At 69.0% G+C, this 54,281-nt stretch carries 57 protein-coding genes and 1 other RNA gene (1 of these 58 running past the window's edge); 22 read left to right on the top strand and 36 right to left on the bottom strand.

Translation table 11 applies throughout. The features are described from left to right. Nucleotides 1-251, top strand: partial view of an N-formylglutamate amidohydrolase gene (locus tag C0481_RS17325; RefSeq protein WP_293406179.1) — the 3' portion only. Its footprint begins 652 nt before the window's first position; only the last 251 of its 903 coding nucleotides appear in the window; the start codon falls outside the window, past its left edge; the stop codon is at nt 249-251. Between the two features lies 1 nt (nt 252). Here the strand turns inward: C0481_RS17325 and recR are convergent, their stop codons facing one another. Then, the gene (gene recR, locus C0481_RS17320; protein ID WP_293406098.1) at nt 253-855 is read right to left on the bottom strand and encodes a recombination mediator RecR; all 603 of its coding nucleotides are present in this window, start codon (nt 853-855) and stop codon (nt 253-255) included. A gap of 96 nt (nt 856-951) precedes the next feature. On the opposite strand from recR, the gene C0481_RS17315 reads away from it, so the two are divergent. Further along, nucleotides 952-1,491, top strand: a complete 540-nt coding sequence (locus C0481_RS17315) for a GNAT family N-acetyltransferase (RefSeq protein WP_293406096.1) — start codon at nt 952-954, stop codon at nt 1,489-1,491. A gap of 1 nt (nt 1,492) precedes the next feature. Here the strand turns inward: C0481_RS17315 and C0481_RS17310 are convergent, their stop codons facing one another. The 3 genes from C0481_RS17310 to ffs all read right to left on the bottom strand — a co-directional run bounded on the left by C0481_RS17310 (nt 1,493) and on the right by ffs (nt 3,759). Beyond that, nucleotides 1,493-1,819, bottom strand: a complete 327-nt coding sequence (locus C0481_RS17310) for a YbaB/EbfC family nucleoid-associated protein (RefSeq protein WP_056023162.1) — start codon at nt 1,817-1,819, stop codon at nt 1,493-1,495. Nucleotides 1,820-1,826: 7 nt separating this feature from the next. After that, nucleotides 1,827-3,623, bottom strand: a complete 1,797-nt coding sequence (locus C0481_RS17305) for a DNA polymerase III subunit gamma/tau (RefSeq protein WP_293406089.1) — start codon at nt 3,621-3,623, stop codon at nt 1,827-1,829. A 37-nt stretch (nt 3,624-3,660) separates the two neighbouring features. Continuing rightward, nucleotides 3,661-3,759, bottom strand: an RNA gene (gene ffs / locus C0481_RS17300) — signal recognition particle sRNA small type. A 60-nt stretch (nt 3,760-3,819) separates the two neighbouring features. On the opposite strand from ffs, the gene nudC reads away from it, so the two are divergent. The 3 genes from nudC (at nt 3,820) to C0481_RS17285 (ending at nt 7,069) form a co-directional block, all read left to right on the top strand. After that, entirely contained in the window at nt 3,820-4,746 is a 927-nt protein-coding gene (gene nudC, locus C0481_RS17295) for an NAD(+) diphosphatase (RefSeq protein WP_293406087.1), read from the top strand. Nucleotides 4,747-4,865: 119 nt separating this feature from the next. Then, nucleotides 4,866-5,219 (top strand): UrcA family protein, encoded by a 354-nt coding sequence (locus C0481_RS17290; protein WP_293406085.1) that lies wholly within the window; start codon nt 4,866-4,868, stop codon nt 5,217-5,219. An 89-nt stretch (nt 5,220-5,308) separates the two neighbouring features. Beyond that, nucleotides 5,309-7,069 carry a winged helix-turn-helix domain-containing protein gene (locus C0481_RS17285; protein WP_293406083.1) on the top strand — a complete coding sequence of 587 codons (1,761 nt, stop codon included), beginning with the start codon at nt 5,309-5,311 and terminating at the stop codon, nt 7,067-7,069. Here C0481_RS17285 and C0481_RS17280 read toward each other — a convergent pair. The 3 genes from C0481_RS17280 to C0481_RS17270 are packed head-to-tail and all read right to left on the bottom strand — an operon-like array spanning nt 7,066 to nt 8,950. Then, nucleotides 7,066-7,368 (bottom strand): hypothetical protein, encoded by a 303-nt coding sequence (locus tag C0481_RS17280; RefSeq protein WP_293406081.1) that lies wholly within the window; start codon nt 7,366-7,368, stop codon nt 7,066-7,068. The genes C0481_RS17285 and C0481_RS17280 overlap by 4 nt on opposite strands. Then, nucleotides 7,368-8,216 (bottom strand): prephenate dehydratase, encoded by an 849-nt coding sequence (locus tag C0481_RS17275; RefSeq protein ID WP_293406079.1) that lies wholly within the window; start codon nt 8,214-8,216, stop codon nt 7,368-7,370. Before C0481_RS17275 ends, C0481_RS17280 begins: the two co-directional genes overlap by 1 nt. Then, nucleotides 8,213-8,950 (bottom strand): 3-deoxy-manno-octulosonate cytidylyltransferase, encoded by a 738-nt coding sequence (locus C0481_RS17270; protein WP_293406077.1) that lies wholly within the window; start codon nt 8,948-8,950, stop codon nt 8,213-8,215. The genes C0481_RS17275 and C0481_RS17270 overlap by 4 nt, the downstream gene beginning before the upstream one ends. A 140-nt stretch (nt 8,951-9,090) precedes the next feature. Between C0481_RS17270 and C0481_RS17265 the strand changes: the two genes are divergently transcribed. Further along, nucleotides 9,091-9,765 (top strand): cytochrome c family protein, encoded by a 675-nt coding sequence (locus tag C0481_RS17265; RefSeq protein ID WP_293406075.1) that lies wholly within the window; start codon nt 9,091-9,093, stop codon nt 9,763-9,765. 6 nt (nt 9,766-9,771) lie between these two features. Here the strand turns inward: C0481_RS17265 and C0481_RS17260 are convergent, their stop codons facing one another. Next, nucleotides 9,772-10,605 (bottom strand): C40 family peptidase, encoded by an 834-nt coding sequence (locus C0481_RS17260; protein ID WP_293406073.1) that lies wholly within the window; start codon nt 10,603-10,605, stop codon nt 9,772-9,774. Beyond that, complete coding sequence (locus C0481_RS17255; RefSeq protein ID WP_293406071.1) at nt 10,602-11,984, bottom strand: leucyl aminopeptidase family protein; 1,383 nt, start codon at nt 11,982-11,984, stop codon at nt 10,602-10,604. Before C0481_RS17255 ends, C0481_RS17260 begins: the two co-directional genes overlap by 4 nt. 100 nt (nt 11,985-12,084) lie before the next feature. Between C0481_RS17255 and C0481_RS17250 the strand changes: the two genes are divergently transcribed. Next, nucleotides 12,085-12,936 carry a tetratricopeptide repeat protein gene (locus C0481_RS17250; RefSeq protein WP_293406069.1) on the top strand — a complete coding sequence of 284 codons (852 nt, stop codon included), beginning with the start codon at nt 12,085-12,087 and terminating at the stop codon, nt 12,934-12,936. A gap of 22 nt (nt 12,937-12,958) precedes the next feature. Here C0481_RS17250 and C0481_RS17245 read toward each other — a convergent pair whose 3' ends face one another. Beyond that, the gene (locus C0481_RS17245; protein ID WP_293406067.1) at nt 12,959-13,135 is read right to left on the bottom strand and encodes a hypothetical protein; all 177 of its coding nucleotides are present in this window, start codon (nt 13,133-13,135) and stop codon (nt 12,959-12,961) included. A gap of 160 nt (nt 13,136-13,295) precedes the next feature. Further along, a complete protein-coding gene (locus C0481_RS17240; protein ID WP_293406065.1) occupies nt 13,296-13,511 on the bottom strand; it encodes a hypothetical protein in 216 nt (71 codons plus the stop codon). A 188-nt stretch (nt 13,512-13,699) separates the two neighbouring features. On the opposite strand from C0481_RS17240, the gene C0481_RS17235 reads away from it, so the two are divergent. Then, a complete protein-coding gene (locus tag C0481_RS17235; protein ID WP_293406062.1) occupies nt 13,700-13,894 on the top strand; it encodes a hypothetical protein in 195 nt (64 codons plus the stop codon). Nucleotides 13,895-13,942: 48 nt separating this feature from the next. On the opposite strand, the gene C0481_RS17230 is transcribed toward C0481_RS17235, so the two are convergent. Further along, nucleotides 13,943-14,152: a hypothetical protein gene (locus tag C0481_RS17230; RefSeq protein ID WP_293406060.1), complete on the bottom strand. Its 210-nt coding sequence runs from the start codon at nt 14,150-14,152 to the stop codon at nt 13,943-13,945. A gap of 111 nt (nt 14,153-14,263) precedes the next feature. On the opposite strand from C0481_RS17230, the gene C0481_RS17225 reads away from it, so the two are divergent. Next, nucleotides 14,264-14,641 (top strand): hypothetical protein, encoded by a 378-nt coding sequence (locus C0481_RS17225; protein ID WP_293406058.1) that lies wholly within the window; start codon nt 14,264-14,266, stop codon nt 14,639-14,641. A gap of 112 nt (nt 14,642-14,753) precedes the next feature. Here the strand turns inward: C0481_RS17225 and C0481_RS17220 are convergent, their stop codons facing one another. Together C0481_RS17220 and C0481_RS17215 are read right to left on the bottom strand one after the other, a co-directional pair. Further along, nucleotides 14,754-15,785 (bottom strand): NAD(P)-dependent alcohol dehydrogenase, encoded by a 1,032-nt coding sequence (locus tag C0481_RS17220; RefSeq protein WP_293406056.1) that lies wholly within the window; start codon nt 15,783-15,785, stop codon nt 14,754-14,756. Nucleotides 15,786-15,859: 74 nt separating this feature from the next. After that, nucleotides 15,860-16,831 (bottom strand): DUF2971 domain-containing protein, encoded by a 972-nt coding sequence (locus tag C0481_RS17215; RefSeq protein ID WP_293406054.1) that lies wholly within the window; start codon nt 16,829-16,831, stop codon nt 15,860-15,862. A gap of 292 nt (nt 16,832-17,123) precedes the next feature. Here C0481_RS17215 and C0481_RS17210 point away from each other — a divergent pair, with 292 nt between their 5' ends. From C0481_RS17210 to C0481_RS17200, 3 genes are all read left to right on the top strand, one after another. Beyond that, nucleotides 17,124-18,716, top strand: coding sequence for an L-serine ammonia-lyase (locus tag C0481_RS17210; RefSeq protein ID WP_293406052.1), 1,593 nt, complete (start codon nt 17,124-17,126; stop codon nt 18,714-18,716). A gap of 7 nt (nt 18,717-18,723) precedes the next feature. Then, nucleotides 18,724-20,244 carry a FlxA-like family protein gene (locus C0481_RS17205; RefSeq protein WP_293406050.1) on the top strand — a complete coding sequence of 507 codons (1,521 nt, stop codon included), beginning with the start codon at nt 18,724-18,726 and terminating at the stop codon, nt 20,242-20,244. 155 nt (nt 20,245-20,399) lie between these two features. Further along, on the top strand, nt 20,400-22,214 hold the full coding sequence (locus C0481_RS17200) for an NAD(P)/FAD-dependent oxidoreductase (protein ID WP_293406048.1): 1,815 nt from the start codon (nt 20,400-20,402) through the stop codon (nt 22,212-22,214). Here C0481_RS17200 and C0481_RS17195 read toward each other — a convergent pair. Then, nucleotides 22,211-22,648, bottom strand: coding sequence for an Rrf2 family transcriptional regulator (locus C0481_RS17195; RefSeq protein ID WP_293406046.1), 438 nt, complete (start codon nt 22,646-22,648; stop codon nt 22,211-22,213). The two genes, C0481_RS17200 and C0481_RS17195, sit on opposite strands and share 4 nt — an antisense overlap. A 104-nt stretch (nt 22,649-22,752) precedes the next feature. Here C0481_RS17195 and C0481_RS17190 point away from each other — a divergent pair, with 104 nt between their 5' ends. Further along, nucleotides 22,753-23,646 carry an NAD(P)/FAD-dependent oxidoreductase gene (locus C0481_RS17190; RefSeq protein ID WP_293406044.1) on the top strand — a complete coding sequence of 298 codons (894 nt, stop codon included), beginning with the start codon at nt 22,753-22,755 and terminating at the stop codon, nt 23,644-23,646. On the opposite strand, the gene C0481_RS17185 is transcribed toward C0481_RS17190, so the two are convergent. Then, the gene (locus C0481_RS17185; protein WP_293406042.1) at nt 23,643-24,323 is read right to left on the bottom strand and encodes a Crp/Fnr family transcriptional regulator; all 681 of its coding nucleotides are present in this window, start codon (nt 24,321-24,323) and stop codon (nt 23,643-23,645) included. The genes C0481_RS17190 and C0481_RS17185 overlap by 4 nt on opposite strands. A gap of 81 nt (nt 24,324-24,404) precedes the next feature. Between C0481_RS17185 and C0481_RS17180 the strand changes: the two genes are divergently transcribed. Further along, entirely contained in the window at nt 24,405-25,232 is an 828-nt protein-coding gene (locus tag C0481_RS17180) for a TauD/TfdA family dioxygenase (RefSeq protein ID WP_293406040.1), read from the top strand. Nucleotides 25,233-25,307: 75 nt separating this feature from the next. Here the strand turns inward: C0481_RS17180 and C0481_RS17175 are convergent, their stop codons facing one another. The 12 genes from C0481_RS17175 to C0481_RS17120 all read right to left on the bottom strand — a co-directional run bounded on the left by C0481_RS17175 (nt 25,308) and on the right by C0481_RS17120 (nt 36,232). Continuing rightward, entirely contained in the window at nt 25,308-26,585 is a 1,278-nt protein-coding gene (locus C0481_RS17175; protein ID WP_293406038.1) for a glycosyltransferase family 87 protein, read from the bottom strand. 200 nt (nt 26,586-26,785) lie between these two features. Next, entirely contained in the window at nt 26,786-26,971 is a 186-nt protein-coding gene (locus C0481_RS17170) for an oxidoreductase-like domain-containing protein (protein ID WP_293406036.1), read from the bottom strand. A 49-nt stretch (nt 26,972-27,020) separates the two neighbouring features. Continuing rightward, nucleotides 27,021-28,007, bottom strand: coding sequence for a type II secretion system F family protein (locus C0481_RS17165; protein ID WP_293406034.1), 987 nt, complete (start codon nt 28,005-28,007; stop codon nt 27,021-27,023). A 4-nt stretch (nt 28,008-28,011) separates the two neighbouring features. Continuing rightward, a complete protein-coding gene (locus C0481_RS17160; RefSeq protein WP_293406177.1) occupies nt 28,012-28,989 on the bottom strand; it encodes a type II secretion system F family protein in 978 nt (325 codons plus the stop codon). Nucleotides 28,990-28,995: 6 nt separating this feature from the next. Beyond that, a complete protein-coding gene (locus C0481_RS17155) occupies nt 28,996-30,519 on the bottom strand; it encodes a CpaF family protein (RefSeq protein ID WP_293406032.1) in 1,524 nt (507 codons plus the stop codon). Continuing rightward, nucleotides 30,520-32,010 (bottom strand): CpaE family protein, encoded by a 1,491-nt coding sequence (locus C0481_RS17150; RefSeq protein WP_293406030.1) that lies wholly within the window; start codon nt 32,008-32,010, stop codon nt 30,520-30,522. It lies immediately after the preceding gene. Continuing rightward, a complete protein-coding gene (locus C0481_RS17145; RefSeq protein WP_293406028.1) occupies nt 32,010-32,693 on the bottom strand; it encodes a CpaD family pilus assembly lipoprotein in 684 nt (227 codons plus the stop codon). The genes C0481_RS17150 and C0481_RS17145 overlap by 1 nt, the downstream gene beginning before the upstream one ends. After that, nucleotides 32,690-34,147: a type II and III secretion system protein family protein gene (locus C0481_RS17140; protein WP_293406025.1), complete on the bottom strand. Its 1,458-nt coding sequence runs from the start codon at nt 34,145-34,147 to the stop codon at nt 32,690-32,692. The genes C0481_RS17145 and C0481_RS17140 overlap by 4 nt, the downstream gene beginning before the upstream one ends. Next, the gene (gene cpaB / locus C0481_RS17135) at nt 34,144-35,007 is read right to left on the bottom strand and encodes a Flp pilus assembly protein CpaB (RefSeq protein WP_293406023.1); all 864 of its coding nucleotides are present in this window, start codon (nt 35,005-35,007) and stop codon (nt 34,144-34,146) included. Before cpaB ends, C0481_RS17140 begins: the two co-directional genes overlap by 4 nt. 139 nt (nt 35,008-35,146) lie before the next feature. Next, a complete protein-coding gene (locus tag C0481_RS17130; RefSeq protein ID WP_293406021.1) occupies nt 35,147-35,665 on the bottom strand; it encodes a prepilin peptidase in 519 nt (172 codons plus the stop codon). Between the two features lie 121 nt (nt 35,666-35,786). Further along, nucleotides 35,787-35,969 (bottom strand): Flp family type IVb pilin, encoded by a 183-nt coding sequence (locus C0481_RS17125; RefSeq protein WP_293406019.1) that lies wholly within the window; start codon nt 35,967-35,969, stop codon nt 35,787-35,789. An 83-nt stretch (nt 35,970-36,052) separates the two neighbouring features. Beyond that, nucleotides 36,053-36,232: a Flp family type IVb pilin gene (locus C0481_RS17120; protein ID WP_293406016.1), complete on the bottom strand. Its 180-nt coding sequence runs from the start codon at nt 36,230-36,232 to the stop codon at nt 36,053-36,055. Between the two features lie 303 nt (nt 36,233-36,535). On the opposite strand from C0481_RS17120, the gene C0481_RS17115 reads away from it, so the two are divergent. Genes C0481_RS17115 through C0481_RS17105 form a run of 3 tightly spaced genes read left to right on the top strand, consistent with a single transcriptional unit; the run spans nt 36,536 to nt 38,126 of the window. Continuing rightward, complete coding sequence (locus tag C0481_RS17115) at nt 36,536-36,934, top strand: pilus assembly protein N-terminal domain-containing protein (RefSeq protein WP_293406014.1); 399 nt, start codon at nt 36,536-36,538, stop codon at nt 36,932-36,934. A 56-nt stretch (nt 36,935-36,990) separates the two neighbouring features. Then, entirely contained in the window at nt 36,991-37,614 is a 624-nt protein-coding gene (locus C0481_RS17110) for a TadE/TadG family type IV pilus assembly protein (protein ID WP_293406012.1), read from the top strand. Further along, nucleotides 37,605-38,126, top strand: coding sequence for a TadE/TadG family type IV pilus assembly protein (locus C0481_RS17105; protein ID WP_293406010.1), 522 nt, complete (start codon nt 37,605-37,607; stop codon nt 38,124-38,126). Before C0481_RS17110 ends, C0481_RS17105 begins: the two co-directional genes overlap by 10 nt. Here the strand turns inward: C0481_RS17105 and C0481_RS17100 are convergent. From C0481_RS17100 to C0481_RS17090, 3 genes are read right to left on the bottom strand one after another with little or no spacing between them, the layout of a single operon-like run. Next, complete coding sequence (locus C0481_RS17100) at nt 38,119-38,880, bottom strand: aminotransferase class IV (RefSeq protein WP_293406009.1); 762 nt, start codon at nt 38,878-38,880, stop codon at nt 38,119-38,121. The genes C0481_RS17105 and C0481_RS17100 overlap by 8 nt on opposite strands. Further along, the gene (gene pabB / locus C0481_RS17095; protein WP_293406008.1) at nt 38,877-40,214 is read right to left on the bottom strand and encodes an aminodeoxychorismate synthase, component I; all 1,338 of its coding nucleotides are present in this window, start codon (nt 40,212-40,214) and stop codon (nt 38,877-38,879) included. Before pabB ends, C0481_RS17100 begins: the two co-directional genes overlap by 4 nt. A gap of 37 nt (nt 40,215-40,251) precedes the next feature. After that, the gene (locus C0481_RS17090; protein ID WP_293406007.1) at nt 40,252-41,697 is read right to left on the bottom strand and encodes an MFS transporter; all 1,446 of its coding nucleotides are present in this window, start codon (nt 41,695-41,697) and stop codon (nt 40,252-40,254) included. Nucleotides 41,698-41,938: 241 nt separating this feature from the next. Here C0481_RS17090 and C0481_RS17085 point away from each other — a divergent pair, with 241 nt between their 5' ends. After that, entirely contained in the window at nt 41,939-43,768 is a 1,830-nt protein-coding gene (locus C0481_RS17085) for an ABC transporter ATP-binding protein (protein ID WP_293406006.1), read from the top strand. A gap of 152 nt (nt 43,769-43,920) precedes the next feature. Here C0481_RS17085 and C0481_RS17080 read toward each other — a convergent pair whose 3' ends face one another. The 3 genes from C0481_RS17080 to C0481_RS17070 all read right to left on the bottom strand — a co-directional run bounded on the left by C0481_RS17080 (nt 43,921) and on the right by C0481_RS17070 (nt 47,140). After that, a complete protein-coding gene (locus C0481_RS17080; RefSeq protein ID WP_293406005.1) occupies nt 43,921-45,090 on the bottom strand; it encodes an alanine--glyoxylate aminotransferase family protein in 1,170 nt (389 codons plus the stop codon). A gap of 221 nt (nt 45,091-45,311) precedes the next feature. Beyond that, entirely contained in the window at nt 45,312-46,085 is a 774-nt protein-coding gene (locus C0481_RS17075; protein WP_293406004.1) for a tyrosine-protein phosphatase, read from the bottom strand. A 50-nt stretch (nt 46,086-46,135) separates the two neighbouring features. After that, nucleotides 46,136-47,140 (bottom strand): putative sulfate exporter family transporter, encoded by a 1,005-nt coding sequence (locus C0481_RS17070; protein ID WP_293406002.1) that lies wholly within the window; start codon nt 47,138-47,140, stop codon nt 46,136-46,138. A gap of 80 nt (nt 47,141-47,220) precedes the next feature. Between C0481_RS17070 and C0481_RS17065 the strand changes: the two genes are divergently transcribed. Then, nucleotides 47,221-48,096 carry a LysR substrate-binding domain-containing protein gene (locus C0481_RS17065; protein ID WP_293406000.1) on the top strand — a complete coding sequence of 292 codons (876 nt, stop codon included), beginning with the start codon at nt 47,221-47,223 and terminating at the stop codon, nt 48,094-48,096. Here the strand turns inward: C0481_RS17065 and C0481_RS17060 are convergent. Next, complete coding sequence (locus C0481_RS17060; protein ID WP_293405998.1) at nt 48,093-48,869, bottom strand: hypothetical protein; 777 nt, start codon at nt 48,867-48,869, stop codon at nt 48,093-48,095. The two genes, C0481_RS17065 and C0481_RS17060, sit on opposite strands and share 4 nt — an antisense overlap. Before the next feature lie 64 nt (nt 48,870-48,933). Between C0481_RS17060 and C0481_RS17055 the strand changes: the two genes are divergently transcribed. After that, nucleotides 48,934-50,961, top strand: coding sequence for a TonB-dependent receptor (locus tag C0481_RS17055; protein WP_293405996.1), 2,028 nt, complete (start codon nt 48,934-48,936; stop codon nt 50,959-50,961). Between the two features lie 185 nt (nt 50,962-51,146). Then, entirely contained in the window at nt 51,147-51,677 is a 531-nt protein-coding gene (locus tag C0481_RS17050) for a hypothetical protein (protein ID WP_293405994.1), read from the top strand. On the opposite strand, the gene C0481_RS17045 is transcribed toward C0481_RS17050, so the two are convergent. Beyond that, nucleotides 51,674-53,122 carry an AMP nucleosidase gene (locus C0481_RS17045; protein ID WP_293405993.1) on the bottom strand — a complete coding sequence of 483 codons (1,449 nt, stop codon included), beginning with the start codon at nt 53,120-53,122 and terminating at the stop codon, nt 51,674-51,676. The two genes, C0481_RS17050 and C0481_RS17045, sit on opposite strands and share 4 nt — an antisense overlap. 123 nt (nt 53,123-53,245) lie before the next feature. On the opposite strand from C0481_RS17045, the gene C0481_RS17040 reads away from it, so the two are divergent. Beyond that, nucleotides 53,246-54,281: dicarboxylate/amino acid:cation symporter (locus tag C0481_RS17040; protein ID WP_293405991.1), on the top strand; the 1,036-nt coding region annotated here is incomplete at its 3' end.

The following is a 54,281-nucleotide window of genomic DNA, read 5'->3' as shown; positions in this document are numbered from 1 at the left end:
AGAAGGTCGAGCAGGAGCTCGAGGCCCGCGGCTACAAGGTCGCCCGCAACGCCCCCTACGCCGGAGGCTACACCACCGAGCACTACGGCCGCCCGAGCCGGCGGACCCACGCCCTGCAGATCGAGATCAATCGCGGGATCTATCTGAACGAGGGGACGCTGGAACCCACCAAGGGCTTCAGCCGCCTGAAGGCCGATCTCGACGAGGTGATCGCCGCGCTGGGCGCCGCGGACTGGGTCGGCGTGAAATAGCCTAGGCCGGCCGGCGCGCGCGCATGGCCTGATTGATCGTCCCGTCGTCCAGCCAATCGAGTTCGCCGCCGACCGGCACCCCGCGCGCCAGCATGGTGACGCTAACTCCCGCCCCCTCCAGCCGCTCGGCCAGGTAATGCGCGGTGGTTTGGCCGTCGACCGTCGCCGGCAGCGCCAGGATCACCTCGCGCACGCCGGTTTCTGCGGCGCGGGCCACCAGCGGCCCAATGCGCAGCGCCTCCGGGCCGACGCCGTCCAGGGCCGAGAGCAGCCCGCCCAGCACGTGATAGCGTCCGCGGAAGGCCGCCGCGCGCTCCATGGCCCAGAGCGCGCCGACTTCCTCGACCACGCAGATCAGTGAGGCGTCGCGGTGAGCGTCGGCGCAGATCGCGCAGGGGTCCTGGGTGTCCAGCGAGCCGCAGACGCCGCAGGTCTTCACCCGCTCAGCGGCGGTCGACAGCGCCTCGGACAGCGGAACAAGCAACTGATCGCGGCGCTTGAGCAGGGCTAAGGCGGCGCGGCGCGCCGACCGGGGCCCAAGACCCGGCAGCTTGGAGAGCAGCGAGATCAGACGCTCGATTTCAGGTCCGGCGGAGGCGGCCAAGTCAGCTCCTGGCTAGGCGAGAGGTGTAGTGTGCGCCACCCTGACGGTGATTCAACGGCGGCTCGTTCATGCAGATTGTCGAGACTACCCATCTAGATGTCGAGGGCAGCGCTCGCCATGGTCGTTTCTGATCTTCCGCAGGTCGAGGGCGCGCAAATCGCCCTGATCTCAGGCAGCGCCGTCGCCGAGCTGCAGGAGTTGCTGGAACGCTGCGCCGACTTCGAGGTGATGGTCACCGGCTCGCCGCCTGACGCGTACGCGGCCGCCGACCTGTTGGTGGAGGTCCCGCCCGACCACGCTTTGCGCGACAAGCTGGTCATCGGGATCTGGACCGACCAGGGACTGACGGCGGCCATCGATCTGCTGCGGGACTTCCCTGACCCGCACGCCTGGTACCTGGGCCTGCTGCTGGTCGCGCCCGAGGCCCGCGGCCAGGGGCTGGGCCAAGCCATCGTTGCGGCGCTAAGGCCCTGGATTATCGCCCAGGGCGGCTGGACGATCCGGCTGATCGTCCAGGAGCAGAACCCCGACGCCCTTCGCTTCTGGACGCGGCAAGGCTTCGTGGAGGTGGGGACCGCCGCTCAGGTCCTCGAAGACCGAACCAACACGGTGAGGCGCCTGGAGCTTCGGCTCTGACCTAGAACTTCGGCATCCCCGGCAGGCCCATGGCCGCCAGCGGGCCGGCGGCCTCGCGCATCAGTTCGGATTGCTGCGCGTCGAGCTTGCGCTTGGCGTCGGCGTGAGCGGCGACGATCAGGTCGGAGATCACCTCGCCCTCGCCGGGGGCCAGCAGGCTTTCGTCCAGCTCGACGCCGGCCATCTCGCCCGTGCCCTTCAGGGTCACCTTGACCATCCCGCCGCCAGAGGTGCCGTCGACCACGATCTCGGCGATCCGCGCCTGAGCATCGGCCAGCTTCTGCTGCATGGCCTGGGCCTGCTTCATGATGGAGCCGAGGTCTTTCATCGCAATCTCACTCTTCGTCTTCTTCGTCTTCAAGCGCCTCAGCCGCAGGCGCTTCGGGCAACGGGATGTTGCGGATGCTGACGATTTCCGCCCCCGGGAAGGCCTGCATGACGGCGGTCACGAAGGGATCGGACTCCACCTCGGCCCGCGTTTCCTGCTTCTCGCGCTGATCCTGCTCCCAGCGGCTCTCGGTCCCGCCGCCGCCGCGCGCGGCGATCAGCCAGGGCTGGCCGGTCCATTCCTTCAGGCGCGCCACCAGGCGCTGGGCCAGGTTGTTCGGGCCGCCCGGCACGGGCTCGTACTCGATGGCCCCCTGGCGGAAGCTGATCGGGCGCACATAGCGCTCGACGTCCAGCTGCAGGACGATGTCGCGCCTGGCCTTGATCAGCGCCAGCACGTCCGCGAACGAGTTCAGGGTCGGGACCGCGTCGGCCTGCTCCTGCGGCGCCGTCATGACCCGGGCCTGGGCCGTCACCCCGCCGCCGCCGCCCATTGCGGCCACGCCGCCGCCGCCACCGCCGCCGCCGCCCGGCGCGGGGCCGCTCGGCAGCTGGTCGCCGGCCGCCAGGCGCTTGAGCGCCTCTTCCGGGCCCGGCAGGTCGGCCGCATAGGCCAGGCGAATCAGCGCCATGTCGCAGGCCGCGGCGGCGTCGGGCGCGCGGCGAACTTCCTCATGGGCCTTCAGCAGCATCTGCCAGATGCGCGAGAGATTGCCGGCCGAGACCGCGGCGCCGACCGCGGCCAGTCGAGCCGCTTGTTCCTTGGGCAAGGTCAGGGCCTGCGGACCGATCGCCTTGGCGACCGAGGCGCCGTGGGTGTGGTCCATCAGGTCCAGCATCACCTGGCCCGGCTCCGCGCCGAAGTTGTAGAGCCCCCGGAAGGTCTCCACCGCCGGTCCGGCCTGGCCGCGCATCACCTGTTCGAACAGGCTGATGGTCTGGGCGCGGTCGGCCAGACCCAGCATGTCGCGGATCGAGGCCGCGGTGACCGTCTGGCCGGCCTCGGCCTGGACGATGGCCTGGTCGAGCATCGACTGGGCGTCGCGCATCGAACCTTCGGCCGCGCGCGCGATCAGCAACATGCCCTCGGCCTCGACCCGCGCGCCTTCCTTTTCGGCGATCATCTCGAGGTTCTTGACGATCACGTCGGGTTCGACGCGGCGCAGATCGAAGCGCTGGCAGCGCGACAGAATGGTCACCGGGACCTTGCGGATCTCGGTGGTCGCGAAGATGAACTTGGCGTGGGGCGGCGGCTCTTCGAGGGTTTTCAGGAGCGCGTTGAACGCCCCCGTCGAGAGCATGTGCACCTCGTCGATGATGTAGACCTTGTAGCGGGCCTCGACCGGCGCGTAGCGCACCCCATCGAGCAGCTCGCGCATGTCGTTGACGCCGGTGCGGCTGGCGGCGTCCAGCTCCAGCACGTCCATATGCCGGCCTTCGATGATGGCGCGGCAGTGGCGGCCCTCCTCGCGCAGGTCGAGGCTCGGCTCGTGGACGGCGTCGGTGTCGTAGTTGAGCGCCCGGGCCAGCAGGCGCGCGGTCGTGGTCTTGCCGACCCCGCGCACGCCGGTGAGCATGAAGGCGTGGGCGATCCGGCCGCTGGCGAAGGCGTTGCGCAGCGTGCGCACCATCGCTTCCTGGCCGTAGAGGTCGTCGAAGGTCCGCGGACGGTACTTGCGGGCGATGACGGTGTAGGCGGCCGATTCCTCGGCGCGGGGCGCAGGCGGCGGCGCGGGAGGCGCGCCGAACATGTCGCTCGTATTGGGATCGCGCTCTAGCGTCTCGGGTTCGTCGTCTTCTGCCATTGGCGCCCGAGGATGGAGGCTTGAGCCTTGTGGGGCTGGGTGGAGACCGAACGACGACCCGGAGCGAAACTCGTTGTGGCTGCTTCCTTCCGGACCTGACCAGGTTGGCGAGGCGTCCGCCCGTCGCCGATCTCCGCCCCCTATATCGCGACCTTGGCGCTCGCGCGCAAGCGCCAGCACAGCTACAACTCCGCCCATGCCGCTTTCAGCCCATCAAAACACCTTCGCCGGCAACCCGCTGAACCGCGCCAGCGAAAGGCGCGGCGACGTTTCCTGGCTGACCGAAAAACTTCTGGCCCAGGACTCGCTGGCCATCGCGCTCTGGAACGGCCAGCCGTTCGTTGAGTCGACGGCCGACGGCGGCGTGCAGATCGCCTACCTGCCCTCGCGCATGGCCGAAGACTTGGCGGGCGGCGCCGAACGCCTGCTGTTCATGGGCCTGTGGCAGGAAACCGCAGTCTTCGCCGTCGACCTGGAAGGCGGCCACGATCCCGCCGACGGCCCGCTGGCCGGGCTCGGGCGATTCGAGGACCTGCGGGCCATGGCCCTGCGCCTGCCGGCTACCGACGCGGCGATCATGGCCACCGCCAAGTCGATGTTCGAGTGGCGGCGACGCCACCGTCACTGCTCGTCCTGCGGCGAGCACACCGACGTGGTCGACGGCGGCTGGAAGCGCGCCTGCCCGGCCTGCAAGGCCGAACACTTCCCCCGCACCGACCCTGTGGTGATCATGCTGGCGGTGCACGGCGACCGCTGCATGCTCGGCCGCCAGGAGATCTGGCCCAAGGGGATGTTCTCAGCCCTGGCCGGCTTCCTAGAGCCCGGCGAGAGCATCGAAGAGGCCTGCGCCCGCGAACTTGAGGAAGAGGCGGGACTGAAGACGCTGTCGGTCGAGTACCATTCGACTCAGCCATGGCCCTATCCGTCGTCGCTGATGATCGGCCTGATCGCTCAGGTGGCCAGCGACGAGGCGACGCCTGACCAGACCGAGTTGTCGGAAGTGCGCTGGTTCACCAAGGCCGAGGCTCGGGACGTGCTGGCCGGCAAGGTCGAGGGCACATTTGCGCCCGGGGCGATGGCCATCGCCCACCAGCTGCTGAAGACCTGGGCCGAGAGCGAATAGATCGGGGTTTCGTCGGGGGAAGATCGGGTCGCGGTCCTGTCGAGCACAGACCGGCGAGCGTCTGCTGGGAGCGTCCGGTGCAGCCGCGCCGGGCGAGCAGGCCCGAAAGGACTCCTCCCATGCTTGCCAAGACCCTGCTTATCGCCCTCTCCGCCTTGGGACTGACCAGCGCAGCTCACGCCGCCGAGCCGGTCGAAAACGCCGATCAGACGATCTCGGTCGCGGTCCCCTACGGCGACCTGAACATCAACCGCGAAGCCGGCGCCACCGTCGCGCTGCGGCGGATCAACAGCGCCGCCGGCGAGGTCTGCGGCCGCGAATCCCAGGTGACCAGCCTTGACCGCGTCGCCCTGCACCGGGCCTGCGTCAGGTCGACCGTCGACCGCACCGTGATGCAGCTGGGCAATCCGGTGATCGCCGCCTTGAACAGCGGTCAGGAGCAACGGCAGACCATGCTGGCCTCGCGCCGTTGACCTCCAGGACAGCCGGCTCGCCCCTGGATGTGTGGCGAGCCGGTTCCCCGGCTGATATCCTGCCCGAACGCGAAATCAGGGCATGTCCCATGAGCGCATCGGACTTCGGAGACGCCGAGGCGTCCGGCCACCGCAACGGCGAGCCGCACGCCAACGGCCGGACCGCCGGCCAGATTCGACTGGCCCAGGAACAGCCGCTCACCCTCGGCCCCCTGCAGATCGACCCTGCCCTGCGCCGCGTCGCCCACGACGACGGCCGCGAGGAGTTCCTGCAGCCGCGGGTCATGCAGGTACTGGTGGCGCTGGTGCGGGCCGAAGGTCAGATCCTCTCCCGCGACGACCTTCTGCAGTGCTGCTGGTCAGGCGTGGTGGTCGGCGAGGACGCGATCGACCGGGTGATCGGCCGCCTGCGGCGCCTGGCCGACTGGGCCGGCGGGAGCGCCTTCGACGTGCAGACCATCACCAAGGTCGGCTATCGGCTGACCTCGTCCGCGCCCCGCGCCGATTCCTCGGCCGGCGCGCCCCGGGCGACGCGCAGTTCGATCTGCGTCCTGCCGTTCGCCAACATGAGCGACGACCGGCAGCAGGACTACTTCAGCGACGGGATCAGCGAGGACATCATCACCGACCTCAGCAAGGTCTCCTCGCTGTTCGTCGTCGCCCGCACCAGCAGCTTCGCGTTGAAGGGCCAGAACCTGGACGTGCCGCAGATCGCCCGTCAGCTGCACGTCGGCCATGTGCTCGAGGGCAGCGTGCGCAAGGCGGAGGGCCGGGTGCGCATCACCGCCCAGCTGATCGACGCCGAGACCGGCGGCCACGTCTGGGCCGAGCGCTACGACCGCGACCTGAAGGACATCTTCGCCCTGCAGGACGAGATCTCGCAGGCCATCGTCGCGGCCCTGAAGCTCAAGCTGCTGCCCGAGGAAAAGCGCGCCATCGAGCATCGCGGAACCACCAACCTGGAGGCCTACAACCTCTACCTGCTGGCGCGGCGCTACTACGTGGCCGGCTGCGGCGGCGATACCCGCGCCCTGGAGGCCATCGAGCGGATCAGCCAGAGCGCGATCGAGATCGACCCGAGCTATGCCCGCGCCTGGACCCTGCTCGGCGTCGCCCAAACCCTGCTGCACTTCAACTATGGGCGAGCCGGCGAAAGCGGGCTGACCGCCATCCAGCGGGCCCTGGCGCTCGACGAGAACCTGGCCGAGGCGCATGCGGTGATGGCGCGGCATCTGTCCGAGCAAGGTCAGCGCGACGAGGCGTTCGCCCGCGCGGACCTCGCCCTGGCGCTCGACCCTGAATCCTGGGCCGCCAATTCCGAGGCCGCGCGGCTCTACTACAAGGCCCACCGGTTCGAGGAGGCGATCGGCTACTGGGAAAAGGCCACCGTCCTGCCCGAGACCTCGCGGAGCGACCCGGGATTGCTGATGTCCTGCTACTCGGCGGTCGGCGACGACGAGGGCGCGCAGCGCGCCGCCAGGATGGCCCTGGCCCGCGCCGAGGAGGCCCTGGCCCAGGATCACGTGGACGGCGCGGCGATCGGCTGCGGCGCCAGCGCCCTGGCGGTGCTGGGCAAGCCCGACCAGGCCCGCGACCTGGTCCGCCGCGCTCTGCTGATCGATCCCGACAATCTGCGCATGCGCTACAACTTCGCGTGCGGCGCGGTGATGTACCTCAAGGACGTCGACATGGCGCTCGACCTGCTGGACTCGGTCTTCGCGAAGATGTCGGTCAGCTGGCTGCGGCACGCCGAGCTGGACCCGGACCTGGATTCGATCCGCAACCTGCCGCGCTACCGGGCGCTGGTCGCCGCGGCCGAGCAGCGCTTCGCGGCCGCCGGGGTCCTCTAGGCACCGACCTTCAGGCTGACCTCGACGTCGTCGCCGCGCCGCGTGCGGCGCTCAAGCCGCGCCTGGCCGATCGCATTGGACAGGTCGGCCGCGAAGGCCCGCACCTCGGGCCGCAGATCCCCCAGCACAACGATCCGGTAGGGCGGCGACAGCTCGCTCATGGTCCCGAAGACCATCGAGTCCACGAAGGCCTCGACGCTGGAGCCGTGGCCGGGCAGCGCCTGGATGGTCTCCTGCAGCAGCTTGGCGAATTCTTTGCGGTTCCAGCAGCGGCTGGCGTCGATCTCGATCGTGTTCATCAGCCTGCCCGCGCGCGGAAGGGGTCGGCCGGATAGACGCCGAGGATTTCGAATCGCTCTGAGAAGAACTTCAGTTCGTCGAAGGCCAGGGCCAGGCCGCGGTCCTCGGGGCGGCCGTCGACCTCGGCATAGAAGAAGGTCGCGGTGAACGCGCCGTTCTCCATGTAGCTCTCGAGCTTGGTCATGTTGACGCCGTTGGTCGCAAAGCCGCCCAGCGCCTTGTAGAGCGCGGCCGGCAGGTTGCGGACCCGGAAAATGAAGCTGGTCACGCACGGGGTGGTGAACGGCGGCGGCGGCGGGTCCTTGTCGGCCGTCATCACCAGGAAGCGCGTGGTGTTATTGTGCTCGTCCTCGATGTCGCGGGCGACGATGTCCAGGCCGTAGAGCTCGGCGGCCAGGGCCGGCGAGACGGCGCCGCGGGTCGGATCCGGATGCTCCGACAACAACTTGGCGGCGAGGGCGGTGTCGCCCACCGGCTCGGTCTTCAGGCCCATGCGGCGCAGGGACTTGCGGCACTGGCCGAGCGCGATGGGCATCGAGGCGACGGTCTTCACGTCCTCGAGCTTCACGCCGCGGTTGACCATCAGCTGGAAGTGAATCGGCTTGAACCGCTCGCCGATGATCTTCAGCCCCGACGAGGGCAGCAGGTGGTGCACGTCGGCGACGCGGCCGGCGATGGAGTTCTCCACCGGGATCATGCCCAGTTGGCAGTCGCCCAGCTTCACCGCGTCGAACGCCTCTTCGAACGAGGCGTGGGGGACCGGCTCCATGTCCGGAAACGCTGCGACGCAGGCCTCGTGGCTGTTGGCGCCGAGCTCGCCCTGAAAGGCGATGCGTCCCTTGGTCATGCGTGGTCCCTTGCGTACTGGCGGGCTTTTTCGAGGTCGGCGGGGTTGTCGACCGAGATCGGCGCCTCGTCGATCACCGCCGCCCAGATGGACATGCCGAGCTCCAGGGCGCGCAGCTGTTCCAGGCGCTCGCGGATCTCCAGCGGCGACGGCGGGGCGGCGCAGAACCGCGCCAGCGCCTCGCGGCGATAGCCATAGACCCCATGGTGCAGCCACACCGGCGCGTCGCCATAGAGCACCGAGCGGGTGAAATAGAGCGCCCGGGCGCTGCGGCCGTCGGCGGCCATCGCGGCGACCACCTTGGGAATGTCGGGATTGCTGCGCTCGGCGACGTCGGCCTCGGCGACCATCACCGTGGAGATGTCGCAGCTCGGCTGGTCGGCGAGCAGCCGCGCGGCCGCCTGGACGACCGCGGGCGCCACGAACGGAATGTCGCCCTGCAGATTGATGACCACGTCGTGCGCGCCGGCCGGGTCCAGCGCGTTCAGCGCCGCCAGGATGCGGTCCGAGCCCGACGGCAGGTCAGGATCGGTCAGCACCGCCTCCCCGCCCGCGCCCTTTACGGCCTCGACGATCTCAGCGTCGCCGGCGGCCACGGCCACGGGTCCGACGCCGGCGGCCTGCGCCTGGCGCAGTACGCGGACGATCATTGGCAGACCCTCGATATCGGCGAGGGGTTTTCCCGGCAGCCTGGTGGCCGCCATACGGGCTGGAATGAGGATGATCGGTTTCATGACACCCGGAAGCCACCAACTGGCTGGTTGCGCGGGCGGCGGTAGCGTGTAAGAGAGCCGGGCGCAATAAGGGGCGGGGATTCCCGTGCTGACGTCAGCCTGCATTTTGGCTGGCCGTTGAGAGGGCCGATTTAGAGACTATGAGCGACTTGACGTTCAATAAAGTCGCGGGCGCCGTGCTTGCGACCGGCTTGGCCATCGTCGGCCTGCGTGAAATTTCGTCGGGCGTGTTCGCCCAGCATCCGGTCGAAAAGCCGGGCTACGCGATCGAAGTCGCCGAGGATGCGGGCGCCGGCGGCGCTGCGGCCGAAGCGCCGATCGACTGGGGCACCGTGCTGCCGACCGCCGACATCAAGGCGGGCGAAGCGGTCTTCGCCAAGTGCAAGTCCTGCCACACCATCGAGGCAGGCGGCGCCAACGGCACCGGTCCGAACCTGCACGGCATCCTTGGCAAGAAGTCCGGCCAGCACGCCGGCTTCGCCTACTCGCCGGCGATGGTCGAACACGGCGCCAAGCTCGGCGTCTGGTCGTTCGAAGAGGCCTCGGAGTTCCTCAAGGCTCCGCAGAAGCACGTCCCCGGGACCAAGATGACCTTCGTCGGCCTGAAGAAGGCCGAGGACCGCATCAACCTGCTGGCCTATCTGAACTCGCAGGGCTCGAACCTGCCGTTCCCGGCGCCGAACCCGGCCGCTGCTGCGGCTCCGGCTGCGGACGCCGCTGCGGCCCCGGCCGCCGACGCGGCTGCTGCTCCGGCCGAAGGCGCTGCTGCGGCTCCGGCCGCGGCGGCCCCGGCTGCTCCGGCCGCCGCGCACTAAGCCTTTCTAATACCGGCGGAAAGCGGTGGGTTCGCCCACCCCCGCCGCGACGTAACGAGCCCTTGTCACCGACAAGGGCTCGATTGCTGTGGCCATATGGTGCGCGTTGGCGTGCACTATCTGCTCGCCGTCCAGCATCATGGCCACGTGGCCCTTCCAGAACACCAGATCGCCGCGCGCCAGCTCGCTTTCGGCCACCGCAACCCCGCCCAGCGCCTGCTGGTCGGTGTCGCGCGGCAGGGCGATCCCGCAGGCCCCAAACGCTTGCAGCGTAAGGCCCGAGCAGTCGAGGCCGAGGCTCTCGCGCCCGCCCCAGAGGTACGGCGTCCCGAGATAGCGCAGCGCCACCGCGGCCGGATCGGTCTCGAAGACGCCGACCTGCGCCAGATGATCCTCCACGAACCAGCCGATCCCGGCGGCTTTCGCGAAGCGGCCTTCACGAGATTCGATATCCAGCAAGCTGCCGAGTGAGTACGGGCCGAGCGCCCGCGACTTGATGCTGGGCGCCTCGAAGGCGTAGCTGCGCAGCGCCGATAGCTTCATATTCGGCGCTCTATCGGCAGGTTTCAGCGCCGATAATTCCACAAACCCGACATAACCGTCGCGGCGGGCCTGGCCCCAGGCATAGCCGTCCTGCGCGTCGAGGACGTCAAAGCCTTCTCCGTAAAGCAGTTGATCGACCTGCTCGGCGCCGGCTTCGGCCGCGCGCAGGATCCCAGCGGCAGGTTTATCGCAGACATATCGGCGCCTATCGGCATAGCGATCGGCAGAAACGATAGCCTCCAGCTCGCGGGCGGCCAGGTCGCCGCGGGCCAGCGTCACGCGCGGATCGAAGCTCACGCGAAGCGGCCCGCGATCATCGCGTAGAGCGCGCGAATCGACTGCGCCTCGCCGCCCGAGGGCCAGCCGGGCCGGCCGCGCGGGTTCCAGGCGAAGATGTCGAGATGCACCCACGGCCCGCTCGGCGCGAACTTCTGCAGGAACAGGGCGGCGGTGATCGAGCCGGCCTGGGCCCAGGCGTCGGAGTCGTTCTTGATGTCGGCGACATCGCTATCGATCGAGTCGACATAGCCCTGCCACAGCGGCATCCGCCACAGCGGGTCGGCGACGGCCGCGGCGGCGGCCTCGATCTGGGCCGCCAGCTCCTCGTCGTCAGTGTAGTAGGGCGGCAACTGCGGGCCGAGCGCCATGCGCGCCGCCCCGGTCAGGGTGGCCAGGTCGATGGTCAGGGCCGGCTCCAGTTCGCCGGCGCGGGTCAGGGCGTCGGCCAGGATCAGCCGCCCCTCGGCGTCGGTGTTGCCGACCTCGATGGTCAGCCCCTTGCGGCTGTCCAGCACGTCGCCCGGCCGCATGGCGTCGCCCGAGATGGCGTTCTCGACCACCGGCAGCAGGATCGCCAGCCGCACCGGCAGCTTCGCCGCCATGATCATCCGGCCCAGCGCCAGGGCGTGGGCGGCGCCGCCCATGTCCTTCTTCATGTTGCGCATGCCGGCCGGCGGCTTGATGTCCAGGCCGCCGGTGTCGAACACCACGCCCTTGCCGACCAGGGCGACCAGCGGCTGGCCGGCCTCGCCCCAGGTGATCTCGATCATCCGCGGCGCGCGCTCAGGGACAGCGGCGCGGCCGACCGCATGGATGGCCGGATAGTTCGCCTCCAAGAGGCCCTCGCCGGTGACGACGGTGATGCCGGCGCCGTGCTGCTCGGCGATCTCGCGGGCGATGGTCTCGATCTGCAGCGGCCCCATGTCGCCGGCCGGGGTGTTGACCATGTCGCGGGCCAGGGCGCAGGCGTGGGCGATGCTCCGCACCTGCGCGACGTCGACGCCGTCGGCCGCCACCAGGCGCGGATGCTTCTCGCGCTTCTTCTTGTAGCGATCGAAGCGATAGCTCCCGAGCGCGAAGGCCAGGGCGATCTGGTCGGCGGCGATCTCGGCCGGGGCCGAGGCGATGCGGTAGTCGCCGGCCGGCAGCTTGGCGGCCAGGGCGCGGAAGCTCTGGGCGTCGCCGGCCGATCCCAGCCCGAGCAGCACCCGGTCGATCCCGCCGGCGGTGTCGGGCACGACCAGCACCTGGCCGGCCTTGGCCTTGAACTCCGAGAGCTCGGCGAAGGCCTTCACGAACGCCTGGCGCCCGTCGAGGAAGCTCGCCAGCTCGCTGTCGCGCAGGGCGTGGACGGGGACGACGGCGCCCTCGGCGTGATCGACGACGACTTCGGTCATGGCGCTCTCCTGCCCCGCCGGCGGCGGACAATTATGCTTAACGCTTCCTTTAAGCGGGCAGGGGGATGCTTGGGCGCAGTCTCCCGGAGCCCGTCATTCCATGTGTCGCATGTCGGCCCTCGCCGCAACCGCCCTCGCTCTCGCCTTAGGCGCCACCCCGGCCCTGGCCGCACCGTTCGGCAAGAGCGCCGACAAGCCGGCGGACAAGGCGACGGACAAGGCCCCGGCCGCCGCCGCCCCGGCCCCGCGCAAGGCGAGCGCGCAAGAGCGCGCCCAGGTGGCGCGGCTGGACCCGTTGGCCCGGGCCGCGTTCTGGGCGCATGAGGCCGAGCTCGATGCGAACGACGCCGACGCCGGGGTCAAGCTCTCCCAGGCCCTGCGTCAGCTGGGCAATTACGGCGACGCCCTGCAGGCGGCCGAGCGCACGCTGATCATCGCGCCGAACAATGTCGAGGCGCTGCTGGAAGTCGCCCGCAGCCAGGTCGGCCGCGGCCAGGGCTTCTACGCCATCGACCCGGCCCGCCGGGCCGAGAAGCTGGCCCCCCGCGACTGGCGCATCCCCTCGCTGCTGGCCGTCGCCTATGAGCAGGCCAGCCGCTTCGACGAGGCGCTGGCCGCCCACCGCCAGGCGCTGGCCTTGTCGCCGGACAATCCCGTCGCGCTGGGCAATCTCGGCATGTACTACGCCGCCCGCGGCGACACGGTGAAGGCCGAGGCGACCCTGCGCCAGGCCGCCGCCCGTCCCGACGCCCCGATCGCCGTGCGCCAGAACCTGGCCCTGCTGGTCGGCCTGTCGGGCCGTATCGACGAGGCCGAGCGCCTGGTCCGCCAGGACCTGCCGCCGGAAATGGTCGAAAACAACCTCGCCTGGCTGCGCAGCGCCCGCGCCCCGGTCGTCGCCAGCGGCGGCGCGCCGAGCACCCGCTCGTGGGAGAGCCTGCGCACGCCGTAAGGCGCCGCGCCGGCCCCGACGGTCAGTGCGATGTCGCGCGTTCTTCCTGGATGATCGCGACCAGCGTCTGGCGCCCGTCCGGCGGCCAGAACGCGATCTCCAACAGCAGCTGTTCGATCTCGTACGGCGCGGCGGTCCGCAGCCATTTGCGCAGTTGGGCGGTCGACTTGAGGGGAAGGCGCGAAACCAGCGGCGTCATGGCCGGCCTGCTTGATTGATGTCGCATGGGCGCGGAGCCGGCGTCGGCGGCGAAGGCTCGGCCGCCTTGCCCTCCAGCTCGGTCGGCGGCGCCGCGTTCTCCCGCCTCAGCCAGCGATGATTTGCGCGACTGTCAGAGAGCGCGCCGCCTGGATAGAGCTTCATAGCGCAGCGCTCGGCCGTTCGCCGGCTGACCGGCGGCCTCGAGACGCCACCAGTCGACCGCCTTGCCAGACCGAGACCTTCGTTGCGCTGTCGTGTTCGCCAAGGATGGCGGACGCCCGCCGCTTTGCCCGGGCGTCGCTCGAACAGTAGATGGCCTCGAAGGTGACGGAAACGCCGTCGGCTTTGGCGGGGTAGATCATGTAGAGCTTCACATTGAGCTCCTGAGAAAATTGGCAGCTTGGGAAAAGCTTCCAACAATTAGTAGAAATTGCCCCAATATTCACTGATCGCCACGGTACGCCGAATTTTCCCGACTTGATATGACATTCGTGATTTATTCGCTCACGGATATCCAAACCTAATTGTTGCAACGATTCTCATCTTGAGCGGTTTATCCTCAATGGACATTCGACCGACGCCTCTTGAGCGTGCATTTGAACTCGCCCGCACGGGAGAATTTGCAGGACTGGGGGCGGTCCTCGACCGACTGCGCGCCGAGGGTTTCAGCCTGACCCAGGTCGAGGGACCGATGCTCAAGCGCCAACTGCGCGAGCTCTGCACGACCTCGCGCGCACGCCTGGCCCACGACGAGTAGTCCCGGCCGCCAGCGCGGCGTCGGTTCGAAGACGCGGCGGCGGCGGCGTCAGGCCTTGGGCGGGAAGCGGGCTTCGCTGCCGGCGATGAGGTCGTCGAAATCCCGGATCGCGTCGCGCAGCTGATAGATCGCCTCGACGCCGACGTCCTTGTTGTCGGACATGATCTGGTAGGTGCCGTCTTCGATGCGCGAGAGCTGCTCGATCAGCAGCCCTCGGAGATACGACCAGCGCTGCCTGATCTCGGCGGGCGTTTCCATGTCCAAACGGTACGCCCGTTACCCAGGGGGCGCCATCGCAAAGCCGCCGGTGTCACGGCCACGCGACCAAACCGTCGCGGGGCTGACGCAAGGGCCCTGCAGGCTGGCGGCATGCGAATCGCGGCGCCGCTCGGCCTGGCTCTCGCGCTGGCGGCCAGCCAGGCGCCGGGCCTTGCCTGCGCCGCGCCGCCGATCGAAGCGGCGTTCGGCAACACCGTCGTATCGACCTTTCCCGACGGCAAGACCCAGCACATCTGGTTCGACGCGGGCGGCGCCTATACCGCAGTCGGCCGGCGGGGGCAGCGCTCCAGCGGGCGCTGGAGCCTGCGGGCCGACGAGATCTGCCTGCGCCAGCTGCGGCCCTTCCCGGCCCCGATCCTCTACTGCACGCCGGTCCCCGACGACGCGGCGACCGCCGCCTGGACGTCCAAGGCCCTGGACGGCCAGCCGGTGCGGTTGAAACTGGTGCGCGGACGGTTTGGGCCGTGAACTCACCCGCTCATCCCCGCGAAGGCGGGGACCCAAACCGCGTTTCAGTCACACGGGCCGAGCCAGGATCAGCCGTCGCTTGGGTCCCTGCCTTCGCGGGGATGAGCGGTGACTAAGGCTTCAGCACCGCCCGGCCGTTGATCTTGCCCTCGCGCAGGCGCTGGTAGACGTCGACCGCCTGGTCGAGAGCGAAGGTCTCGATGTCGGCCTTGATGGCCCCGGACTGCGCCAGGGCGATGACCTCCATCAGCTCGGTGCGCGAGCCCCAGTAAGGGATGGAGACCTGCGTGCCGTAGGGCGGATTGTTCGCCGAGTAGCTGAGCACGCCGCCGGCCAGGCCGACGATGGTCAGGCGGCTGGCGCGGCCGACCGTGCGCGCGCAGAGGTCGATCGTCGGCTGGGCGCCGACGAAATCCAGCGCCACGGTGATCCCGCGCGGGCCGGCGAGGTCGGAGATCTCCTCGATCGCCAGATCGGCGCCGCGGGTGTTGACCGTGTGCTTGACCCCGAGCTTGCGGGCGTGGGCCAGCTTAGCCTCGTCGATGTCGCCGGCGATCACCTTGACGCTGGTCAGGGCCTGGAGGATCTGCACGGCCATGTGGCCAAGGCCGCCGACGCCGAGCACCAGCACCGTAGCGTCGGGGGTCAGCAGCGGCGCCGCCGCCTTGATGGCGTGATAGGGGGTCAGGGCCGCGTCGCTGAGCGGGGCGGCGGCCAGCGGGTCGAGCCCGCCCAGCGGCACCAGCAGCCGGGTCGAGGGGACGATCATGAACTCGGCCATGCCGCCGTCGGAGCCCAGGCCGCCGCCATAGCTGGGCAGGCTGGCGTGACGCTCGCAGTAATTCTCGGCCGAGGATTGGCAGGTCTTGCACTGGCCGCAGCCCCAGGGGCCGTAGACGGCGACGGGATCGCCCTCCTTCCAGCCGCTGACGCCCTCGCCCAGCTGCTCGATCCAGCCGGCGTTCTCGTGGCCGAGGGTGAAGGGGCCGAGCCCGCCGAGCCCGTGCTCGAGCACGTGCAGGTCGGAGTGGCAGACCCCGGCCCCGCCCATGCGCACCAGCACCTGGCCGGGACCGGGAACGGGTTTGGGGATGTCGACGATCTCAGGCGGACGACCGGACTCGATGAAGCGGACAGCCTTCATGCCAGGACTCCTGGTTGTGAGGCGGGAAGTTTGGGCGCCTGGCGGAGGGGAAGGCAATGGGGGTGCCCACGCCCTCACGTCCTCAGAGGAATTCCTGACGCGTGCACTCGGCGAAACGAACTATCGACTCCGGCATCGTCCAGCAGCGAGACAAATGCCTGCCATAGGGCGAAGCGATCCTGACTTGGTCCAATAATTAGTCGATGTATGAGGCCATTCAAATCCGCACCGACAAGACCATCGATCGGAGAATCTATTAGCGGTATCGACTGAATTACCTGCGGAACACCCGATATAGCGCGTATGCTTTGATTGATAACCGGAGACTTCATAATCATGGGCGAGTAAATCACTCGCCACTCGCGCTCTTCTGCAAATCCTGGGTGCTTGGTGCAAAGGGTCGCGTAGCGAAAGACCGTGAGAAGACAATCGATAATCCAATCGGGCTGGCGCGAAGCAATTAACTCAATTGACCCCTCCACATTGTCCACGATTCGGGCGAACGACTTCGAGAACTGCGCTTCATCAGCATATTCAACCGGATGTGAATTTGCGCCTAGCGCATCTGACGAAGCCGCAAACGGAGTTAGATTAAGTACAAGCGCCACACCCCGAGTTGAACCGTATGCGCGCCACATCGAGAGTCGGCCATTGTCGTCCTCGCTCGCCAGGTGCTCAGAGACACTGGTGAGGTAAGTGTTCGCCCTCATATTCGGTAGCCATCGGTCATAGGCCGCGGTCAACGCGTCCCACGCGCCGGCATGAACATCATTCAGGATCTTCTTCAGCCGACCACCAACGGGTTCGTCTTTCAGCGCGAACGACAAGCATTTCAGACCGTGCTCAATCTCTGAGTAGTCGTTCATTGTTACCGCATTGCGCATCCAAATGGATTTGCTCTGAATTATGCCCATAGCCCCCTCGGCTGAGGTGTAGTGCACAAACTTTCCATCGCGCGCGTGAATTTCAGTAAGTCTCTCTAACACTGACGGGAAAAACAGGCGCTGAAACTCAACTTCCTCGGGATCATCTAGAACACTATGCATATATATCCTCAATATAACTAAGGCGAACGGCCAATGTATAATACATAGCGAAGTCTACCCCGCCGCAATATGAGCGGAGGCACGAAAAAGCGAAGCGCAAACTCAAAGAGCTTCTCGCAACGCTCCATCCCCAGTCCCTGCCCCGCCGCCCGCCTGCACCTACCCGCGCAAGACCCCAGGCATCGAGTCCTTAGGGGAAACGCGCAGGGCGCCTACGCACTTCACCCTATGCTACGCCCGAGCTTTCGGCCGCATCCTCCAGCTTCCTGATTTCTTCAAGAGGCGCAGGGTGATGGCCAGCGAAGATGTCGTTCAAGACAATCCCGTTCCGCAACTCGACACCAGCGAGCCGCCCGCCGGCTCGGATCGGCGTGCGTTCATGGTGCGCAGCGCCATGGCGGCGGCGATCGCCACCCTGACCGGGCGGCCGATCGCGGCCTTCGCCCAGACGCCGGCGACCTCGCCGCAGGACTCGGTCAAGCTCAGTCCGAGCCTGAACGTGGTCAAGCAGTCCAAGGGTCCGGTGATGACCCTAGTGGACGAGTTCTACAAGGTCGGTCCCGGCCCGTCGTCGTCGCACACCATCGGGCCGATGCGGATCACCTATGACTTCTATCAGCGGGCCGCCAAGCTGCCGGCCGACCAGCTGAACCAGGCCACAGCCCTGCAGGTGAACCTGTTCGGCAGCCTGAGCGCCACCGGCAAGGGCCACGGCACCGAGCGCGCGGCGCTGGCCGGGCTGATCGGCAAGGAGCCGGCGACGGTCGATCCGGCCTTCCTCGACAGCCTGGCCGCCGATCCGAACCAGACCTTCAAGGTCAAGCTCGGGAACAAGGAGATCCCGGTCTCGCTGAAGAACATCGTCTATGACGCCACCAAGGGCGACTTCCACCATCCCAACACCATGACCGCCAAGCTGCTGGCCGGCGACAAGGTGCTGCTGGAGCAGGAGTACTATTCGGTCGGCGGCGGCTTCATCGAGTGGAAGGGCTACGAGCCGCCGAAGAAGAACCCGCCGAAGTATCCGTACGAGCGGATCAGCCAGGTCATCGAGTACTGCAATCGCGACAAGATCACGATCGCGCAGCTGGCGCGGGAAAACGAGAAGGCGATCTCCGGCAAGAGCGACGCCGAGATCGACGCCTTCCTCGACAAGATCCTCGGGGCCATGGACGCGACGGTGAAGACCGGGCTCGCGGCCCCGACCTCGACCCTGCCCGGACCGATCAAGCTGAAGACCAAGGCGCACGACGTGCATGAAAGCGCCCTGAAGCAGGAAGGCGAGGCGCGCCGCGCGATCGGCCTGGTCTCGGCCTACGCCTTGGCCGGCTCGGAGGAGAACGCCCGCGGCCACCTGGTGATCACCGCCCCGACCGGCGGCTCGGCCGGGGTGCTGCCGGCGGTCATCTACTCGCTGGGCCCGAGCGGGGCGAAGATGTCGAAGGAGAAGCTGCGCGAAGCGCTGCTGGCCGGCGCGGTGGTCGGCTATCTCTGCAAGCACAACGCCACCCTGTCGGCGGCCGAGGGCGGCTGCCAGGCCGAGATCGGCGTGGCCTCGGCCATGGGCGCGGCGGCCATCGCGCAGGCCTATGGCGACCCGCCGCAGGTGGCGGCCAACGCCGCCGAGGGCGCGCTGGAACACCACCTGGGCATGACCTGCGATCCGGTGGCCGGCTTCGTGCAGATCCCCTGCATCGAGCGCTGCGCGTTCGGGGCGGTGAAGGCCTGGACCGGCTATCTGATCGCCAAGAACGAGATCCCGGCCAACCGCCGGGTGGACTTCGACTCGACGGTCGACGCGCTGGCCCTGACCGCCAAGGAGATGAACTCCAAGTACAAGGAGACCTCCGAAGGCGGCCTGGCGGTTTCGCTCGTGCTTTGCTGAGACGCCGATGCGGCCGGGGGCGTCAGTCGCGCAGGCGTTCGCGGTCGGCGCGCTGGCCGCGGCGTTCGCGACGAGCGCCCAGGCCCAGGCCCAGGCGACGAACGCCGAGCTGCAGCAGCAGGTCAGCGCGCTGCAGGCGCAGTTGCGGGCCATGCAGGAGCAGCAGCAGGCGCTGACACAGACGCTCGGCCGGCTGCAGCAGCAGTTGGACGCCCGGCCGGTGGCGAGCGCCGCGCCGCCCGCCCCGCCCCCGACGGCGACCCCGCCCGCCCAGACGGCGCTGGCCCCGCCGCCCGTCGCAAAAGCCTCAAGTGAGTCGATGGGGCAGAAGCTGGCCGAGCGCTATCAGGACGGCATCGTCATCTGGCAGACGCCGCCGGACGCCGACGTTCCTTTCCTGCTGAAATACAACATCAACTCGCAGGTCCGGTATCTGAACACCACCTCGGGCGACGACACCTTCACCGATCACCTGGGCGTCGAGCGCGGCGTCAATCTGCGCAACGACATCACCGTCAACCGCACGATGTTCATCCTCGGCGGCTACATCTTCGACCCGCGGCTGCGCTACAGCTCGACGGTCTGGACCTCGGCCGGATCGAACTCGATCGTCATCGCCGGCAACATCGGCTGGCAGTTCAACAAGGCCTTCACCCTGACCGGCGGCTATACCGGCGTGCCGGGCAGCCGCTCGCTGGTGAACACCTTCCCGTTCTTCCAGTCGACCGACCGCAGCATGGCCGACAACTTCTTCCGCCCCGGGTTCACGCAGGGGATCTGGGCCAACGGCGCCCTGCCCTACAAGCTGAATTACCTGGCCTTCGTCGGCAACGGCCTGAACACGCTGAACCTCTCGGCGGCCAAGATCGACGAGGACCTGATGGCCTCGGCCAGCGTCTGGTGGGAGCCGCTCGGCGACTACGGGCCGCCTGGCAAGTCGCGCAACATGTACGACGACTACTACGCCGCGCCGAACCTGCGCATGCGGCTGGGCACGTCGTACACCTGGGCGCGGGAAGACCGCTTCTCCGATCTCGACCAGTCGAGCCCGGAGAACACCTCGATGCACAATTCCGACGGCGTGCTGATGTTCGCGACCGGCGCCTTCGCGCCGGGGGTGACGGTGGACAACGCCACCTACCGGATGTGGGCCATCGACCTGGGCCTCAAGAAGTACGGCTGGTCGCTGAACGGGCAGTACTATTTCCGCTGGATCGACGACTTCAAGGCCGACGGGCCGATGCCGATCGACAGCATGTTCGACCATGGCTTCGAGCTGTCGGCGGCCGGGTTCATCGTCCCCGAGAAAGTCATGGCCTATGGCCGCGGCTCGATGGTGTTCGGCGAGTTCCGCGACTCCTGGGAGGCCGGGGTCGGCGTGAAGTGGTACTTCGTCCCGACCGAGCGCATGTGGCTGACCGCCGAGGTGATGCGCGTGGTCGACACGCCCTATGGCGGGGTCTTCACCCCCTACACCGCCGGCCTGACGGCCTGGGTCCCGATGGTCCAGGCGGTGCTGGCGTTCTGACATCGATTACGCGCCGACCGCCTGCGCTTGGCGATTGCAGAACGCCGATAACATACTGTATGTTCGAAAAATAACGAGCCGCGATAAGCGGTCGCGCGGCCTTGTCCGGGCGGCCGAACAAGCAGCAACAGATTGATCAAGTTGGGGAATTTTGCATGACCGCCGTCACCGACGCGCCCGCCAAGCGCCAGATCGACAAGCAGGCGCTGCTGGCGAAGTACATCGCTGAGCGCGACAAGCGGCTGCGGACCGACGGGAATGATCAGTACCAACAGCTGACCGGCCGCTTCGCGCATTATGCGCAGGATCCCTACACCCCCGTCGTGGAGCGCGAGCCGCTGACCGACCACGTGACCTTCGCCTTTGTCGGCGGCGGCTTCGCCGGCCTGGTGACCGGGGCGCGGCTGGCCGAGCAGGGCGTGACCGACGTGCGCATCATCGAGAAGGGCGGCGACTTCGGCGGCACCTGGTACTGGAACCGCTATCCGGGTGCGCAGTGCGACACCGCCTCGATGATCTACATGCCGCTGCTGGAAGAAACCGGTCACATGCCGACCGAGAAGTACGCCCACGCGCCGGAGATCCTGGCCCAGTGCCAGCGGATCGGCAGGCAGTTCGGGCTGTACGACAAGGCGCTGTTCCACACCGAGGTGACCGACATCGCCTGGGACGAGGCGAACTCGCGCTGGGTGATCTCGACCAATCGCGGCGACGCCTTCACCGCCAGCTTCATCGGCCTGGGCACCGGACCGCTGCACGTGCCCAAGCTGCCCGGCATTCCCGGCATCGAGGGCTTCAAGGGCCACGCCTTCCACACCAGCCGCTGGGACTACGACTACACCGGCGGCGATCCGGGCGGGGCGCTGATGGAGAAGCTGGCCGGCAAGCGGGTGGCGATCATCGGCACCGGGGCGACCAGCGTGCAGGCCGTGCCGCACCTGGCCAAGGCCTGCAAGGAACTCTACGTCGTGCAGCGCACGCCGTCCTCGGTGGACGTGCGGGCCAATGCGCCGATCGATCCGGAGTGGTTCGCGGGCATCGCCACCCCCGGCTGGCAGCAGCGCTGGCTGGAGAACTTCACCGCCAACCAGGCCGGCGGCAACGCCGACGAAGACCTGGTGATGGACGGCTGGACCGACCTGTCGCGCCGCATCCGCGCCAAGATCATGCAGCTGGCGCCGGAAGACCGCACGCCGCTGAAGATGCTGGCCGCCTATGAGGACTCCGACTTCGAAAAGATGGAGGAGATCCGCGCCCGCGCCGAAGCGGTCGTGCAGGACGGCGACACCGCCGAGAAGCTGAAGGCCTGGTATCGCCAGCTCTGCAAGCGCCCGTGCTTCCATGACGCCTACCTGCAGGCGTTCAACACCCCGGGCACGGTGCTGATCGACACCGACGGCGCGGGCGTCGAGGCGATCACCGAGAACGGCTTCGTGGTCGCAGGCAAAGAGTATGAGGTCGACTGCATCATCTACGCCTCCGGCTTCGAGGTCGGCACCGACTACAAGCGCCGCTCGGGCTTCGAGGTCGTCGGCCGCGACGGCCTGACCCTGTCAGAGGCCTGGGGCGAGGGCATCAAGTCCAAGCACGGCATCCACGTGCGCGGCTTCCCGAACGCCTTCTTCGTGCAGCCGACCCAGGGCGCGAACCTGATCTCGAACATCCCGCACAACCTGACCGACTCCGGCCGCACCATCGCGGTCACGATCAAGCACGCCCTGGACGGCGGCCACCGCGAGGTCGAGGTCAGCCAGGAGGCGCAGGACGCCTGGGTGGCGCTGATGCTGAGCGGCATGGGCCGGATGATGGGCGCACCGGACTGCACGCCTGGCTACTACAACAACGAGGGCAAGGACCCGGGCCCGGCGGCCAAGCTGAACGTCGGCTATCCGGCCGGGGCCAGCGCCTACTTCCAGTACATCGACGGTTGGCGGAAGTCGGGCCAGTTCGAAGGGCTGGAGTTCCGCTAAGAACCGCGCCCCGCCGCGAAGCGGTCGTCGAAATCGCGGGAGAGATCCCCGAGGGTGACGGCCGCGAAGCGCGCGGAGATCAGGTCGCGGGCCTGGCTAAGCGTTCCCTCCAGCGCGCCGTTGACCGCCTGTTCGACCAGGCACTCGGGATGGTCCTGCGACTGGCCGATCGCGAACAGCGTCGGCTCGTCCAGCGCCCGGTAGATATCCATCAGGGTGATGTCGTCGAGGCGCCGGGCCAGCGCCCAACCGCCGCCCTGCCCGGGCTCCGAAGCCACCAGCCCGTCGCGGCGCAGGCCGGCCATGGTGCGGCGCACGACCACCGGATTGGTCGCCAGCATCGCCGCCAACTGCTCTGAGGTGGCCTTGCCGCCCAGCCGGTCCATGTGGATCAGGGCGTGCAGCATTCGCGAAAGTCGGCTGTCGGTGCGCATGCCGCAGATATGGCCCCTGCGCACAATCGTAACAAGATCAGTTGCGGAATCGATCGCCGCGCCCATATCCGTAACTTCGAAAGTATCGAATGCGGAGATGGACGATGTACGACGCGATCGTGGTGGGGGCGAGCTTCGCCGGGCTGTCGGCGGCGATGCAGCTGGCGCGGGCCCGGCGCAAGCTGCTGGTGATCGACGCCGGGGCGCCGCGCAACCGGTTCGCCGACGCCGCGCACGGGTTCCTCGGCCAGGACGGCGTCGCGCCGGCGGCGATCATGCGCACCGGCCTCAACCAGCTCAGCGCCTATCCAAGCGTCGAGTTCGCCGACGGGCTGGCGACCCGCGCCTGGGGGGAATGCGACGCCTTCCGGGTACAGCTGGACGACGGGGTGGAGCTGGCGGCGCGGCGGCTGATCCTGGCCACCGGCGTGCGCGACGCCCTGCCCGACCTGCCGGGCCTGGCCGAGCGCTGGGGCAGGAGCGTGCTGCACTGTCCGTACTGCCACGGCTATGAGCTGAACCGCGGGCCGCTGGGCGTGCTCGGCGGCGATCCGGCGCTGGCCCTCAAGGCCGGGCTGATCGCCGAGTGGGGTCCCACGACCCTGTTCCTGCAGGGCGGGGCGGCGCCCGGCGGCGAGACGGCGGCGAAGCTGGCCGAGCGCGGGGTGAGCATCGAGGCGACGCCCATCGCGCACCTGGTCGGCGAGGCGCCGCGCTTGTCGGCGGCGCGGCTGGCCGACGGCCGCGAGATCGGGCTCGCCGGGCTGTTCGTGGCCCCGCAAACGAGCCCGGCCAGCCCGCTGGCCGCGCAGCTGGGCTGCGCCTTCGAGGACGGCATGACCGGCCCCTATGTGCGGGTCGACGGGAAGCAGCAGACCAGCGTGGCCGGCGTCTATGCGGCCGGCGACCTGGCGATGCAGATGCACAACGGCACGCTGGCCTCGGCGGCCGGCGCGATGGCCGGGTTCGGCGCGCACCAGTCGCTGGTCGGGCTTTAGCTTTCCGCCACCCGCTCGAGACGGCGCAGGTCGAGCACCTCGACCGCGCCGTAGTCGAGGCCGATCAGCCCGTCGCGAGCGAACTCGGCGAGCAGGCCGTTCACGGTCTTGCGGCTGAGGCCGATCATCTCGGCCAGCGCCTGCTGGCTGAGCGGCAGCCGCGGCGGGCCCAAGCGACTGCGGACCATCGCCGCCAGTCGCGAGGCCAGGCGCTGGCGCGGCGGCAGCGAGATGGCGTCTGCGGCCAAGTGCACCGCCCCGCGCAGCTGCAGATAGACGAGGCCGGCGAGCGCGCGCCAGATCTCCGGCCGGGTGCGGGCGATGCGCTCAAGCCCGGCGTCGGAGACCCGCAGCAGCAGGCTGTCCTGGGCGCAGACGGCGGTGACGATGCGCGGCCCGCCGCCGAAGGCGACGCTCTGGCCCAGCGCCGCGCCGGGACCGGCCTGATTGAAGCGCACCTCGCGGTCGCCGGGCGCCTGGCAGTAGAGGTCGACTGCCCCCTCGATCACCGCCAGCAGGCCGGTCTCTTCGTCGCCCTCGGCCTGGGCCCAGCGCCCGACGCCCAGCCGGGCGAGCTGGCCTTCCGCCAGCAGGGCGTCGGCCAGCCCCGGCCCATAGGGCGCGAGCCAGCCGGCGGCGGTCAGGACCTCCAAAGCCATGCGGCGATCGTCGGGCATGGGAAGATTGTAACCCTGGTGACAATCATGCGCGAGCGGCGTTCCTAGGCTCGTGAAAATACAATCGCCAGGGAGGCGACCATGACCGCCATCGTCCGCGAACTCGAAGGCTGCGGCGCCGAGATCGCCAATGTCAGCCTGCCCGCCGCCAGCGCCGCCGACATCGACCTGATCCGGCAGACCGTCTTCCGCCGCGGGGTCGCCTTCCTGCACGGGCAGCACCTGACGCCCGAACAGCACATCGCCTTCGCCGAGCAGATCGGGCCGATCGTGGTCAACCGCTACTTCCCACCGTCGGAGAAGTACCCGCAGATCGCCAAGGTCGAGAAGACCGAGGCCCAGACCACCAACATCGGCGGCGGCTGGCACACCGACCACAGCTATGATGTCGAGCCGGCGATGGGCTCGGTGCTGCTGGCCATCGACACCCCGCCGAGCGGCGGCGACACCATGTTCGCCGACATGTACGCGGCCTACGAGGCGCTGTCGGACGGGCTGAAGGCGACGCTGGCGGGCCTACGGGCGATCCACGCCTCCGAGCACATCTATGGAATGGACGGCGTCTACGGGAAAACCGACCAGGCGCATCTGGCCGGCAAGACCGACACCCCAAGCGCGGTGCATCCGGTGGTGATCACCCACCCCGGCAGCGGCCGCAAGGCGCTGTACGTGAACCCGGCCTTCACGCTGGGCTTCGAGGGCTGGAACCGCGAGGAGAGCCGCGCCCTGCTGGCCTATCTCTACCAGCATGCGGTGAAGCCGGAATTCGTGCACCGGTTCTCTTGGAAGCCCGGCTCGATGGCGATCTGGGACAACCGCGCCACCTGGCACCAGGCGATGAACGACTATCAGGGCCACCACCGGCTGATGCACCGCATCACCATCGCCGGCGGTCCGCTGGCGGCGTAGCGGACGGCGGCCGCTAATCGACGCGAGGCAGGCCGTGATGCGCGGCCAGCCTCGCTCGCCGTCGTCGAACGTCGATTATGCCGCCGCGGCGTCTTCGGCCGCCTGGAGTGAAGAGCGCGCCTGCTCCCCCGCATTCTCCACCGCCGGGGGGCGGGTGAGGATGCGATAGGTCAGCCAGAACAGCAGCCACAGCACCGGCGCGATGATGGAGATTCCTCTATGGCTCGCGTCGAGCGTAACGCCTGAGCCGTCGTCGTGCATCGCGGCCGACCAGGCCAAGCCGTATCCGCAGGCCAGCCACGTCAGGGCGAACCACGACAGGAACTGCCGACCTGTGCCGCGCGCGATGATCTCAGGGAAAATGAAAGCGATCCCCACCCCCAGCACCGTCAAGTCATAGTCGTAGCCGTACGGGCTCACGCAGACGGTCGCAGCGCAGGCCAGGGCGGCGAGGCGGTTGAAGGCCACGCCCTTGATGCAGGCCATGCTCAGGATCCCCAGCGAGACGACGGCGCTCACCACTTGCAGGGCCATGGCCGCCGCGGGGCCGGCGCCGAGGCTATGGGCGGCGGCATAGACCGAGTTCATGCGGAAGAGCGGATAGTAGCCCGCCGCCAGGAAGAGGCCGGCCTCCCTCACGGCATTGCGGAAATCGAGCCAGACCCCAAGGCCGTAGGCCGCTGTGGAGATCGCCAGCAGGGCTAGAGCGACCACCCCCGCGATGACGACCACCGACCATCGGCGATGCAGCAATACGAGCAGACCAGCGGCCACAGCCAGATGCGGCTTGATGATGAGCAACCCGAGCGGAAGACCGGCCATGCGTCGATTGTCGCGGAACGCCAGCAGGAAAGCGCCGATCAGGCCGGCGATCAGGAAGCCGTTTTGCCCGGTGCGGAGGTTGATAAGAATCGTCGGAGCGACGGCCACCAACACGCCCGGCAGCCAGGGACCGGCGATGCGTCGAAGCACCCAAGTGTAGAAGGCGAAGCTTCCCAAGGCGAACAACAGGAACGCCGCGCCGATCGGGAGCCCTGCGAGACCTTGCATCGCCAGCGTGAAAGGCGGCGGGTAGGTCCAGGGCATGAAACTGGACGTGCCAGCCATCTCTAGCTGGGCGGCCAACATCGACGTCGCGTGATAGGCCTCCGACACCCGGCCCTCGAGCGCCAGCCGGCCCGCGAGATGGAAGGCGTCGAAATCGGTCAGCACCTTTTTCAGGCCGAGGAGTTCGGGGGCCTGAAAGCGCACCGCGGATATTGCAGCGAGCAGGCAGCCGGTCAGGATCAGGGCGAAGATCAGCGGCCGGCTGCGGCCGATCCTTTCCCCGAACGCAGTATGATCCCGGGCCACAGCTTCGTCCTTTGAATTTGCCTTCAGGCGGCGCCCGACTCTTCGCACAGGGGCGCCGCAGCGGCTTTGTCGGGCGATCTACATTTGCGCTGCGCGCAGCGCTTCTCGGCCGACACGTTCGTTGAGCCCGAAACGTCGCGCCAACGTGCTGAATAGTTTCTTAAGTGGCAGGCGAAATGTCTGGCCAGAGGCGACCGAGGCTAAGGCGCCGGCGGCGATAGCTCTCTGAGGATGGCGTCAGGGTCGGCGCCCAGCTTACGGACGCGCTCGCTCCAGCGGTCGAGGGCGCGGTCGTAGTAGTCGAAGATGCAGGGATCACAGCCGCGCCGGCAGCATTCGTCCTCGTGGGGTCGGGTCGGCGGCGGCGGGATCGAGGCGGTGCTCACCGCCGAAGGTCTAGTCGCCTTGCCTGGCGATGAACAGGCCCGGACGCGTCTAGCCGCCCGCCGCGCTCGCCCGCATCAAGTCGCTGACCTTGAGCGCGGCCGGGCCGAGGATGACGATGAACAGCACCGGCAGGAAGAAGACGATCATGGGGATCGTCAGCTTGGCCGGCAGCTGGGCGGCCTTCTTCTCGGCCGCGGAGATGCGCATCTCGCGGTTTTCCTTGGCCATCACCCGCAGGGCCGCGCCCAGCGGCGTGCCGTAGCGCTCGGCCTGGATCATCGCGGTGGTGACCGATTTGATGCCCGGATGGTTGGTCCGCCGGGCCAGGCCCTCATAGGCCAGGCGCCGCTCGGGCAGATAGGAGATCTCGGCGGTGAGCAGGGTGAGTTCCTCGGCCAGCTCGATGGAGTTGCCGCCGATTTCCTGGCTGACCTTCTGGATCGCCGCCTCGATGGACATGCCGCTTTCCACGCAGATCAGCAGCAGATCGAGCGCGTCGGGCCAGGCCCCGACGATCGAGTCGCGGCGCTTGGTGGCGACATTGCTGATGAAGATGTTCGGCGCGTAGTAGCCGCCGATCAGGCCGACGACCGCGAAGAAGAAGCGGGTCATCGGCGGCAGGCCGAAATCGTTGATCAGAAACAGGTAGGCCCCGACCACGATGAAGAACACGAACGGCAGGATGAACCGGAAGAAGTAGAAGGTGGAGACCGGGCGCGGGCCGCGGAAGCCGGCCTGGGCCAGCTTGTCCACCACCTGCGGGTCCTCGAGCAGGCGCGAGAGCTGCAGCCGCTCGACGACCCTCTTGTAGAGCCCCTCGTCGACGTGACGCAGGGTGCTCTGGCCGCGAGCGCCGGCCAGGGCCTCGCGCGATTTGCGGCGCAGCTCCTCACGGCGGGTCGACACCGATTTCAGCCGCGCCTCGAGATTGCGGCGGTCCATCATCGGCATGGCGATGGTGACGATGGTGGCGAAGCAGACCAGCGCCACGAAGGCGGTCAGCAGATTGGCGGGGTTGGTGAGCGCCTCGACCATGCCGTCAGAGCCTGAAGTTGATCATCTTGCGCATCGACATGACGCCGAGCGACATCCAGAAGGCGCCGACCATCAGCATCACGCGGCCGCGCGGATCGGTGAACAGCGGGCCCATGTAGTCGGGCGCGGTGATGAAGATCAGGATCGCCACCGCCGGCGGCAGACAGCCGATGATCGCCGCCGAGGCCACCGCCTCGGCCGACAGCGCCTTGACCTTCTCGCGCATCAGCTTGCGCGAACGGATGACGGTCGAAAGGTTGCCCAGCGCCTCGGCCAGGTTGCCGCCGGTCTTGGCCTGGATGGCGAGCACGATGGCGAAGAACCGCACCTCGGGAGTCGGCATCTCGGCGTGCATCTTCTCCAACGCCTGGTCGATGGTCAGGCCCATGCCGATGCCTTCGACCAGCCGGTTGAACTGGCTGGCCAGCGGCTCGGGCGCCTCCTTGCCGATGACCCGCAGGCTGTCATGCACCGGCAGGCCCGACTTGATGCCGCGCACGATGATGTCCATGGCGTCGGGAAAGGCTTCGGTGAACTTCTTGATCCGCGACTTGGCGAGGGCGCCGACCACCCAGCGGGGCAGGCCAAGGCCCGCCGCGAACGCCAGGCCGAAGGCGACCAGCGGCATCTTGGTGACCGCCCAGGCGACCAGCAGCACCAGCACGGCGAGCCCCGCGCTGACCAGCCAGAAGGTTCCGACCTTCATTCCCAGGCCCGCCTGGCGCAGCTTGGAGGTGATGCTGAGCAGCGCCTTTTTCTGCTCGCGGTCCTGGTCCTTGAGGGTCTTGAGGATCTGCTTGCGGCGCTGTTCCTGGGCGTTGACCGTCGGCCGGCGGCGGTTGGCCTCACGCACCTCGTCGCCGCCGACCAGCGCCTGAGCGCGCTTCAGCGTCTTGGCGTCAGCGGTCGAACCGCCAGCCAGGGCGAGGCCGACGCCAGCGATGGCGACGAACCCGAGAACCGCGATCAGCAGCGTCAGCAGCATCGGCTATTCGGACGCATCGAGGGCTTCGGCCAACTCGCGCTCCAGGCCGTAGTACCGAGCCCGGTCCCAGAACCGCGGCCGGGCGATGCCGGTGGAGCGGTGACGGCCCAGAACCTTGCCGTCGGCGTCGTCGCCGGTGATCTCGTAGACGAACAGGTCCTGGGTAATGATCACGTCGCCCTCCAGGCCGACCACCTCGGTGATGTGGGTGATGCGGCGCGAGCCGTCGCGCAGGCGGGCGGCCTGGATGATCACGTCGACCGAGCCGACGATCATCTCGCGGATGGTCTTCGAGGGCAGGCCATAGCCGCCCATGGTGATCATCGACTCCATCCGGCTGATCGCCTCACGCGGGGAGTTGGCGTGCAGCGTTCCCATCGAGCCGTCGTGGCCGGTGTTCATCGCCTGCAGCAGGTCGAAGGCCTCCGGGCCGCGGACCTCGCCGACGATGATCCGTTCCGGACGCATCCGCAGGCAGTTCTTGACCAGGTCGCGCATGGTGATCTGGCCCTGACCCTCGAGGTTCGGGGGGCGGGTTTCCAGGCGCACGACATGCGGCTGCTGGAGCTGCAGTTCGGCGGCGTCCTCGCAGGTGATGACCCGCTCGGAAGGATCGATGAAAGCGGTCAGGGTGTTGAGCAAGGTGGTCTTGCCCGAGCCCGTACCGCCGGAGATGACCAGGTTGCATCGGCAGGCGCCGATGACCCCGAGAACCCGCGCCCCTTCCGGGCTGATGGAGGCGTACTCCACCAGGTTCTTCATGGTCAGCTTGTCCTTCTTGAACTTCCGGATGGTCAGGGTGGGACCATCCAGCGCCAAGGGCGGAGCGATGACGTTGACGCGGCTGCCGTCGGGAAGGCGCGCGTCGCAGATCGGCGAGCTTTCGTCGACCCGGCGGCCGACCTGGCTGACGATCCGCTGGCAGATGTTCATCAGCTGAGAGTTGTCGCGGAAGCGGACATTGGTCAGCTGGACGCGGCCGGCGACCTCGATGAACACCCGGCCGGCGCCGTTGACCATGATGTCGGCGATGTCGTCGCGGGCCAGCAGCGGCTCCAGCGGGCCGTAGCCGAGGACGTCGTTGATGATGTCCTGGACGAGGGTGTCCTGCTCGGCCACCGACATCGAGACGTTCTTGATCGCCACCAGCTCGGCGACGATGTCGCGGATCTCCTCGGCGGCCTGCTTGGCGTCGAGCTGGGCGAGCTGCGCCAGGTCGATCGTGTTGATCAGGGCGTTGAAGATCGTGGTCTTGGTAGCGTGGTAGTAGTCGCTCTGCTCGCGCACGACCTGGGTCGCGGGCGCGGCCCCCTGCGCGGCGCGGAGCTGTTCGAAGCCCAGCGTCGGCTTGGGACCGGCCGCCTTGGCCGCCGCACGCTCGGTCGGCGGCGCGGTCTGCACCGGCGCGACCGGAGCGACGGGCTCGACCCGCTGCGGACGCGTGGCGATCGCCGGACCTTCGGCGGCGGGGGGCGGCGCCTGACGCGGCGCCTGCGACCCGCCTTCTGTGGGGCGCTTGCCGAACATCTACTTCTTCTTGAACAGGCTGGAGAGCATCGAGGTCTTCTGGACCTGCGGCGGCTCGCGACGGGCGATCTGCTGGGCCAGCTGGTCGAGGCCCTCGGCGGACTTCGACTTCGGCCCCACCTCGCTGATCATCTGGCCGTTGTTGGCGGCCTGGCCGAACAGCTTGGGATCGAACTGGAGGCAGAGGGCGGGGCTGAGGTCGAGCGCCTCGCCGAAGTCCTTGACCGGGATCTCGGGGCGGCCGGGGACCCCGACCTGGTTCAGCACCAGACGCGGCGGGGCGTCGTTGGGCCGGGCGCGGCGCACCAGATCGACGATGTTCTTGGCGTTGCGCAGCGACGCCAAGTCGGGCGTCGCGACGATCACCAGGTCGTCGGACGACAGCAGGATCTTGCGCTTCCAGGCGGTCCAGACGTGCGGCAGGTCGAGCACCACGAAGGGCGCGGCGCCGCGGATCTTCTGGGTGACCTCCTCGAACGCCTCGGCCGAGATGTCGTAGTCGGCGTCGAGCGTGGCCGGGGCGGCGAACAGCGACAGCCGATCGGTGCAACGGGCCATCATCCGGTCCATCAGCACCGGGTCGAGGCGGTCGGGCTGGCTGAGCGCGTCGGCCACGCCCTGCAGCGGGTCCTGGTTGAAGTCGAGCCCGGCAGTGCCGAACGGCAGGTCGAGATCGACCAGCACCGCGCCGGTCTGCAGCCGCTCGGTGATCGAGTGGGCGACGTTGTGGGCGATGGTCGAGACCCCCGCCCCGCCCTTGGCGCCGCAGAAGGCGATCTGGCGGCCGATGAACGGCGCCGAGGGATCGGAGTAGAGGCCCGTGGCGGTGCGGACCAGCAGCATCGGGTTGAGCGGCGGCACCAGGTATTCCGACACCCCACGGCGCATCAGTTCGCGATAGAGGGCGATGTCGTTGGCCGAGCCGATGACCACGACCTTGGTGCCCGGGTCGCAGACCTCGGCCAGACGATCGAGATGAGCCAGCAGCACCGGCGCCGGGTCGGCGCTCTCGACCATCACCAGCGAGGGGGTGGCCTGGCTCTGGTAGGCCTCGACCGCGGCGGCCAGACCGCCCATGCGCACGACGACGACGCCGCGCTCCATGCGGCGGTCGGCGGCGGCGACCTCGGCGAACTCGGCGGTCTCGGCGTTGGCGCAGTAGATGTGGACGGTGATCCGCGGCAGGCTGGCCTCGCCGAAGGCCGCCTCGGCCCCGGCCATCATGTCGTGCACCGGATTGGCGGCCGGCCGCTCGGGCGGCAGCGGCGGCACGACGGCGGCGTCGTCGAAGTCGTCCTCGGCGGCGGCCTCGAGCCGCGACTCAGCGCCGGCGCTCTCGCGCACCGGCGGCAGGTCGGCGAAGGGGTCGGCGAACGGATCCGCCGCGGCGGCCGGCGGCGGCTCGCGCCAGGCCGCGTCCTGCGGCGCGTCGAACTCGTCGTCGGCGTCGAAGTCGAGATCGAAGGGATCTTGGCCCTGCTGCGGGTTCATCAGTTCACCACCTGCGAGACCGTACCCCGCGCCTGACTGTCGGCGGCCGAGGCGGTGACCTCGCCCTTGCGATACTTGCCGAGCGCGACGTCGCGGCGCTGGGCGTCAGCCGGATCGATGGCGGCGGGGCCGAGCAGGTCAGCCGGGTTGGCGATCTGGGCCGCCATGTTGGCGGTCACCGCGCAACCGAACTGGGACTGCACGTGGTTCGACGCCGAGCGCGAGATATTGTCCCAGCTCTCGCCGCAGCGGGGGATGGAGACGGCGTAGCCCTCCCGGGCGACGATCAGCGGCGCTCGCGGGTCGCCATTGGCCTCATAGCCCTGGATGCGGACCTCCGCGCCGTAGCTGGCCAACACCGCGCGGGCTCCTTCGGCTGCACGCGAGACCGTCGCCGCATCGGGCCCGCCGACCGGGGCGCGCAGGGTGATCGGTCCGCCTGCGCCGAGCCGCCAGTCCCCCGCGAACCGCGCCAGGGCGTCCTGCTGGGTCGACGACATGCCCTGGGCGTGGACCGCCAGGCGGATCTCCTCGGGCTGCGGCCGGACGTCGGCCGCCCACAGCTCGGTCGGGGTGCGCGCCGCCTCGGCGCGCGACAGCTCGGGCGCGCGGGGCGGGCCGCTGGCGCACGCGCTCAACGCGGCGCCGGCAAACAACAGGACGGAAAGGCGAAGTGCGCTCATTCGATCACGTAGCCGTGCGGCCCCTGATAGTTGCGCCCCGATTGCGCCTGGGGATTGGCGTTGTAGGCCTTGATCAGCGAGCCCATCAGCACGGTCGCGGGATCGTCGGCGATCTTCAGGCCGTCGGCCGGGGTCTGCAGGCGGCTGGGGCTGGTTGCGTCGACAATGTAGGGCGTCACCAGGATCACCAGCTCGGTCTCGCCGGCCAGATAGTCGCGTGAGCGGAACAGGGTTCCCAACACCGGCAGCGTGGTCATGCCGGGCAGGCTGTCGATGTTCTGCTTGGTCTTTTCCTGCAGAAGCCCGGCGATCATCATCGAGCCGCCGGAGGGCAGCTCGACCGCGGTCTCCGCACGCCGGACGGTCAGGGCCGGAATGGTCAGCGCCGTGCCCGTGCCAGGCGTGCTGACCGAGAAGGCGCCCTGGCTGGTCAGTTCCGACACCTCGGTCGATACCTTCAATGCGATTCGACCCGACGACAGCACCATCGGCGTGAAGCCGAGCCCGACGCCGAACGGCTTGAACTGGACGCTGACGGAGCCGTTGGTGTCCTGGGCCACCGGGATCGGGAACTCGCCGCCGGCCAGGAACCTCGCCGACTCGCCGGAGACCGCGCTGAGGGTCGGCTCGGCCAGGGTGCGGACCAGACCCACGCGCTCGAAGGCGTGAACGGTCGCATCGCCCTGGTACTTGCCGCCGATCTCACGCACCTGGGCGCTGCCGCCGCCGAGCAGAGCGCCGTTGACCGCGAAGCTGGAGGTCGTGCCGAGCAGGAACTGGGTGTCGCCCAGTTCGCCGAGGATGGCGTTGAGGTTGAAGCCCAGCTGCTTGATGACGTTGCGCTGCATCTCGACGATGCGCACCTTGAGCATCACCTGATCCTTGCCGGCCACGGCCAGCATGTTGATCACCTGCTCGGGCTTGCCGACCGCGGCGCGGGCGATCTGCAGCGCCTTGTCGGCGTCGGCCAGGTTCGCCACCTGGCCCGAGAGGATCAGGCTCTCGTTCATCGAGTCGACCTGAACGCGGGCCCCCGGCACGATCCGGTTGATGGTCTGGGCGACGGCGGTCGGGTCCTGGTCGACGCGGATATCCAGCGCCAGGATGCGGCGGCCGGCGGAATCGAAGAACACCGCGTCGGTGGTCCCGCTCTTGAGCCCCAGGATGAAGATCCGTCGCGGCGAGCGCAGCATGGCGTCGGCGACGCCCGGATTGGTCACCAGCACGTCGCGCACATCGACCGGCAGTTCGATGATCGCCGACTTGCCGGTCGGCAGGTTCAGCGCTTGGGAGGCGGTCCCGCCGGTCAGGTTGACACGGACCACCGCCGACTGGGCGGCCAGGCCCGCGGCCATGGCCGGGGCGGCGGCCTCGGCGGCCTGAGCGAACGCGGCGCCCGGCGCCAGGGCGGCGGCGAAGGCGGCGAGCGCGATGAGGGTGCGGCGCAGCGTCATGGATTGGCGACCTCAGTGACCTGCCCGGCGCGGAACACCCGCACGCCCTGGGCGGAGGCGCGGCTGGCGATGCCGCGGCCCGGCGGCCCGCCGATGTCGGCGTAAGAGCGCAGCGCGAGCTGCATCTCGCCCTGGGCCTTGCCGCGGGCGATGACCTCGACGTCGGTGGCGGGGATCTCAATGGTGGCGACGCCGCCGACAATGGTGCGGGCGTCCTTGGCCGGCTCGATGTTCTGGTCGATGGCCAGCACGCGGACGTTGCGCATCAGCACTTCGGTCAGCATCGTCTTGGAGCCGCTGCTGGAGTCCGAGCGGCTCTGCAGCACGTCGACCCGGTCGCCCGGCAGGATGAAGCCGCCGGCGGCGGTCTCGGCGTTGATCGGCACGGCCATGGCCCGCATGCCCGGCTGCAGCACCACGGCCATGAAGCCGCTCTGGCCGGCGCGGACCACCTTGCGGGCCACCACCGGCTCGCCCGCGGCGAGGGCTTCCTTGACGATGGCGCCCTCGAAGGCCTGCATCGCGCCCTGCGGCATGACCAGATCGTTGGCGGCGCGGGCCGCCTTCTGGACCGCCTTGTCGGGCATCTTGGCCGGCAGGGCCGGCGAGGCGCCATCGGTGACGAAGGCGGCGTTGAGCGCATCAGCCGGCCAGGGCTGCCAACCGAGGTCGGCCGGGGTCAGGCGGGTGCCGATCGGCAACTCGCGCTTGGCGACCAGCACCTGGACGACAGGCTTCGGCGGCGGAGCGGCGGCGACCGCGTCAGGCCGCTTGGGGGTGACCATGCCGCGGACGATGAAGGCCAGTCCGATGGCGGCGATCGCGGCGACGGCCAACAGGGCGATGCGGGCAGAACCCATGGTCGGTGCTCGAGGCTCCGCGCAAGCGGGTGACAGGCGAGCGCGCCGCAGTCCGCCGGCGCACGCGAATCGGTCGACCGGCGTTTTGCCGGCTAGGTCTGTTTTCGGGCCCCATGGTTAACGCGCCCTAAAGCCACGGTTAGAAACCGGGCCAGGCCTGCATCAGCGGCGAGGCCGGGAAAGTCGCCAGCGCGCCGACCGCGATCGCCACGCCGTAGGGCACCGCCTCGTCCGGGTCGGCCAAGCGTCCGAACCAGGCCGGCCCGCTGAGCACATAAGGGCGCAGGATCGGCGAGCGCAGGCTGAGCAGGCCGAGCGCCAGCGCGCCGCCGGCCAGGCCGGTCATCACCACATAGGAGAGCGCCGCCGGCGCCCCGAGCCAGAGCGCGGCGGCCGCAAACAGCTTGGCGTCGCCGCCGCCGATCCAGCGCAGGGCGAACAGCGCGACGCCGACCGCCAGCGCCGCGAGGCCGACCAGCAAGTGCGTCCCAATGGCCATCGGCGCGACGCCGAGCAGCAGCGCCGCCGGGAAGAAGGCGACAATCAACAGGCCCGAGATCCAGTTGGGAATGGTGAAGCTGGTCAGGTCGCGCAGCGCGCCGACGATCACCAGCACCGGGAAGAAGAGCAGAAGCGCGGCGGCGAAGAGCGTGATCATTTCTGGGATCGGTCCGGCCTTTTGTTCAACGGCACTTTGCGCGCGCAGCCGTGAATGGATGATTGAAAAGAAAAAGGGCCGCTGCGGAGAGCGGCCCTTTTTCTTGTCAGTCCCAGGCGCCCTATTGCGAAGGCAGCGTCTGAGGGAAGGCGTTGGCGACGGTCTGCAAGACCCCGGTCAAGGCGGTGGTCAACGGCCCGAAGGCGGCGACCAGGACCACGGTGATCATTGCGGCCATCAGGGCGTACTCGACAGCGGTGGCGCCCGATTGTTGAGCGAAGAACCTCTTGAGCAGAACTTTCATTCCAAAGCCCTCCTAGCAGACCATCTCCATAGAGACGCAACCGCGGCGGCTTGCGCCGCCGCGATCGGTCAATCCGTCGCCTCTTACGAGGTCGGCGGGGTCACCAGCTTGGTCTGGATGCCCTGGAACGAGGTCTTCAGACCCGAACCCAGGTAGCCCATGGCGGTGACCAGGGCCACGGCGATCAGGGCCGCGATCAGGCCGTACTCGATGGCGGTGGCGCCGGATTCGTCGTTCAGGAAGCGCGAAACGAACTTCGACATGCTCGATCTCCTTTGTTTTGGCGAGCTGACTGTGAGGCATCAAACCTTTTGGTCTGCTCGCCCCGAAACGCAGGATGACTTTCGCAAGGTTGGCTTAATTGGCAGTAAACAGTCATGTATAAACGCGTCTTTACCAATGGTTTACTTGCGTTTACTGTAAATATTGATTAACCACGCAGCTAAAATCGGGCATTTTCCGCGCTTCGACATAATGATTCTCGCGCACGCGAGGGGCCGAAAGTTCAGGCTTTATTGACCATTCCAATCGAGTCTTCGCTCGACGTCCTCCTGCCGGAACAGCCCATGCGCCGCTCGATCCTGTCCCTGACGCTCGCCTTGGCCGCCCTCGCCGGGGCCGCCCAGGCCGCACCGTCGCTGGTGATTCCGATCGACCAGAGCACGCCCATGACCCTGCCGCGCGGAACCCGCGACGTGCTGATCGGCAACCCGGCCATCGCCGACGTGTCCGTGATCGACGCCGGCAAGGCGGTGATCAGCGGCCGCGGCTACGGGGTGACGAACCTAGTGGTGATCGACCAGCTGGGCCGCACGGTGCTGGAGCGCCAGGTGGTGGTCACCGGCCCGAGCGAAGGCCGGGTGTCGGTGATCCGCGGCCCCCGGGTCGAGGAATACGCCTGCGCCGGCGGCTGCGAGCGGTCCGGCGGCGACAAGGGCCCGGGCGGCGATTCAGCAAAGCCTTAAACCTCCAGTTAGCCAGATTTAGCTAGCCTCCAGCGGTCAAGCTCCCTGGAGACGCCATGTCGCGCTCTGCAAATCAGCTCCGCACCGTCATTCGGCGGTTCGTCCGTTCGCGCCGCGGCGCGACGGCGGTGGAGTTCGCCCTGATCAGCATGCCGCTGATGATGCTGATGTTCGGGGTGCTGGAGCTGGCGATGATCCTGCTGGTCTCGGCGACCCTGGACACCGCCACCGACTTCGCCGCGCGCAACATCCGCACCGGCCAGTTTCAAAGCGGCCAGAGCAGCGCGCCGGTCACCCAGCAGGGCTTTCGGCAACTGGTCTGCGTCAACATGAGCTGGCTGAAGCGGATGTGTTCGGTGGCCGCGCCCAAGCCCGGCGATCCCGACCCCAATCCGCTGTTCGTCGAGGCCCGGACCTTCTCCACCTACGTCAGCGCCGGCGCCGCCGCGCCGCGCGATCCCAACACCTTCGATCCGCAGCAAACCAACTGGTGCGCCGGCAACCCGGAGGACATCGTGGTGGTCACGACCTACTATAAATGGCCGATCGTCACGCCGCTGATCCGCCCGCTGTTCAAGAACTATGAAGGCGGCCGGATGATCAGCTCGACCCGGCTGTTCCGCAACGAGCCGTACAATCCCGCGCTCCGCCCGTACGGAGACCGCACCACATGCCCGTGAAACAGGACCTGCTTCGCGACCGGCGCGGCTCGGCCGCCGTCGAATTCGCGTTCATCGTGCCGATCGTGCTGATGCTCTACTTCGGCATGGTCGAGGCCACCCAGGCGCTGCTGGCCAATCGCCGGGCCAGCGCGACCACCACCGCGATCGGCGACCTGGTGACCCAGCAGGCGCAGGTCACCACCGCGGACGTGACCGGCATCTTCAACGCCAGCACTTCGATCATGAAGCCGTTCCCGACCGACCAGCTGGCGATCCGGGTGACCAGCATCGAGATCAGCGCCAACGGTACCCCCGTCGAAAAGTGGACGCTGGATAACGGCAAGACCATCGCCAAGACCGACTTGACGACAGTGGCGACCTCGATGCGGACGCCGAACACCGCGGTGCTGCGGGCCGAGACCGTGTACACCTACCGCACGCCGTTCCAGAAAATGCTGCCGGGCCCCTTCACCTTCCGGCACAAGATGGACCTGGCGCCGCGCGCCGGGGTGCCGATCGCGCTCAACTGACCGCAGCGGCCAGGCGCTCGACCAGCGTCGACGGCTCCCAGGAAAACCCGTCCAGCGAGCGCACCGGGCGCACGCCGATCAGGCTGTTGGTCAGGAACGCCGCGTCGGCGCGGGCCAGTTCTGCGACGCCCGAGCGGGTCTCGACCACCGGCAACCCCTGCCCTGTCGCCGCGGCGATCACCTGCGCGCGCATGGTCCCGGCCAGCACTCCGCAATCGAGCTGTGGCGTGTAGAGCCGCCCGCCCCAAAGCCAGAAGACATTGGCCGCGGCCGCGCAGGCGACGTCGCCGCGCGTGTTGAGCATCAGCGCCTCGTCGACCCCGGCCCCGCGCGCCTCCGCCCTGGCCAGGACGTTGTCGATGTAGGACAGCGTCTTCAGCCGCGCGGCCGGCGAGAGGTCGTTGCGGCGCACGGTGCTGGTGATCAGGTCGGCGGGTTCCTGCGACGCCGGGGCCGGGGCGGCGGTGGCGATCAAGCGCACGGCCGGGACGTCGGGGCGGTCGAGGCCGCGGCCGCCGGAGCCGGCGGTGAGGGTCAGGCGCACGGCGACGCGCGTCGCCTCGAGGCCGGCCAGCGCCGCCGCCATCACCCGCGCGGCCTCGCCCCGATCGAGCGGCGGCAGGCCGAGGGTCGCGCAGCCGGCGGCCATGCGGTCCAGATGCGGACCCGGCGCGACCAGGACCCCGTCCACCGCCAGCAGGGTTTCGAACAGGCCATCGCCCAGCAGCAGGCCGCGGTCGTCGAGGGGGATCATGCGCGGGGCGCCTCCGTGAGCGCTTTGGCGAGCGCAGCGATCTTGGCCTCGGTCTCGAGCCGCTCGGCGAGCGGATCGCTGCCTTCGACGATGCCGGCCCCGGCCCGCGCCTCCACCCGCCAGCCGCCCGGGGTCTCGACGCAGGCGGCGGTGCGAATCAGGACGCTGGAATCGAACTCCCCGTCGGCGCCGGCCCAGAACAGCGAGCCGCAGTAGGGGCCGCGCGGGGTCTCCAGCCCAGCGATGACCTTCATCGCCTGGACCTTGGGCGCGCCGGTGATCGAGCCCGGCGGAAAGGCGGCGACCAGCAGGTCGAGGGCGTCGCGGCCGGGGCTCAAGGCGCCGGTGACCGTCGAGACCAGGTGGTGGACATTGGCGAAGCTCTCCAGCGCCCAGAGGCTGGGAACCTTGACGCTGCCGGGCGCGCAGACGCGGGCCAGGTCGTTGCGCATCAGGTCGACGATCATCAGGTTCTCGGCCCGGTCCTTGTCGCTGGCCAGCAGTTCGGCGGCGAGCGCGGCGTCGGCGGCGGGCCCCTCCCCGCGCGGCCGGGTGCCCTTGATCGGCTTGGTCTCCACGCGGCCGTCACGGACCTGCAGGAAGCGCTCGGGCGAGTTGGAGACCAGAGCCAGGCCCGGCAGGCGCAGATAGGCGGCGAACGGCGCGGCGCTCTGGTCCAGCAGTCGGGCGAAGAGGTCGAACGGCTGCGCGCCGGGCGCCAAGGCGCCGGTCCAGGCGCGGGCGATGTTGGCCTGGAAGATCTCGCCGGCGCGGATACGGGCGACGACCTGCGCGACAGCGGCTTCGTAGGCAGCGGGATCTGACGCCTGCAGCGGGCCGGCCAGGACGCCGCCACGCGGCGCGAGCGGCGCGGCGTCCATCCAGGCGAGCGCGGCGCGGGCGCGGGCCTGGGCGGCGTCGTGATCGCCCGCGCGGCCGACGGCGACGACGATGCGGGCCTGATGGTCGAACGCCAGCAGGACGTCGTAGCGGGCGGCGGCGAGGTCGGGCCAGGCGCCCTGGCGCGGCAGGCCGAGGGCCTCGACATGGTCGCCGAGTTCGTAGGCGGCGAGGCCGACCACGCCGCCCTGGAACGGCGGGCCTTCCGTCGCCCCCGGCGACGCGGGTCCGAGCAGGTCGCGCAGGCGGGCGAAGGGTTCACCGGCGTCGCCGGCGTGGTGGGTGAAGGTCGCGGCGGGAGCGCGGGCGACATAGGACCAGCGCGCGTCCGGCCCGCCGGTGACGAGACCGAGCGCCCAGGGCTCGCCCGCGAAGGCGCTGAGCACCTCGGCCGGTTCGCGCCAGGGCGCAGAAAGCTGGGCGACGCAGGTCATGGGCCGGGCCTTAGCCCCAGCGCGGCGCGAGGGAAAGTCAGATGCGGCGGCCGCCTCCCCGCACGAACAGCAGGCCGACGAAGCCGATGGCCAGCAGGATGATCACCATGGCGAAGCCGCCCTGCTGGCTGTGGGTCGCCTTGGTGCCCCAGTTGACCATCATCGGCCCGAGCCAGCCGGTGGCGACGCCCGACAAAGCGTAGACCCCGAAGAAGGCCCCGGTCTGATCGGGCGGGGTGATCCGGGTCAGCATGGTGCGGCTGGAAGCGTACTGGGCGGTGATGAAGATGGCGTTGGAGAAGCCGATCAGGATGAAGATCCATTCCGGCAGGGTGCGGAACACCGGCCCGTCCCACATCGGCGGATGGGCGGCCGGGTCGAAGGCCCAGAAGTAGAGGATCTTGTCGGGGCCCATGCCGAGCATGGCGATGATGCCGAGCAGCGACATGAAGATCTCGACCCGCACGGCGCCCTTCGGGCCAAGGCCCGCGTCCAGCCAGCGGCCGACGAAGCCGCCGAACACCGCCAGGATGGAGAGCACGATGCCGTACATCAGCATCTCCAGCGCGCCCCACTTCATCACCCCGATGGCGTAGAGCCCAGCGTAGATGAGGATGGCGTTCATGCCGTCGACGTAGAACATCCGGCTGACCAGATAGATCGCCGCGTCCTTGTAGCGGCGCACGGTGGCGACCATCCGCACCAGCTGGACCGCGCCGTTGCGGAAGGCGGTCAGCATTGGAATGCCGGTCTTCGGCGCGTCGGGCGTGAATAGGAACAGCGGCAGGGCGCCGAGCGCGAAGATGCCGGCGGCGAGCAGCGCGACCACGCGCTCCGGCTCATGGCTGGCCGGGTCGAGGCCGAACAACGGCGCCTTGGGCACCCAGGCCCAGTCGACCTTGCCCGGCAGGGCGAAGGCCCAGGCGGTGAAGGCCAGGGCGACCACCGAGGTGAAGTTGCCGAGCGCCAGGGCCAGGCCCGAGGCCTTGTGCGCGCCGGAGAGGCCGGCGGCGCGGACCAGCAGCGAATTGTGCAGCACCTCGCTGAACGCGAAGAGCAGGCCGATGGCGGTTGTCAGGAGCATCACCATGGTGACGGTCAGGCCGCTCTGGTCGGGCCGGGCCCACCACAGCATGACCATCATCGGGACCATCAGCGCGACGATCAGGCCAAGCCAGCCTTTGCGCGGTCCGAGCTGATCGATCGAGGCGCCGAGCAGCGGCGCGGTGAGCATCACCGCCCAGCCGGCGTACTGGCTCCACTGGGAGATCACCTCCTGGCCGCGCACCGGATCGCCGACCATCACCCCCGCCACATAGGGCATGAAGATGTAGATGGTGATCAGGATGACGTAGGGATTGCGGGCGCCCTCGAACAGCGACCAGGCGACCCCGCCGCGGTTCAAGCGGCCGTCGCCCATGACCTCGGCGTCGATCGGCAGGTCGGCGACGGACCCCGATCCGCTAGCTTCAACTGTACTCAAGGGACTCTCCCGGACGCCCGCTCATGGCGGCGGACTTGGCCGGCACGTTACGCCCCGCCGCGGGCTTGGGAATCGAAAAAGCGGCATGGCCTGCAGATAACGGCGTTGCCCGACCGACGCGGCGGCGGCATAGTCCGCGCGTCGACAACGGCCCACGCTACGGGCCGGCGCAGGGAGAGTGAAATGAGAACGTTCGTGTCCAGCCAGAAAGGAAATTCCTCGCAACAGGACATGATCGTTCATGCAATCACGTACTCCGGGGGCGCTGGCGCAAGCAGACGCGCGGCATAACCCCCAAAGCTTCCGGCCGAGCGCCGGACCTTCGGCCCAGGCTCGCGCCCGGGCGCTGAAATTCGTTTCCTACTATCGACAGCACATTCCGCTGCTTGTGGCGGACTTGGCCTGCGCGGTGCTCGTCTCGGCGACGGCGCTGTTCCTGCCGCTGTGCGCCAACTACGTCGCCCGCCAGCTTGGCGCGAGCGGCGAAGCGCCATTGGCGCTGAGCGGCATCTACGCGGTCGGCGGGCTCATGCTGGGCCTGCTGGCGGTGCAGGTGCTGGCGACGCTGTTCGTCGACTACCAGGGCCATGTGATGGGCGCGAAGATGGAGAGCGCGCTTCGCAAGGAGCTGTTCGAACACTGCCAAACGTTGCCGTTCCGGTTCTACGACCAGACCCGGGTCGGGCAGCTGATGAGCCGGATCACCAACGACCTGTTCATGCTGGGCGAGCTCTATCACCACGGTCCCGAAGACCTGGCGATCGCGGTGCTGAAGTTCGCCGGGGCGATCGCCATCCTCGCCTATCTCGACGTGCCGCTGACCCTGATGATCGTGGCCATCATCCCGTTCGCGGTGATGTACGCCCTGCACTTCAGCGGCCGCATGAACATCGCCCTGACCCAGTCCAAGCGGCAGGTCGGCGCGATCAACGAGCGGGTCGAGGATTCGCTGGCCGGCATCCGGGTGGTGAAGTCCTTCGCCAACGAGGACGTCGAGAACCGGCGTTTCGAAGCGGAGAACCTCAAGTTCCTCGACACCCGGCGGGCCGGCTACAAGAGCGAGGCCTACTTCTCGGTCGGGACCACCACCTTCGCCCAGCTGATCACCGTGGTGGTCATCGTGGCCGGAGCGGTGCGGGTGCAGCAGGCGCAGCTCAGCGTCGCCGACATGCTGACCTTCCTGCTGTGCGTGGCGGTGCTGATCGATCCCGTGCAGCGGCTGGCGAACTTCGTGCGGCTCTGGCAGCAGGGCTACACCGGGTTCACGCGGATGATGGAGATCCTGGAGACCGCGCCGGAGGTCGCCGACCGGCCCGGCGCGATCGAGCTGGATCGACCGCAGGGGGCGCTCGCGTTTCGAGACGTCAGCTTCCGCTACGAGGAGGATGGCCCCCATGTGCTGCGGCACGTCACGCTGGACGTCGCGCCCGGCGAGTTCGTGGCGCTGGTGGGGACGTCAGGGGTCGGCAAGACGACGCTCTGCTCGCTGATCCCGCGGTTCTATGAGCCGAGCGGCGGGGCGATCGAAGTGGACGGGGTCGACGTGCGCGACCTGACGCTGAGCTCGCTTCGGCGCAACGTCGCGGTCGTGCAGCAGGACGTCTACCTGTTCGCCGGCAGCGTGGCGGAGAACCTGCGCTACGGGCGGCCGGACGCGAGCGACGAGGAGGTGATCGAGGCGGCCCGGCGGGCCAATGCGCACGAGTTCATCAGTGCGCTGCCGAAGGGCTACGACACCGACATCGGCCAGCGTGGGGTGAAGCTGTCGGGCGGGCAGAAGCAGCGGCTGACCATCGCCCGCGCGTTTCTGAAGGACGCGCCGATCCTGATCTTCGACGAGGCGACCAGCGCGCTCGACAACGAGAGCGAGAAGGCCGTGCAGCAGGCGCTGGGCGAACTGGCCAGGAACCGCACGACCCTGGTCATCGCCCACCGGCTGTCGACGGTGCGCAACGCCGACCGCATCCTGGTGCTGACCGACCAGGGCGTGGCCGAGCAGGGCAGCCACGAGCAGCTGATCGCCTCCGGCGGAGCCTATGAGCGGCTCTACCGGATGCAGGCGAGCATCTAGGGGATTGAGACGATGCTCCCCCGCTGGGGGAGCTGTCGGCCGCAAGGCCGACTGAGGGGGACTTGGCTCAAGCGCGCTTGAGAGAAGTCCCCCTCAGTCTCGATGCGTGGTATCGAGCCACCTCCCCCAGAGGGGGAGGATCTTGGGTCGAGCTAGCCCAGCTTCGCGTCGGCGGCGGCGACGGCCGCCTGGCCGTCGGCCTTGAAGCCCTGGGCGGCGAGCGCTTCGGCCAGCGCGTTCAGGCACAGGCGGACGTGCCAGGGGGTCGCCGAGGCGCCCATCAGGCCGATGCGCCAGACCTTGCCCTTCAGCGGGCCGAGGCCGGCGCCGATTTCGAGGTCCCACTTGTCGAGCACATAGGCGCGCACGGCGCCTTCATCGACGCCGTCGGGCACGATCACCGCATTGAGCTGCGGCAGCCGGTCCTTGGCGTCGACCAGGAACTTCAGGCCCAGCGCTTCGATGCCGGCGGCCAGCGCTTCGTGGGTGCGGGCGTGGCGGACGAGCACGGCCTGCTGGCCTTCCTCGAACAGCGCCACCAGGCTTTCGTGCAGGCCATAGAGGGCGTTGATCGGCGCCGTGTGGTGATAGGTGCGGCCGCCGTCGCCGCCCCAGTAGCTCATCAGCAGATTGAAGTCGCAGAGCCAGTTGCGGACCTTGGTCTTGCGGCCGGTGATGGCTTCCTGCGCGCGCTTCGACAGCGCGATCGGCGAGAGGCCCGGAGGGGCCGAGAGGCACTTCTGGGTGCCGGAATAGACCGCGTCCGCGTCCCAGGCGGCCACGTCGACGGTCACGCCGCCGAGCGAGGTCACGCAGTCGACGATCGAGAGCGCGCCGTACTTGCGGGCCAGGCCGCAGAGGGTGGCGGCGTCGGAGCGCGCGCCGGTCGAGGTCTCGGCGTGGACGAAGGCGAAGACCTTGGTCGGGGCGGCCTTGAGCGCTTCCTCGACGGCGGCCGGATCGACCGGCTTGCCCCACTCGAACTCGACCTTCACCACCTCGGCCCCGGCCCGGTCGGCCATGTCGGCCATGCGGCCGCCGAAGGCGCCGTTGATGGCGATGACCGCGCGGTCGCCCGGCTCCAGCAGGTTCATGATCGCCGCTTCCATGCCGGCGGTGCCGGGCGCGGGCAGCGGGACGCAGGCGTGGTCGGGGGCGTTGAACAGCCGAGCCAGCGCGCCCTTGATCTCTTCCATCAGGTCCTGGAACTGCGGGTCCAGGTGGCCGATGGTCGGACGGGCCAGGGCCGACAGTACGCGGGGGCTGACGTCGGAGGGGCCGGGCCCCATCAGGATGCGCCGCGGCGGCTGGAAGCTCTGCATGACTGGTCCCCGTCTTTGTTGGTTGCGGGGACGCTTAGGGGATCGGGCGGACGATGTCAGCCCAGGGAAAGCCAGCAAGTGTCATAGATGCTCCCCTTCTGGGGGGAGCAGTCCGCCTTGGCGGACTGAGGGGGACTTTGACACTAGTGCGCTGAGAGCAGTCCCCCTCCGTCTCGCTGCTGCGCAGCGATCCACCTCCCCCAAGAGGGGAGGATCTGCAATCAGCCCAGGATGCGGGCCTCGATCTTCCCGCGCAGCGCCCGGTCGACGCCGAGCACCTTTTCCAGATAGCGGTCGACGGTGCCGTGGCTCTCGGTCATGGCGGCGAAGGCTTCGGCCAGGAACGCCTCGTTGACGCTGACCGCCTGGCGCAGGCCCGCGTCGTCGACGGTGACGCCGGTCAGGTCGCGGATCCAGGGGCCGAGGAACTCGACGCGCTTGTCGATGGCGGCGGCGTCGTTGGTGGCCAGGTAGTCGGCCATGGTGTCGTCGCGGTGCACCCCGGCGATGTGGTGGGTCAGGGCGCAGATCATGCCGGTGCGGTCCTTGCCGGCCGCGCAGTGGACGACCACCGCGCCCTCGGTGCTGGCCAGGGTCGCGAAGTAGCGGCTGAACAGGTCGATCATCCGCTCGGCGTGCGGCGCGGCGCGATAGAACTCGAGGCTGTCGTTGAAGAACCAGTCGGCGTTGACGCTCGGCGCGGCCTTCAGGGCGTCGGCCCAGTCGTGCTCGGGCCCGTCGATGTCGTTCTCGATCACCGCGCCCGCGAAGCCTTCCCAGCGGCGGGAGGGTTCGCGCTCGCGCTCGCGCCGGCGGCGCAGGTCGACGATCACCCCGACCCCGAGGTCGCGCAGGCCGGCGAGATCGCCGTCGGTGGCGTAGGCGTGGTTGGCCGAACGGAACAGCTGCCCCGCCTTCAGGCCCCGGCCGCAGGCGGTGCCATAGCCGCCGAAGTCGCGGAAGTTGTCGATGGCTTCGAATTTGATCGTCGTCATGGCGGCCGATTTAGCGCTTCTGCGGCGCGATTTCGAGAGGGCGCGGCGCCTCAGGCCCAGCCCAGCAGGGTGAGCAGGCCGATGGCCAGCAGACCGAGCAGCAGCAGCGACAGGCTGGCCGCCGCAATCACCCGCGGACCAGCCCGCAGCAGGGCGCGGACGTCGGTTCCCAGGCCCAGCGCGGCCATGGCGGCGATGGTCAGCCAGGTGGAGATCTGGCCGGCGGCATGGATCGTCGCCTGCGGCAGGACGCCGGCCGCGCGCAGGGCGGCGAAGGCCAGGAACGCGACGACGAACCAGGGGACCAGGCGGCGCCAATCGGTGCGCTCGCCGCCGCGCGACATGAGGCCGAGCGCCAGGCACACCGGCCCCAGCGTCACCACCCGGGTCAGCTTGACCAGCGCCCCGACCTGCACGGCCGCCGCCCCAGCCGGCGCGGCGGCGGCCAGCACCTGGGGCACGGCGTAGACGGTCAGCCCGGCGAAGGCGCCAGCGGCCAGCGGCGAGAGCCCGAGCAGCACGGCGAGCGCCGGGGCGGCGAGCACCACGCCGACCCCGAGTACGGCCGTGAAGGCGATGGCCGAGGCGACGTCGTCCGGCTCAGCCCCGATCACCGGCGCGACGGCGGCGATCGCCGAGTTGCCGCAGATCGAGTTGCCGGCCGCGATCAGCACCGCCATGCGGCGCGGCAGGCCGAAGGCCCGGGCGATGGCGTAGCCGCCGGCCACCGAAAGCGCGACGACCAGGGCGATCCCGGCCAGCATCGCCGGTCCGACCGCCGCCAGGCTGGCGGCGCTGACGCCGGCGCCGAGCAGGGCGACGGCCAGTTCGAGCAGGGTGCGGGCGCTGAACTCGACGCCGCCGGTCCAGAGCGGCCCCGGCATCCAGAGGGTGCGGATCGCCGCGCCGAGCAGAATGGCCAGGACCAAGGCTTCCAGCCAGGCGCGGCCGGCGAGCTGGGCTTCAAGCCCCTGCAGACCGACGGCGGCCAGGCCGAGCAGGGCGCAGAGCAGAACCCCGGGAAGACGATGGCGGATGGCGAGGGCGATGGACATGCCCCCTTGTCCGCCTCCGCATTCAATCACTCCAACGCATTATTCTTGCCATAACAATCGTGAAATCAGATCATTAGCGCATGACCCTGGAACAGCTGCGCATCTTCGTGGCGGTGGCCGAGCGCCAGCACATGACGCGGGCCGCGCAGGCGCTGAACATCACCCAGTCGGCGGCCAGCGCGGCGATCGCGGCGCTGGAGGCGCGGCACGACACGCGGCTGTTCGACCGGGTCGGCCGCGGCCTGGCGCTGAGCGAGGCCGGCCGCGCCTTTCTGCCCGAGGCCCGCGCGGTGCTGGCCCGGGCCGCCGACGCCGGCCGGCTGCTAGACGACCTGGCCGGGCTGAAGCGTGGGCGCATCGACATCTTCGCCAGCCAGACGGTCGGGTCCTATTGGCTGCCGCCGCGGCTGGCGGCGTTCGGACGGGTCCATCCGGGGATCGAGTTGAACCTGGCCATCGGCAACACCGCCCAGGTCACCGAGGCGGTGCTGAGCGGGGCGGTCGAGCTGGGCTTCGTCGAGGGCGCGGTCGAGGCGCCGTTGCTGGAGCGGCGGCAGGTGGGCGCCGATCGGCTGGCGATGGTGGCGACGCCCGATCACCCGCTGGCGCGGGACGCTGCGTTCGAGATCTCGGCGCTGGCCGACCATCGCTGGGTGCGGCGCGAGGCCGGGTCGGGCACCCGATCGGAGTTCGAGCAGGCGCTCCGCGACCTGGGGGGCGATCCGGACGCCCTGCCCTGCGCGCTGGCGCTGGCGTCGAATGAGGCGATCCTGGCGGCGGTGGCGCAAGGCGGGCTCCTGGCGGCGGTGTCGGAACTGGCCGCGCGACCGCTGATCGCGAGCGGCGCGCTGGTGACGATCGGTCCGGAGCTGCCGCCGCGCCCGTTCGACCTGGTCCGCCACCCCGAGCGCCGGCCGAGCCGCGCGGCCGCGGCGCTGCTGGAGAGGCTGGACTAGGCCGGTTCGGCGGCGACCACGTAGTCGTGCCCATGGGCTAGCCCGTCATCGCGCCGGCACAGGTCGAGGCTGCGCTCGCGCAGCGCCTCGATGGAGTTCTCCATGGCCGCAGCGAGTTGCGGATCGGCGAACCTGGCGAGGCGGCGCGCCGCCATGTCGAGCTGCCCGTTCACCCACGTCTGGCGATAGCGGTTGGCGAAGCGTCGTCCCGACGTCACCCGATAGCCCGACGTCTGCAGCGCATTGACCACCCACTCGGCCGGAAACTCACGATAGGGCGTCTCGCCGGCGAGCAGCAGCACCGCATCGCGCAGCCGCCCGATGTCGCGCACCACGCGGGCCGCCTTAGTCGGCGCCTCGCCCACCACGTAGGGATCGAGCCCGACCACATAGAGACGCCGCTTCACCGACGGCCGCAGCCGCGCGAACAGCTGCGGCTGGAAGTAGGGCGAAAAGCCCTCGACCGCGCCGACCAGGTAGTCGGCCAACACGGTGTCGAAGCCCTCCCCCGCCAGCAGCTCCGGGTCAGTCCAGTTGCCGACGATCAGCCGGTCCTGCGCGCGCAGCCGCGCCCCGACGCGGCCCTGGACCTGCGCGCCGTGCCCTGCCGAGCCGGTGACCGCGCACCAGCGGTCGGTGGCCAGCGCGCTGGACCAGAGCGCGGAGTTCACGCCGGTCCCGGCGTCGAGGAAGGCGCCCCACGGCGCATCGCCCTGCAGCTGTTCGATGTGGCGGAAGAGCGCCGAGGTTTTGGGTGGAGCGGTAGACGGCATCTTGATGAGTGTTACGTTATAACATAATGGACGCGGCTTCAGTCATGAGCCGGGGTCCCGTAAAATGCAACTTCGAACGCTTCTCCTCGCCGCCGCCAGCCTGTCGGCGAGCGCCACCGCGGCCTGGGCCGACCAGTCCGGACCGGGAACCGAGGTCGGCGAGATCGTCGTCACCGGCGACCCGCTGGGCCGCTCCGACAAGGACGTCGCCTCGAGCGTGGCGGTGGTGCGCGGGCAGGACCTGGACCATCGCCGGCAGTCGACCCTGGGCGAGACCCTGACCGGTCTGCCGGGGGTCAACTCTGACACCTTCGGCGGCGGCGCCAGCCGGCCGGTGATCCGCGGCCAGACCGCTCCGCGGGTGAAGGTGCTGACCGACGGTTCGGCGCTGATGGACGCCTCGGAGGTGTCGCCGGACCATGCGGTGTCGGGCGAGCCGCTGCTGCTGGACGGCATCGAGATCCTGCGCGGGCCGAGCGCCCTGCTCTATGGCGGCGGCGCGATCGGCGGGGCGGTCAACCTGATCGACAAGAAGATCCCGACGGCGATCCCCGACGACGGCTTCGAAGGCGTCGCCGAGGTGCGGCTCGGCTCGGCCGACAACGAGCGCGCCGGCGTGGTCGGGGTCACCGGCGGGACCGGGAACTTCGCGATCCGGCTGGAGGCGGCCGGCCGCCGGGCCGACGACTACGAGGTTCCGGACTGGCCGGAAGACACGCTGGACGGCTCGTTCAACCGCAGCCGCACCGCGACGCTGGGTCTGTCGTGGGTCGGCAGCCAGGGTTACCTGGGCGCGGCCTATACCGACCAGCGCAGCACCTACGGCCTGCCCGGCCACAGCCACGAATATGAGGACTGCCACCCGCACGGCTCGAGCCTGCACTGCGGCGGCCACGATCATGACCATGAGCACGAACATGGCGAGGGCGACGAGCACGGCGCCCCGATCGTCGAGCTGAAAAGCAAGCGGGTCGACGTGCGCGGCGAGCTGCGCGACCCGATCGCCGGCATCGAACGCATCCGCCTGCGCGGCGGCTATACCGACTACGCCCACGACGAGATCGACGACGGCGTGGTGGCGACGACCTTCTCCAACAAGGGCTACGACGCGCGGGTCGACGCGCAGCACGCGCCGATCGGCGCCCTGCGCGGGGTGGTCGGGGTGCAGACCGCGCGCAGCGACTTCGCGGCGGTGGGCGCGGAGTCTTTCATTCCCAAGAGCCGCATGACCAACTCGGCGATCTTCGTACTGGAGGAGCTGGAGCTCGGCGCCTGGCGGTTCGAAGGCGCCCTGCGCCAGGAATGGCAGGACGCCCGCGCGGTCGGCCGCATCGACACCGACCACAGCCCGTTCTCGGCCTCGGCGGCGGCGACCTGGCGGCTTTCGCCCGACTATACGGTCAGCCTGTCGGCGGCGCGGTCGCAGCGCGCGCCGAGCGCCCAGGAGCTGTACGCCCGCGGCGTCCACCTGGCGACCAACACCTACGAGATCGGGACCGCGACGCTGGACGTCGAGACCGCCAACTCGGTCGAGCTGAGCCTCAAGAAGACCGGCGGGGCGACGACCTTCTCGGCCAGCGCCTATCGCTACGCCTATGACGGCTACATCTTCGCCCGCACCCTCGACCAGTTCGAGGACTTCCGGCTGATCCGCTACAGCCAGGCCGACGCGACCTTCACCGGGGTCGAGGGCGAGGTGCGCCACGCCTTCGCGCCGGGCCTCTCGGCGGCGGTGTTCGGCGACTATGTGCGCGCCGAGTTCGACGACAACGGCGGCGACCTGCCGCGCATTCCGGCCGGGCGGCTGGGCGTGCGGGGCGATTTCGCCCGCGGCGACTGGTCAGGGAACCTCGAATACGTGCGGGTCTTCGAGCAGGACCGCATCGCGCAGTTCGAGACCAAGACCCCCGGCTACGACATGGTCAACGGCACGCTGGCCTACGACTTCGCCGCCGCGGGGTTTGCGAGCCAAGTCTTCGTGCGCGGGACCAACCTGCTGGACGAGAAGGCGCTGAACCACGCCTCGTTCATCACCGACGTCGCCCCGCTGCGCGGCCGCAATTTCGCGGTCGGCCTGCGGACGAAGTTCTAGACGTCATTTCACCAGGCTCGTCATGGCCGGGCCGCCAGGTCCCGGCCATCCATAGACGCGGAGCCTGACCACTACAGCAGGCGCATATGGATCCCCGGCACGCATACGCGGCCGGGGATGACGAGAGTGGGAAGCGGCGGCTGCCAATAAACGAAATCGCAAGGGCGCGCATGCGTCGGTGGGGCATGCCGACTGAAGATCAGCCGCCTACGTCAACGCCGCGTCAAAGGCCGCTGGCCGATTTGGCTGAAGGGCAGCGCCATAGCCTTTGGCAGGGATACCAGAACATTTCGAATGCGCCGGCGGCGGCGCTCGGCGCGGCGCTTTCACCCATGAAGACGGCGCACAGCGTGCGTAGCGGCATAGAGACCGGCGCAGCGTGCATTTTCTCGTTAGCTCTCGTGCACGGAGCTCTTGCGGTGTCGGGGATGCTCGAACCGAACCTGTCGCGCTTGGCGATCCACGGATTCCTCACGCTGACCGCCGTCCTCGCGTACTACGCCATTCTGCATGGCCGCACGATTTGGCCGAGCCTGATCGTGTTGGGCTGGTACCTTTTCGAGATCTTCCTCAGCCGTCGTCTACTCGGCTATGCCTTGGGCGCGACGACGTTCAACGTCATCATGTTGCCTTGGGTGCTCTTGGCGGTCCGAGCTTCGTGGCGCCGGCGACAACTGGCGAAATCGCCTGCCGCCGGCGCTGCCGCCGCGCCCTAGCGGAACGGCGGCTCGTCGAAGCTGCGCAGCTTGCGGGAGTGGAGCTTGGGGCCCTCTTCGCGCAGCAGGTCCATGGTGGCGATGCCGATCTGCAGGTGCTGGCCGATGGCGCGTTCGTAGAAGGCGTTGGCCTGGCCCGGCAGCTTGATTTCGCCGTGCAGCGGCTTGTCCGACACGCAGAGCAGCGTCCCGTACGGCACCCGGAAGCGGTAGCCCTGGGCCGCGATGGTGGCGCTTTCCATGTCGATGGCGACCGCGCGGGACTGGTTGAACCGCAGCGACGAGGACGAGAAGCGGAGCTCCCAGTTGCGGTCGTCGGTGGTCACCACCGTGCCGGTGCGCAGCCGGCGCTTGAGCATCTCGCCGCTCTCGCCGGTGACGGTCTCGGCGGCGCGGTTCATGGCGACCTGGATCTCGGCGATCGGCGGGATCGGGATTTCCGGCGGCAGCACGTCGTCGAGCACATGATCGTCGCGCAGATAGGCATGGGCCAGGACGTAGTCGCCGATGGTCTGCGAGCCGCGCAGCCCGCCGCAGTGACCGATCATCAGCCAGGCCTGGGGCCGCAGCACCGCCAGGTGGTCGGTGATGGTCTTGGCGTTGGACGGGCCGACGCCGATGTTGACCAGGGTCAGGCCGCGCTTGCCCTTGGCCATCAGGTGGTAGGCCGGCATCTGGTGCCGACGCCAGGCGCCGTCGGCGATCACTTGCTCGGGGTTCTCGGTTTCAGCGGTGACCAGCACGCGGCCGGCGGCGCTGAGCGCGTCATACTTGCCCTCGCGGATCTGCTGGCAGCCCCAGCGCACGAACTCGTCGACATAGCGGTGGTAGTTGGTGAACAGGATGTAGGGCTGCACGTGCTCGGCCGGAGTGCCGGTGTAGTGCGCCAGCCGCGCCAGCGAGAAGTCGGTGCGCAGGCCGTCGAACAGGGCCAACGGCCGGGTCGGCTCCAGGCTCGCGTCCCAGAAGCCGTCGGCGATCTCATCGCCGATGTGCGCAAGCTCGGTGGTCGGGAAGTGACGCGCGATCTCGGCCGAGCCGATGTCGGCCATGGCCAGGTCGACAGCGCCGTCCAACACGTAGGGGAACGGCATCTCCTGGCGCGAGCGCCCGACCTCGATGGTGACGTCGAAGTCGGCCATCAGCAGGCTGATCTGCTCGGTCAAATAGTCGCGGTAGAGGTCCGGCCGGGTGACGGTGACCGAGTAGGCGCCCGGCTGCGAGAGGCGGGCGTAGGCGCGCGACAGGCGCGGGTACTTGTGCCCCGGAGGCCAGGTCAGCCGCAGTTCGGGATAGGCGAAAACACCTTCGGCGCGGGACGCGGGGCTAGGCGGAGGGCCGCCGGCCAGGAAGGTTTTCAGGGCGCTCCGCAGAGCTTCGACGGTCGTCTGATATTCGGTATTGAGCCGCTCGACGATGGCGGCTGCCTTCTCTTCATTGAACATGGGTCAGTTTAGCCTGCTCTTGTGCAGGTTGCGAGACGTCTCTTTCACGCTTTTGCAAAGCTATGGACGAAAGCCCCCATTGTCGGCCACAAGGCCTGCTCTAGTGACGTTGGGGGACCCGCCATGAACAGACTTTTCACCGCCTTCATTGTTGGGGCGATGGTGCTCGGGGTCCTCGTGGGCTGGGGCGTGAACCAGGGCCTGAGCCCGGAACAGGCCAAGTCCGTCGCCGAAAACCTGACCATCATCACCGACGTCTTCCTGCGGCTGATCAAGATGATCATCGCCCCGCTGGTGTTCTCGACCCTGGTGGCGGGCATCGCCCACATGGAAGACGCCGCCTCCATCGGCCGGGTCGGCGTCAAGACCATGGCCTGGTTCATCACCGCCTCGATCGTCTCGCTGACCATCGGCCTGGTGATGGTGCACCTGATCCAGCCCGGCGTCGGCATGGGCCTGGTCGACAGCGCGGGCCACGCGGCCGGCGCGGTCGACGCCAGCAAGCTGACGCTGAAGGAGTTCGTCACCCACCTGGTGCCGAAATCGATCGTCGAGGCGATGGCCAACAACGAGATCCTGCAGATCGTGGTGTTCTCGGTGTTCGTCGGCACCGCCGTCGCCGCCCTGGACGACAAGGCCCCGGCCGTCACCGCCCTGGTCGACCAGATCGCCAACATCATGCTGAAGGTCACCGGCTACGTCATGAAGACGGCCCCGCTGGCCATCTTCGCCGCCCTGGCCGCCACCATCTCGACCCAGGGCCTGGGCGTGCTGGTCGACTACGCCAAGTTCGTGCTGGGCTTCTACGCCTCGCTCGGCGTGCTGTGGGGCCTGCTGAGCCTCGCGGTCATCCTGATCGTCGGCAAGCGCGCGCTGAAGCTGCTGGGCGCGATCCGCCAGCCGGCGCTGCTGGCCTTCGCCACCGCCTCGTCGGAAGCGGCCTATCCGCGGACCCTGGAAGAGCTGCAGAAGTTCGGGCTCTCGCGCCGGATCTCCAGCTTCGTGCTGCCGCTGGGCTACTCGTTCAACCTCGACGGCTCGATGATGTACTGCACCTTTGCGGTGATGTTCATCGCCCAGGCCTACGGCATCGAACTGACGATCGGCCAGCAGATCACCATGCTGCTGCTGCTGATGGTCACCTCCAAGGGCATGGCCC

The sequence above is a fragment of the Phenylobacterium sp. genome, from assembly GCF_013822795.1.
Lineage (GTDB): Bacteria > Pseudomonadota > Alphaproteobacteria > Caulobacterales > Caulobacteraceae > Phenylobacterium.
Note: the sequence above shows the minus strand (reverse complement) of the source record. Positions and strands in the feature narration are given on the sequence as shown.

Bases quoted from the DNA above. Each gene is read 5' to 3' on its own strand.
- C0481_RS17120 (WP_293406016.1), bottom strand. From the start codon at position 36,232: ATGTCGAAGTTCGTTTCGCGCTTCCTGAACGACGAATCCGGCGCCACC.
- C0481_RS17125 (WP_293406019.1), bottom strand. From the start codon at position 35,969: ATGAAAGTTCTGCTCAAGAGGTTCTTCGCTCAACAATCGGGCGCCACC.
- C0481_RS17075 (WP_293406004.1), bottom strand. From the start codon at position 46,085: ATGACGACGATCAAATTCGAAGCCATCGACAACTTCCGCGACTTCGGC.
- C0481_RS17250 (WP_293406069.1), top strand. From the start codon at position 12,085: ATGTGTCGCATGTCGGCCCTCGCCGCAACCGCCCTCGCTCTCGCCTTA.
- cpaB (WP_293406023.1), bottom strand. From the start codon at position 35,007: ATGGGTTCTGCCCGCATCGCCCTGTTGGCCGTCGCCGCGATCGCCGCC.
- C0481_RS17085 (WP_293406006.1), top strand. From the start codon at position 41,939: ATGCAATCACGTACTCCGGGGGCGCTGGCGCAAGCAGACGCGCGGCAT.
- C0481_RS17225 (WP_293406058.1), top strand. From the start codon at position 14,264: ATGCGAATCGCGGCGCCGCTCGGCCTGGCTCTCGCGCTGGCGGCCAGC.
- C0481_RS17280 (WP_293406081.1), bottom strand. From the start codon at position 7,368: ATGAACACGATCGAGATCGACGCCAGCCGCTGCTGGAACCGCAAAGAA.
- C0481_RS17285 (WP_293406083.1), top strand. From the start codon at position 5,309: ATGAGCGCATCGGACTTCGGAGACGCCGAGGCGTCCGGCCACCGCAAC.
- C0481_RS17050 (WP_293405994.1), top strand. From the start codon at position 51,147: ATGCCGACTGAAGATCAGCCGCCTACGTCAACGCCGCGTCAAAGGCCG.
- C0481_RS17060 (WP_293405998.1), bottom strand. From the start codon at position 48,869: ATGCCGTCTACCGCTCCACCCAAAACCTCGGCGCTCTTCCGCCACATC.
- C0481_RS17065 (WP_293406000.1), top strand. From the start codon at position 47,221: ATGACCCTGGAACAGCTGCGCATCTTCGTGGCGGTGGCCGAGCGCCAG.
- C0481_RS17145 (WP_293406028.1), bottom strand. From the start codon at position 32,693: ATGAGCGCACTTCGCCTTTCCGTCCTGTTGTTTGCCGGCGCCGCGTTG.
- C0481_RS17265 (WP_293406075.1), top strand. From the start codon at position 9,091: ATGAGCGACTTGACGTTCAATAAAGTCGCGGGCGCCGTGCTTGCGACC.
- C0481_RS17045 (WP_293405993.1), bottom strand. From the start codon at position 53,122: ATGTTCAATGAAGAGAAGGCAGCCGCCATCGTCGAGCGGCTCAATACC.
- C0481_RS17305 (WP_293406089.1), bottom strand. From the start codon at position 3,623: ATGGCAGAAGACGACGAACCCGAGACGCTAGAGCGCGATCCCAATACG.
- C0481_RS17270 (WP_293406077.1), bottom strand. From the start codon at position 8,950: ATGAAACCGATCATCCTCATTCCAGCCCGTATGGCGGCCACCAGGCTG.
- C0481_RS17290 (WP_293406085.1), top strand. From the start codon at position 4,866: ATGCTTGCCAAGACCCTGCTTATCGCCCTCTCCGCCTTGGGACTGACC.
- C0481_RS17115 (WP_293406014.1), top strand. From the start codon at position 36,536: ATGCGCCGCTCGATCCTGTCCCTGACGCTCGCCTTGGCCGCCCTCGCC.
- C0481_RS17245 (WP_293406067.1), bottom strand. From the start codon at position 13,135: ATGACGCCGCTGGTTTCGCGCCTTCCCCTCAAGTCGACCGCCCAACTG.
- C0481_RS17310 (WP_056023162.1), bottom strand. From the start codon at position 1,819: ATGAAAGACCTCGGCTCCATCATGAAGCAGGCCCAGGCCATGCAGCAG.
- C0481_RS17080 (WP_293406005.1), bottom strand. From the start codon at position 45,090: ATGCAGAGCTTCCAGCCGCCGCGGCGCATCCTGATGGGGCCCGGCCCC.
- C0481_RS17165 (WP_293406034.1), bottom strand. From the start codon at position 28,007: ATGGTCGAGGCGCTCACCAACCCCGCCAATCTGCTGACCGCCTTCGTG.
- C0481_RS17185 (WP_293406042.1), bottom strand. From the start codon at position 24,323: ATGCCCGACGATCGCCGCATGGCTTTGGAGGTCCTGACCGCCGCCGGC.
- C0481_RS17130 (WP_293406021.1), bottom strand. From the start codon at position 35,665: ATGATCACGCTCTTCGCCGCCGCGCTTCTGCTCTTCTTCCCGGTGCTG.
- C0481_RS17315 (WP_293406096.1), top strand. From the start codon at position 952: ATGTCGAGGGCAGCGCTCGCCATGGTCGTTTCTGATCTTCCGCAGGTC.
- C0481_RS17055 (WP_293405996.1), top strand. From the start codon at position 48,934: ATGCAACTTCGAACGCTTCTCCTCGCCGCCGCCAGCCTGTCGGCGAGC.
- C0481_RS17230 (WP_293406060.1), bottom strand. From the start codon at position 14,152: ATGGAAACGCCCGCCGAGATCAGGCAGCGCTGGTCGTATCTCCGAGGG.
- C0481_RS17180 (WP_293406040.1), top strand. From the start codon at position 24,405: ATGACCGCCATCGTCCGCGAACTCGAAGGCTGCGGCGCCGAGATCGCC.
- C0481_RS17155 (WP_293406032.1), bottom strand. From the start codon at position 30,519: ATGTTCGGCAAGCGCCCCACAGAAGGCGGGTCGCAGGCGCCGCGTCAG.
- C0481_RS17275 (WP_293406079.1), bottom strand. From the start codon at position 8,216: ATGACCAAGGGACGCATCGCCTTTCAGGGCGAGCTCGGCGCCAACAGC.
- C0481_RS17110 (WP_293406012.1), top strand. From the start codon at position 36,991: ATGTCGCGCTCTGCAAATCAGCTCCGCACCGTCATTCGGCGGTTCGTC.
- pabB (WP_293406008.1), bottom strand. From the start codon at position 40,214: ATGACCTGCGTCGCCCAGCTTTCTGCGCCCTGGCGCGAACCGGCCGAG.
- C0481_RS17220 (WP_293406056.1), bottom strand. From the start codon at position 15,785: ATGAAGGCTGTCCGCTTCATCGAGTCCGGTCGTCCGCCTGAGATCGTC.
- C0481_RS17255 (WP_293406071.1), bottom strand. From the start codon at position 11,984: ATGACCGAAGTCGTCGTCGATCACGCCGAGGGCGCCGTCGTCCCCGTC.
- nudC (WP_293406087.1), top strand. From the start codon at position 3,820: ATGCCGCTTTCAGCCCATCAAAACACCTTCGCCGGCAACCCGCTGAAC.
- C0481_RS17205 (WP_293406050.1), top strand. From the start codon at position 18,724: ATGCGGCCGGGGGCGTCAGTCGCGCAGGCGTTCGCGGTCGGCGCGCTG.
- C0481_RS17140 (WP_293406025.1), bottom strand. From the start codon at position 34,147: ATGACGCTGCGCCGCACCCTCATCGCGCTCGCCGCCTTCGCCGCCGCC.
- C0481_RS17105 (WP_293406010.1), top strand. From the start codon at position 37,605: ATGCCCGTGAAACAGGACCTGCTTCGCGACCGGCGCGGCTCGGCCGCC.
- C0481_RS17070 (WP_293406002.1), bottom strand. From the start codon at position 47,140: ATGTCCATCGCCCTCGCCATCCGCCATCGTCTTCCCGGGGTTCTGCTC.
- C0481_RS17195 (WP_293406046.1), bottom strand. From the start codon at position 22,648: ATGCGCACCGACAGCCGACTTTCGCGAATGCTGCACGCCCTGATCCAC.
- C0481_RS17200 (WP_293406048.1), top strand. From the start codon at position 20,400: ATGACCGCCGTCACCGACGCGCCCGCCAAGCGCCAGATCGACAAGCAG.
- C0481_RS17190 (WP_293406044.1), top strand. From the start codon at position 22,753: ATGTACGACGCGATCGTGGTGGGGGCGAGCTTCGCCGGGCTGTCGGCG.
- C0481_RS17210 (WP_293406052.1), top strand. From the start codon at position 17,124: ATGGCCAGCGAAGATGTCGTTCAAGACAATCCCGTTCCGCAACTCGAC.
- C0481_RS17150 (WP_293406030.1), bottom strand. From the start codon at position 32,010: ATGAACCCGCAGCAGGGCCAAGATCCCTTCGATCTCGACTTCGACGCC.
- C0481_RS17215 (WP_293406054.1), bottom strand. From the start codon at position 16,831: ATGCATAGTGTTCTAGATGATCCCGAGGAAGTTGAGTTTCAGCGCCTG.
- C0481_RS17235 (WP_293406062.1), top strand. From the start codon at position 13,700: ATGGACATTCGACCGACGCCTCTTGAGCGTGCATTTGAACTCGCCCGC.
- C0481_RS17100 (WP_293406009.1), bottom strand. From the start codon at position 38,880: ATGATCCCCCTCGACGACCGCGGCCTGCTGCTGGGCGATGGCCTGTTC.